Source organism: Rhodococcus sp. LB1 (genome assembly GCF_001583455.1).
In the GTDB taxonomy this organism is placed as follows: Bacteria; Actinomycetota; Actinomycetes; order Mycobacteriales; family Mycobacteriaceae; genus Rhodococcus_F; species Rhodococcus_F opacus.
In genome coordinates, this window is sequence record NZ_LTCZ01000034.1 from 362 (window position 1) to 57,697 (window position 57,336).

General features: G+C 66.5%; 52 protein-coding genes and 2 pseudogenes. 31 read left to right on the forward strand and 23 right to left on the reverse strand.

What is annotated here, in order from left to right:
* Positions 1-87: 87 nt before the first annotated feature.
* Together AZG88_RS06385 and AZG88_RS06390 are read right to left on the reverse strand one after the other, a co-directional pair.
* On the reverse strand, positions 88-720 hold the full coding sequence (locus AZG88_RS06385; RefSeq protein ID WP_005250992.1) for an MBL fold metallo-hydrolase: 633 nt from the start codon (positions 718-720) through the stop codon (positions 88-90).
* Positions 717-1,802 (reverse strand): S-(hydroxymethyl)mycothiol dehydrogenase, encoded by a 1,086-nt coding sequence (locus AZG88_RS06390; RefSeq protein WP_061046188.1) that lies wholly within the window; start codon positions 1,800-1,802, stop codon positions 717-719. The genes AZG88_RS06385 and AZG88_RS06390 overlap by 4 nt, the downstream gene beginning before the upstream one ends.
* Positions 1,803-2,058: 256 nt before the next feature.
* Here AZG88_RS06390 and AZG88_RS06395 point away from each other — a divergent pair, with 256 nt between their 5' ends.
* The 5 genes from AZG88_RS06395 (at position 2,059) to AZG88_RS06415 (ending at position 7,055) form a co-directional block, all read left to right on the forward strand.
* Entirely contained in the window at positions 2,059-3,555 is a 1,497-nt protein-coding gene (locus AZG88_RS06395) for an aromatic amino acid ammonia-lyase (RefSeq protein WP_061697247.1), read from the forward strand.
* Between the two features lie 65 nt (positions 3,556-3,620).
* Positions 3,621-4,736 (forward strand): ABC transporter ATP-binding protein, encoded by a 1,116-nt coding sequence (locus AZG88_RS06400; RefSeq protein ID WP_005250989.1) that lies wholly within the window; start codon positions 3,621-3,623, stop codon positions 4,734-4,736.
* Positions 4,733-5,383, forward strand: a complete 651-nt coding sequence (locus AZG88_RS06405) for an ABC transporter permease (protein WP_005250988.1) — start codon at positions 4,733-4,735, stop codon at positions 5,381-5,383. The genes AZG88_RS06400 and AZG88_RS06405 overlap by 4 nt, the downstream gene beginning before the upstream one ends.
* On the forward strand, positions 5,380-6,135 hold the full coding sequence (locus AZG88_RS06410; RefSeq protein ID WP_061697250.1) for an ABC transporter permease: 756 nt from the start codon (positions 5,380-5,382) through the stop codon (positions 6,133-6,135). Before AZG88_RS06405 ends, AZG88_RS06410 begins: the two co-directional genes overlap by 4 nt.
* Before the next feature lie 11 nt (positions 6,136-6,146).
* Positions 6,147-7,055, forward strand: a complete 909-nt coding sequence (locus AZG88_RS06415) for an ABC transporter substrate-binding protein (protein ID WP_061697253.1) — start codon at positions 6,147-6,149, stop codon at positions 7,053-7,055.
* A gap of 20 nt (positions 7,056-7,075) precedes the next feature.
* On the opposite strand, the gene AZG88_RS06420 is transcribed toward AZG88_RS06415, so the two are convergent.
* The gene (locus tag AZG88_RS06420; protein ID WP_061046182.1) at positions 7,076-8,215 is read right to left on the reverse strand and encodes a serine hydrolase domain-containing protein; all 1,140 of its coding nucleotides are present in this window, start codon (positions 8,213-8,215) and stop codon (positions 7,076-7,078) included.
* 224 nt (positions 8,216-8,439) lie between these two features.
* Here AZG88_RS06420 and AZG88_RS06425 point away from each other — a divergent pair, with 224 nt between their 5' ends.
* On the forward strand, positions 8,440-10,794 hold the full coding sequence (locus tag AZG88_RS06425; protein WP_061697255.1) for an arylsulfatase: 2,355 nt from the start codon (positions 8,440-8,442) through the stop codon (positions 10,792-10,794).
* 34 nt (positions 10,795-10,828) lie between these two features.
* On the opposite strand, the gene AZG88_RS06430 is transcribed toward AZG88_RS06425, so the two are convergent.
* Positions 10,829-12,610, reverse strand: a complete 1,782-nt coding sequence (locus AZG88_RS06430; protein ID WP_231913843.1) for a CocE/NonD family hydrolase — start codon at positions 12,608-12,610, stop codon at positions 10,829-10,831.
* A gap of 215 nt (positions 12,611-12,825) precedes the next feature.
* Here AZG88_RS06430 and AZG88_RS06435 point away from each other — a divergent pair, with 215 nt between their 5' ends.
* Entirely contained in the window at positions 12,826-13,503 is a 678-nt protein-coding gene (locus AZG88_RS06435; protein ID WP_005250982.1) for a GntR family transcriptional regulator, read from the forward strand.
* 91 nt (positions 13,504-13,594) lie between these two features.
* Positions 13,595-13,921, forward strand: a pseudogene (locus tag AZG88_RS06440) (dihydrofolate reductase family protein); the annotation flags it as partial.
* 39 nt (positions 13,922-13,960) lie between these two features.
* Here AZG88_RS06440 and AZG88_RS06445 read toward each other — a convergent pair.
* Positions 13,961-15,148, reverse strand: coding sequence for a serine hydrolase domain-containing protein (locus AZG88_RS06445; RefSeq protein ID WP_037182492.1), 1,188 nt, complete (start codon positions 15,146-15,148; stop codon positions 13,961-13,963).
* Between the two features lie 224 nt (positions 15,149-15,372).
* Between AZG88_RS06445 and AZG88_RS06450 the strand changes: the two genes are divergently transcribed.
* The 5 genes from AZG88_RS06450 to AZG88_RS06470 all read left to right on the forward strand — a co-directional run bounded on the left by AZG88_RS06450 (position 15,373) and on the right by AZG88_RS06470 (position 19,923).
* A complete protein-coding gene (locus tag AZG88_RS06450) occupies positions 15,373-15,888 on the forward strand; it encodes a YlcI/YnfO family protein (RefSeq protein ID WP_025433281.1) in 516 nt (171 codons plus the stop codon).
* Positions 15,889-15,961: 73 nt separating this feature from the next.
* On the forward strand, positions 15,962-16,807 hold the full coding sequence (locus AZG88_RS06455; protein WP_005250978.1) for a DUF4097 family beta strand repeat-containing protein: 846 nt from the start codon (positions 15,962-15,964) through the stop codon (positions 16,805-16,807).
* A gap of 30 nt (positions 16,808-16,837) precedes the next feature.
* A complete protein-coding gene (locus AZG88_RS06460; protein ID WP_061697258.1) occupies positions 16,838-17,794 on the forward strand; it encodes an ATP-binding cassette domain-containing protein in 957 nt (318 codons plus the stop codon).
* Entirely contained in the window at positions 17,791-18,624 is an 834-nt protein-coding gene (locus AZG88_RS06465) for an ABC transporter permease (protein ID WP_005250976.1), read from the forward strand. The genes AZG88_RS06460 and AZG88_RS06465 overlap by 4 nt, the downstream gene beginning before the upstream one ends.
* A gap of 72 nt (positions 18,625-18,696) precedes the next feature.
* Positions 18,697-19,923, forward strand: coding sequence for a cytochrome P450 (locus AZG88_RS06470; RefSeq protein ID WP_061697259.1), 1,227 nt, complete (start codon positions 18,697-18,699; stop codon positions 19,921-19,923).
* Here the strand turns inward: AZG88_RS06470 and AZG88_RS06475 are convergent.
* Entirely contained in the window at positions 19,898-20,716 is an 819-nt protein-coding gene (locus AZG88_RS06475; RefSeq protein WP_061697260.1) for an alpha/beta fold hydrolase, read from the reverse strand. The two genes, AZG88_RS06470 and AZG88_RS06475, sit on opposite strands and share 26 nt — an antisense overlap.
* A gap of 78 nt (positions 20,717-20,794) precedes the next feature.
* Between AZG88_RS06475 and AZG88_RS06480 the strand changes: the two genes are divergently transcribed.
* Positions 20,795-21,706 (forward strand): amidohydrolase family protein, encoded by a 912-nt coding sequence (locus AZG88_RS06480; protein ID WP_061697261.1) that lies wholly within the window; start codon positions 20,795-20,797, stop codon positions 21,704-21,706.
* An 80-nt stretch (positions 21,707-21,786) separates the two neighbouring features.
* A complete protein-coding gene (locus tag AZG88_RS06485) occupies positions 21,787-22,677 on the forward strand; it encodes an alpha/beta fold hydrolase (RefSeq protein WP_061697262.1) in 891 nt (296 codons plus the stop codon).
* A gap of 9 nt (positions 22,678-22,686) precedes the next feature.
* Here AZG88_RS06485 and AZG88_RS06490 read toward each other — a convergent pair whose 3' ends face one another.
* From AZG88_RS06490 to AZG88_RS06505, 4 genes are all read right to left on the reverse strand, one after another.
* A complete protein-coding gene (locus AZG88_RS06490) occupies positions 22,687-23,142 on the reverse strand; it encodes a hypothetical protein (RefSeq protein WP_061697263.1) in 456 nt (151 codons plus the stop codon).
* A gap of 5 nt (positions 23,143-23,147) precedes the next feature.
* Positions 23,148-25,094, reverse strand: a complete 1,947-nt coding sequence (locus AZG88_RS06495; RefSeq protein ID WP_005250970.1) for a primary-amine oxidase — start codon at positions 25,092-25,094, stop codon at positions 23,148-23,150.
* Positions 25,091-26,581 (reverse strand): APC family permease, encoded by a 1,491-nt coding sequence (locus AZG88_RS06500; protein ID WP_061046174.1) that lies wholly within the window; start codon positions 26,579-26,581, stop codon positions 25,091-25,093. The genes AZG88_RS06495 and AZG88_RS06500 overlap by 4 nt, the downstream gene beginning before the upstream one ends.
* Positions 26,582-26,749: 168 nt before the next feature.
* Complete coding sequence (locus AZG88_RS06505) at positions 26,750-28,255, reverse strand: aldehyde dehydrogenase family protein (RefSeq protein WP_061697276.1); 1,506 nt, start codon at positions 28,253-28,255, stop codon at positions 26,750-26,752.
* A 422-nt stretch (positions 28,256-28,677) separates the two neighbouring features.
* Between AZG88_RS06505 and AZG88_RS06510 the strand changes: the two genes are divergently transcribed.
* Complete coding sequence (locus AZG88_RS06510; RefSeq protein WP_179443222.1) at positions 28,678-30,132, forward strand: APC family permease; 1,455 nt, start codon at positions 28,678-28,680, stop codon at positions 30,130-30,132.
* Complete coding sequence (locus tag AZG88_RS06515) at positions 30,129-30,884, forward strand: IclR family transcriptional regulator (RefSeq protein ID WP_061697277.1); 756 nt, start codon at positions 30,129-30,131, stop codon at positions 30,882-30,884. Before AZG88_RS06510 ends, AZG88_RS06515 begins: the two co-directional genes overlap by 4 nt.
* 35 nt (positions 30,885-30,919) lie before the next feature.
* On the opposite strand, the gene AZG88_RS06520 is transcribed toward AZG88_RS06515, so the two are convergent.
* Complete coding sequence (locus AZG88_RS06520) at positions 30,920-32,278, reverse strand: LLM class flavin-dependent oxidoreductase (RefSeq protein WP_061697265.1); 1,359 nt, start codon at positions 32,276-32,278, stop codon at positions 30,920-30,922.
* A gap of 222 nt (positions 32,279-32,500) precedes the next feature.
* Between AZG88_RS06520 and AZG88_RS06525 the strand changes: the two genes are divergently transcribed.
* From AZG88_RS06525 to AZG88_RS06535, 3 genes are all read left to right on the forward strand, one after another.
* Positions 32,501-33,358, forward strand: a complete 858-nt coding sequence (locus AZG88_RS06525) for an SGNH/GDSL hydrolase family protein (RefSeq protein ID WP_061697266.1) — start codon at positions 32,501-32,503, stop codon at positions 33,356-33,358.
* 88 nt (positions 33,359-33,446) lie between these two features.
* Positions 33,447-34,430 carry an iron-siderophore ABC transporter substrate-binding protein gene (locus tag AZG88_RS06530; RefSeq protein ID WP_061697267.1) on the forward strand — a complete coding sequence of 328 codons (984 nt, stop codon included), beginning with the start codon at positions 33,447-33,449 and terminating at the stop codon, positions 34,428-34,430.
* A 243-nt stretch (positions 34,431-34,673) separates the two neighbouring features.
* A complete protein-coding gene (locus AZG88_RS06535) occupies positions 34,674-34,979 on the forward strand; it encodes a WhiB family transcriptional regulator (protein ID WP_005250961.1) in 306 nt (101 codons plus the stop codon).
* 21 nt (positions 34,980-35,000) lie between these two features.
* Here the strand turns inward: AZG88_RS06535 and AZG88_RS06540 are convergent, their stop codons facing one another.
* Entirely contained in the window at positions 35,001-35,543 is a 543-nt protein-coding gene (locus AZG88_RS06540; protein WP_025433288.1) for a PadR family transcriptional regulator, read from the reverse strand.
* A 46-nt stretch (positions 35,544-35,589) separates the two neighbouring features.
* Between AZG88_RS06540 and AZG88_RS06545 the strand changes: the two genes are divergently transcribed.
* The gene (locus AZG88_RS06545; protein WP_061697268.1) at positions 35,590-36,156 is read left to right on the forward strand and encodes a peptide deformylase; all 567 of its coding nucleotides are present in this window, start codon (positions 35,590-35,592) and stop codon (positions 36,154-36,156) included.
* 390 nt (positions 36,157-36,546) lie between these two features.
* Here AZG88_RS06545 and AZG88_RS06550 read toward each other — a convergent pair whose 3' ends face one another.
* Entirely contained in the window at positions 36,547-36,855 is a 309-nt protein-coding gene (locus AZG88_RS06550) for a hypothetical protein (protein WP_025433289.1), read from the reverse strand.
* 310 nt (positions 36,856-37,165) lie between these two features.
* Between AZG88_RS06550 and AZG88_RS55255 the strand changes: the two genes are divergently transcribed.
* Positions 37,166-38,800: a protein kinase domain-containing protein gene (locus AZG88_RS55255; protein ID WP_082764966.1), complete on the forward strand. Its 1,635-nt coding sequence runs from the start codon at positions 37,166-37,168 to the stop codon at positions 38,798-38,800.
* On the opposite strand, the gene AZG88_RS06560 is transcribed toward AZG88_RS55255, so the two are convergent.
* Positions 38,778-39,212, reverse strand: coding sequence for a LytR/AlgR family response regulator transcription factor (locus AZG88_RS06560; RefSeq protein WP_025433291.1), 435 nt, complete (start codon positions 39,210-39,212; stop codon positions 38,778-38,780). The genes AZG88_RS55255 and AZG88_RS06560 overlap by 23 nt on opposite strands.
* 55 nt (positions 39,213-39,267) lie before the next feature.
* Entirely contained in the window at positions 39,268-40,809 is a 1,542-nt protein-coding gene (locus tag AZG88_RS06565) for a GAF domain-containing sensor histidine kinase (RefSeq protein ID WP_061046211.1), read from the reverse strand.
* A gap of 257 nt (positions 40,810-41,066) precedes the next feature.
* Here AZG88_RS06565 and AZG88_RS06570 point away from each other — a divergent pair, with 257 nt between their 5' ends.
* A complete protein-coding gene (locus tag AZG88_RS06570) occupies positions 41,067-41,300 on the forward strand; it encodes a hypothetical protein (protein ID WP_005250954.1) in 234 nt (77 codons plus the stop codon).
* Here the strand turns inward: AZG88_RS06570 and AZG88_RS06575 are convergent.
* From AZG88_RS06575 to AZG88_RS06605, 7 genes are all read right to left on the reverse strand, one after another.
* Entirely contained in the window at positions 41,297-41,896 is a 600-nt protein-coding gene (locus tag AZG88_RS06575) for a hypothetical protein (RefSeq protein WP_061046169.1), read from the reverse strand. The genes AZG88_RS06570 and AZG88_RS06575 overlap by 4 nt on opposite strands.
* Positions 41,897-41,915: 19 nt before the next feature.
* Entirely contained in the window at positions 41,916-42,578 is a 663-nt protein-coding gene (locus AZG88_RS06580) for a TetR/AcrR family transcriptional regulator (RefSeq protein ID WP_005250952.1), read from the reverse strand.
* A gap of 89 nt (positions 42,579-42,667) precedes the next feature.
* Complete coding sequence (locus tag AZG88_RS06585; RefSeq protein ID WP_061046168.1) at positions 42,668-43,810, reverse strand: acyl-CoA dehydrogenase family protein; 1,143 nt, start codon at positions 43,808-43,810, stop codon at positions 42,668-42,670.
* Positions 43,811-43,821: 11 nt separating this feature from the next.
* Positions 43,822-45,501 carry a class I adenylate-forming enzyme family protein gene (locus AZG88_RS06590; protein ID WP_061046167.1) on the reverse strand — a complete coding sequence of 560 codons (1,680 nt, stop codon included), beginning with the start codon at positions 45,499-45,501 and terminating at the stop codon, positions 43,822-43,824.
* A 25-nt stretch (positions 45,502-45,526) separates the two neighbouring features.
* Positions 45,527-46,261, reverse strand: a complete 735-nt coding sequence (locus tag AZG88_RS06595; RefSeq protein WP_061046166.1) for an SDR family NAD(P)-dependent oxidoreductase — start codon at positions 46,259-46,261, stop codon at positions 45,527-45,529.
* Positions 46,262-46,290: 29 nt separating this feature from the next.
* On the reverse strand, positions 46,291-47,085 hold the full coding sequence (locus AZG88_RS06600; protein ID WP_061046165.1) for an enoyl-CoA hydratase-related protein: 795 nt from the start codon (positions 47,083-47,085) through the stop codon (positions 46,291-46,293).
* A 122-nt stretch (positions 47,086-47,207) separates the two neighbouring features.
* Positions 47,208-48,359, reverse strand: a complete 1,152-nt coding sequence (locus AZG88_RS06605; protein WP_061046164.1) for an acyl-CoA dehydrogenase family protein — start codon at positions 48,357-48,359, stop codon at positions 47,208-47,210.
* Positions 48,360-48,500: 141 nt separating this feature from the next.
* Here AZG88_RS06605 and AZG88_RS06610 point away from each other — a divergent pair, with 141 nt between their 5' ends.
* From AZG88_RS06610 to AZG88_RS06645, 8 genes and pseudogenes are all read left to right on the forward strand, one after another.
* The gene (locus tag AZG88_RS06610) at positions 48,501-49,451 is read left to right on the forward strand and encodes a hypothetical protein (RefSeq protein ID WP_061046163.1); all 951 of its coding nucleotides are present in this window, start codon (positions 48,501-48,503) and stop codon (positions 49,449-49,451) included.
* A gap of 313 nt (positions 49,452-49,764) precedes the next feature.
* Positions 49,765-50,832, forward strand: a complete 1,068-nt coding sequence (locus tag AZG88_RS06615) for a 3-keto-5-aminohexanoate cleavage protein (protein ID WP_061046162.1) — start codon at positions 49,765-49,767, stop codon at positions 50,830-50,832.
* 138 nt (positions 50,833-50,970) lie between these two features.
* A pseudogene (locus AZG88_RS55260) lies at positions 50,971-52,309 on the forward strand (MFS transporter).
* A 14-nt stretch (positions 52,310-52,323) separates the two neighbouring features.
* Positions 52,324-52,923, forward strand: coding sequence for an RBBP9/YdeN family alpha/beta hydrolase (locus AZG88_RS06625; RefSeq protein WP_005250943.1), 600 nt, complete (start codon positions 52,324-52,326; stop codon positions 52,921-52,923).
* Entirely contained in the window at positions 52,920-53,687 is a 768-nt protein-coding gene (locus tag AZG88_RS06630; RefSeq protein WP_061697269.1) for a CoA transferase subunit A, read from the forward strand. The genes AZG88_RS06625 and AZG88_RS06630 overlap by 4 nt, the downstream gene beginning before the upstream one ends.
* A 1-nt stretch (position 53,688) precedes the next feature.
* On the forward strand, positions 53,689-54,351 hold the full coding sequence (locus AZG88_RS06635) for a 3-oxoacid CoA-transferase subunit B (protein ID WP_061697270.1): 663 nt from the start codon (positions 53,689-53,691) through the stop codon (positions 54,349-54,351).
* Between the two features lie 202 nt (positions 54,352-54,553).
* Positions 54,554-54,940: a carboxymuconolactone decarboxylase family protein gene (locus AZG88_RS06640; RefSeq protein WP_025433296.1), complete on the forward strand. Its 387-nt coding sequence runs from the start codon at positions 54,554-54,556 to the stop codon at positions 54,938-54,940.
* Between the two features lie 136 nt (positions 54,941-55,076).
* The gene (locus AZG88_RS06645; RefSeq protein WP_005250940.1) at positions 55,077-55,901 is read left to right on the forward strand and encodes an SDR family NAD(P)-dependent oxidoreductase; all 825 of its coding nucleotides are present in this window, start codon (positions 55,077-55,079) and stop codon (positions 55,899-55,901) included.
* Positions 55,902-56,108: 207 nt separating this feature from the next.
* Here AZG88_RS06645 and AZG88_RS06650 read toward each other — a convergent pair whose 3' ends face one another.
* Entirely contained in the window at positions 56,109-57,185 is a 1,077-nt protein-coding gene (locus AZG88_RS06650; protein WP_061697278.1) for an AraC family transcriptional regulator, read from the reverse strand.
* Between the last annotated feature and the right edge of the window lie 151 nt (positions 57,186-57,336).

Consider the following 57,336-nt stretch of genomic DNA (forward strand, 5'->3'; position numbering starts at 1 on the left):
GGAACACCTGCCGCATAGGATTTCTCGTGCGTGACGATGACATCGTCTTCGTCGAAGGTGTACCTGTCGGTGGTGTCGGTCATGGAGTCAGTTTCCTCGTGCAATCCATTCGGCGAGGTGCGGGGCCTCGGTGCCGATCGTGGTTCCGTCACCGTGACCGGTGTGGACGAGCGTTTCTTCGGGAAGAGCGAACAACCGGTCGCGGATCGACCCGATGATGGTCGGGAAATCCGAGTACGACCGCCCCGTGGCGCCGGGGCCACCCGAGAACAGGGTGTCACCGGAGAACAGTGCCCCGGCCTCGGGCAGGTACAGGCACACCGACCCGGGCGAGTGACCCGGTGAGTGGATCACCTGGATCTCGGTGCCCGCGATGGCGATCCGCTGTTCGTCCTCGAGGTGCCAGTACAGCTCCTCGGGGTGGCTCATCTTCCACAGCACGTCGTCGCCGGGGTGCAGGAGAACGGGTGCGTGGAGCCGCGTGCCGAGTTCGGGGGCGACGGTGACGTGGTCGTTGTGACCGTGGGTGCAGATCACGGCGTTCACGTGCCGGTCGCCGACCGCGTCGATGATCGGCTGCGCGGCATGGGCGGCGTCGACGATCACGACGTCGGTGTCGTCACCGATCAGCCAGATGTTGTTGTCGACGTTCCACTCTCCGCCGTCGAGGGCGAACGTTCCCTCGGTGACGACCCGCTCGATCCTGAGCGCGCCGCTCACAGGACGACCACCGAACGCAGCACCTCACCGGCGTGCATGCTGTGGAATGCCGCTTCCACCTCGTCGATCTTGATGCGCTCGGTGACGAACTTCTCCAGCGGCAGCCGGCCCTGCTGGTACAGGTCGACGAGCATCGGGAAGTCACGCTCGGGCAGGCAGTCGCCGTACCACGACGACTTCAGGGATCCGCCGCGGGAGAAGAAGTCGATCAGCGGCATCTCGAGGGTCATGTCGGGGGTCGGGACACCGACCAGCACGACGGTGCCGGCGAGGTCGCGGGCGTAGAACGCCTGCTTCCACGTCTCCGGGCGGCCGACCGCATCGATCACGACGTCGGCACCGAAACCGCCGGTGAGTTCCTGCACGGCCTCGACCGCATCGACGTCGGCGCCGTTGATCGTGTGCGTCGCGCCCAGGTCCTTCGCCCACTCGAGCTTCTTGTCGTCACGGTCGATCGCGATGATCTTCACGGCGCCTGCCAGGCGGGCGCCCATGATCGCGGCGTCGCCGACACCACCGCAGCCGATGACGGCGACGGTGTCTCCGCGGGAGACGTTGCCGGTGTTCACGGCGGCACCGAGGCCGGCCATCACGCCGCAGCCGAGCAGCCCGACGACTGCCGGGTCCGCGGAGGCATCCACCTTGGTGCACTGTCCGGCGTGGACGAGCGTCTTGTCGGCGAACGCGCCGATCCCCAGGGCGGGCGTGAGTTCGGTGCCGTCCTCGAGCGTCATCTTCTGTGCAGCGTTGTGTGTGTCGAAGCAGTACTGCGGGCGGCCGCGCTTACAGGCGCGGCACTGACCGCACACGGCGCGCCAGTTGAGGACGACGAAGTCGCCGACGGCCACGGAGGTGACGCCTTCGCCGACACTCTCGACGATGCCGGAAGCCTCGTGGCCGAGCAGGAACGGGAACTCGTCGTTGATCCCGCCGTCGCGGTAGGTGAGGTCCGTGTGGCACACACCGCATGCCGCGATGTCGACTACCACCTCTCCGGGACCGGGGTCCGGAATGTTGACGGTCGCGATCTCGACGGGGGCACCCTTGGAGCGGGCGATGACGCCTCGTACCTGCTGCGGCATTGGACTCATTCCTTCGGTCGATCAGTCATAGCGGGATCGATGCATGGCCATATATGCACCTCTCCCGAGACCTTACGTTCCGGAACATCACGGAGGGACTGATCGAAGTGAGAGGTTGACCTAGCCGGAATACCAGCCGCTCGCGGCGGTACTGCGATGGAGGTCATGACGAGAAACTGACGGTTGACACGCCGCGGTATATACAGGACTATACATCTCGAAGAGTGAGGCACACCACATCGATCACGGAGTTCTGATGACCCGGAGAGATTCCAGCTCGACCGAGGAACCGCACCCGCCCCTTCCGGTGGTGCTCGACGGCGCCCAGCTCACCGTCGACCAACTCACGGCGCTCGCCCGGGAGCCGATCGTGATCGAGCCCGACCCCGCAGCACTCGACCACACACGCCGTTCGTGGGAGACAGCCGTGCGCATCGCCGAACGGCAGCCCATCTACGGACGCACCACGGGCGTCGGGGGCAACCGGGACACCTCCGTCTCCGGCGGCGTCGACCAGGACCTTCGACTTCTCCGCAGCCACGCCACCGGCTCGGGCCCCTCGCTGCCGGATCACGTCGTCCGAGCCGCCATGATCATTCGCGTCAATCAGATTCTCAACGGCGGATCCGGTCTGCACCCCGACATCGTGACCGCGCTGATCGCTGCCGTCGCGGCGGACGAACAGCCCACCGTGCACGCTCGCGGGGCGATAGGCACCGGCGACCTCAGCGCGTTCTCCGAGATCGCGCTCGGGTTGATGGGCGAGGCACCGCTGCGGGACGGTCGGTTCGTCACCCGGTGGACCGCACACCAGGGTGACGCACTCCCTCTGATCTCGACCAACGCGATGACGGTCGCGCTCGCGGCGTCGGCCACCGACAGCGTGGCGAACTGGCTGGAGCACTCGCTGATCGTCGGCGTGCTGTCGCTGCTGGCGACGCGCAGTTCCGTCGAGCCGTTCGCGGCCCGAGTGCAGGCTGCCCGCAGGCACCTCGGCCAGGAGGAGGTGGCCGGCCGGGTCCGGGAACTCCTCGCGGGCCACCGCGTACAGGCTGCCCGCGTGCAGGATTCCTACGGGTTCCGCGCCCTGCCGCAGATCCTCGGGGCGACGTGGCAGGCGCTGCAGCGGTTGCGAGGCACGCTCGCGATCGAGATGAACTCGTCCTCCGAGAACCCCCTCATCTCCGTCGAGGACGACGCCGTGTTCCACAACGGGAACTTCCACGGAATGCCGATCGCCCTCGCCGTGGACGAGGCCAAACTCGCGCTGTCGAGCGCAGCGCTGTTGTCGCAGTGCAGGCTTGCCAATCTCTCGGATCCGGCGGTCACCGGACTCCGGCCGTTCCTGGCCGACGGTCCGGCCGGCAGCAGCGGCACCATGCTGCTGGAGTACACGACGTCCGCGGCCATCGCCGAGATCCGGATGGCCGCGGCGCCGGGGTCTCTCGGACACACCGTGATCTCCCGCGGAACCGAGGACCACGCGAGCTTCGCGTCGCAGGCCGCCACCCAGCTCACCGACATCCTCGCCCAGTCCCGCATCGTGCTCGCGTGCGAATTGATCTCGGCGGTACGCGCCCTCGGCCAGCAGAACCACGAACTCGACACCACAACCGAACTCGGCGCGTACCTCGACCGGGCGCGCAGGTGCCTGGACCCGCGGACGACCGACCGTCCTCTGAGCGACGACCTGAAAGCAGCGGTGAAGTTTCTGGAACAGATGCCGAATCCGGAGAAAGACGCAACTCGGTAAAGCAGTCCCACGACACCGAACTTCCGAGTGTGTCACCACTCGGATTACACGAAAGTAGCACGCGAATGATCACATTCGACAAAGTCACCAAGGCGTACCCGGACGGCACGACAGCGGTGAACGAACTGGACCTCGAGTGCCCGAGCGGGAAGATCACAGCACTCGTCGGGCCGTCGGGATGCGGCAAGACCACGTCGCTTCGCATGATCAACAGACTGATCGAACCGACCTCCGGAACCATCTCCCTCGACGGCGAATCCACGGCGGACATGGATCCGGCGCTGTTGCGCAGGCGGATCGGGTACGTCATCCAGCACGCCGGACTGTTCCCGCACCGCACTATCGTGGACAACGTCGCGACGATGCCGAGATTGCTGGGAAAGACGAAGAAGGAGGCCCGAACCCGGGCGATGGAGCTGCTCGAGACGGTCGGTCTCGCGGCGCACTTCGCGGACCGGTATCCGTGGCAGCTCTCGGGTGGCCAGCAGCAGCGAGTGGGGGTCGCGCGCGCCCTCGCCGCGGACCCCGCCTTCATGCTGATGGACGAACCGTTCAGCGCTGTCGACCCGGTGGTCCGGAGCCAGCTCCAGGACGAATTCCTGAGACTGCAGAAGGACATCGGCAAGACGATCATCATCGTCACGCACGACATCGACGAGGCCCTCAAGCTCGGCGACCAGGTCGTCGTGTTGCGGACCGGCGGGATCCTGGCGCAGTCGGCGACGCCGCTGGAGTTGCTGACCGAACCCGCCGACGAGTTCGTCGCCGACTTCGTCGGACGCGACCGCGGCTACCGTTCGCTGGGTTTCTCGAACCTCGACGGCCGCGTGGAGACGGTCACCGAACCCGTTGCCCGTCTAGGCGATTCGGCATCCGACGCCCGCACGCGGACCACGGACGACTGGTTGCTCGTCGTCGACCCGGCGAACAAGCCGATCGGCTGGGTGCAACCGGCGAAGGTCGTCGACCGCATTCGCCCGGACGACGTGAATCTCAGTGGCACGGTCGCCGATGCGCACGGGACGATGCGGGCCCTACTCGACGCCGCCCTGTCCGCACCCAGCAAACGCGGTGTCGTCGTCGACGGCGACGGTGTGCTCGTGGGAACCGTGACGGCACACGCGGCGGTGGCGGCGATCGAGTCGGCGGATCTCGTGGCCACGGAGGCGATGGCCCGATGAACATCGAATGGCTCGGCCGCCAGTCCGATCGCATCGCCGAACTGGTCGGCTGGCACATCCTGCTCTCGCTCGTGCCGCTCGTCGTCGGCGTGATCGTCGCGTTGCCGATCGGCTGGCTGGCGCATCGCAGTCGCCGGATCAACCCCTACGTGGTGGGCACGGCCGGCCTGCTCTACACGATCCCGTCGCTGGCGCTGTTCGTCCTGCTCCCGCCGATCCTCGGAACGAAGATCCTCGATCCGATGAACATCGTCGTCGCGCTGACGATCTACACCGTCGCCCTGCTCGTCCGCGTCATCGCCGACGCCCTGGATTCGGTGCCGCAGGAGACGGTGCTCGCCGCCACGGCGATGGGCTACCGGCCCTACCAGACTCTGCTGAAAGTCCAGCTGCCGGTGGGCGTTCCCGTCATCTGCGCCGGACTGCGCGTCGCGGTGGTGTCGAACGTCAGCCTCGTTTCTCTCGCCGCGCTGCTCGGGATCCCGCAGATCGGGTCACTGTTCACCCAGGGCTTCCAGTTGCGTTTCTACACACCCATCATCACCGGTATCGCGCTGTGCCTGCTGCTGGCGCTGGTTCTCGACTTGCTCATCGTGCTCGCCAATCGGTTACTCACACCGTGGACCCCGAAGGTGGTCGCATCATGATCGACTTTCTACTCGACGGTGCTCATTGGACCGGGCCCGAAGGTATTCCCGCCCTCCTCCTCCAGCACCTGATGTACACGTTCCTCGCCCTGTTCGCGGCGGCGCTGATCGCGGTTCCGCTCGGTCTGTACATCGGGCACACCGGTCGCGGCGCGGTCGTCGTCGCGGGTCTGGCCAACTCGCTGCGCGCCCTTCCCACCATCGGCTTGCTGATCCTGCTGGTGCTCGTCATCGCGCCGTCGTTCTCGACCAAGCTGGCCTATCTGATTCCGAGCCTGATCGTGCTGGTCTTGTTGGCCATCCCACCGATTCTCACCAACACGTACGCGGGCATTCGCTCGGTCGACCCGGCCGCCGTGGACGCTGCGCGGGGTATGGGGTTTCGGTCGATGCGCATCCTCACCGAGGTGGAGATGCCGTGCGCGCTGCCGCTGATGCTGTCGGGTGTGCGTAGCGCCGTGCTGCAGATCGTCTCGACGGCGACCGTCGCCGCCTACATCTCGCTGGGCGGACTGGGACGTCTCCTCATCGACGGCAAGGCGCAGAGCGACTACGCGCAGATGGCCGCCGGAGCGGTCCTCGTGTCCCTCCTCGCGCTCGCATTCGACCTGGCGATCGGATTCCTCACGGTTCGGGTCGTCTCACCCGGTCTGACGCGACGCGTCCGGAGCGTCGCGACGAAGCAATCCGGTTCCGACGACACCGCAGTCGCGGCCCGACCCACATCCGCTCCCGAGCCCTCGCTGATCTGAAGGACATCATCATGAAGAAGGCATTGATCGTCGCGCTGACCGGCGCCACCCTGATGTCGTTGACGGCATGCGGGATCGGCAAGGACCCGTTGGCGTCCGACGACGGCGGAAGCAGTGACGGCGCCATCGTCGTCGGCTCCGCGGACTTCCCCGAAAGCCAGCTGATCGCGACGATCTACGCGGAGGCGCTGCGCGCGAACGGCATCGACGTCACCGAGAAGCTCAACATCGGGAGCCGGGAGGTGTACGTCCCGGCCATCCGGGACGGCTCCATCGACCTGCTGCCCGAATACTCGGGTGCGTTGCTCCAATACCTCGACAGCGCCACCACCGCGACCGCGTCGGACGAGGTGACCGCGGAGATCAAGGCCAAGCTGCCCGCCGGGCTCGTCGCACTGGAACCGTCCCCCGCCGAGGACAAGGACGTTCTCGCGGTCCGGCAGGAGACCGCGGACGAGTACTCGATCGAGACGATCGAGGACCTCGTGCCCCACGCCGACGAGCTGACCCTCGGCGGCCCGCCCGAGTGGAAGACCCGGGAGAACGGCGTCGCAGGCCTGCAGGACAAGTACGGCCTGACGTTCAAGGAGTTCCTGGCACTGGACGCCGGCGGTCCCCTGACGCTCAACGCACTGCTGAGCGGTCAGATCGAGGTGGCGGACGTGTTCAGCACCGACCCGGCGATGCGTTCGGAGAACCTCGTGGCGCTCGAGGACACCAAGCACCTGTTCCTCGCGGAGAACATCACCCCGATCATCAACGAGAACAAGGCAGGCGACGACGTCCGCGGCGTCCTGGCCGACGTGTCGGCCGCATTGACGACCGAGGATCTCATCGAGATGAACCAGCGGGTGGCCGACCTCGAGGACATGGGCGACATCGCCCGGGAATGGCTGGAGGACAAGGGGCTGGCGTCCTGATCACGCCCCGGGCGGGCGCGTCACCTCAGCGCATCGAACGTCGCCGTCGCGTATTGGGCGGTCCGGTCGGAGCCGAGAAGTCCCGGGCCCATCTTGTTCATCACGTACGTCATGGTCATCCGGCGTTCGGTGTCGACGACGACCTGCGAGCCGCCCCAGCCACCCCAGAAGCAGATGCGTCCCTCGGGGACGAACGGCACGGACACGGGCGTCGGCAGTCCGTAACCGATGCCGAACCGAATCGGTTGCCCCAGAGCCAGATCCACACCGTTCGACTGCTCCTCGAAGATCAGGGAGATGGTGTCCGGCGACAGCAGGCGGACGCCGTCGAGTTCTCCCCCGCAGGCCACGACGGACTGGATCCGGGCGAGCGACCGGGCGTTGCCCTGACCACCGGCCGCGCCGTTCTCCGCCTTGCGCCACTCGTCGGACCAGGACGCGGACGCGTCCGGTCCGGGGCCGGTGAACGTCCTGACGATGACGCTGGCGGGGTCGAGGGAGGCCAGGTCGATCGGCAGCGGCGGCGGCGGGACCACGTTCGACACCCGGCCGAACTGCGACGGGTCCAGTCCGATGTGGAAGTCGGCCCCCAGCGGTCCGGCGATCTCCTCCGCGACGAAACGGCCGAGCGTGCGCCCGTCGATTCGGCGGACGACCTCGCCGATCAGATGGCCGTAGTTCAGCGCGTGATATCCGGACGCCGTGCCCGGCTCCCACCACGGCGCCTGGGCGGCAAGTCGCTTCGTCGACCCGGCGAGGTCGAACGTGTCCTCGACCGTGATCGGCTGATCCCATCCCGAGACACCCGACGTGTGCGAGAGGAGATGGCGGACCTCGACGTGTTCCTTGCCTGCCGCGGCGAATTCCGGCCAGTACTTCGCGACGGGCGCGTAGACGTCCAGCAGTCCGCGATCGACGAGCATCAGTGCGGCGAGCGCGGTGACCGTCTTGGTGCACGACCATACGTTGGTGATGGTGTCGCGCTCCCATTCGGTGGCGTGATCGGTGTCGGACCATCCGCCCCACATGTCGACCACCGGATCTCCGTCGAGGGTCACGACGATCGACGCGCCGAGTTCCTCACCGGAGTCGAGATTGTCCTTCAGGGCCTCCTGCAACGCCGTGAAGCGCTGGTCGCACACTCCTCCGAGCTTGGTCACCTGCAGTTCCTCTCCACCAGCCGACACAATTGATCTTGACATCGGGTTCAATTGAGGGTTCCAGTGTGATCTCGGCGCCATGTGATGTCAATCACTACCCTCGGTCGCGTCCGGAAGGCTGCTACCGCGGTCCGGCGCTCACCGGGTTCACCCGTGTCGGGTGAGGTTCCGGGCGGTCCGGCGGTCGACGCTGAGACCCAGGACTACAGGTGAGGAGACGTGCCATGGGCAAGCCATTTCGGGGTGTCGTCAACGTCGATATCCGCGACTCGGTTCCGGATTGGTCCCCGTTCGAACCACCCCAGGCGCCCACCGACGCACCCAACGTCGTCTATGTCGTCCTCGACGACGTCGGTTTCTCCGCGATGCGCTGCTACGGCGGGCCGATCGAGACACCGAACATCGACCGGATCGCTGCCAAGGGTGTTCGCTACACGCAGTGGCACACCACCGCGCTGTGCTCGCCCACGCGCTCGTGCCTGCTGACGGGACGCAACCACACGCGCAACAGCATGGCCTGCATCACCGAGGCCGCGATCGGATTCCCCAACGCAAGCGGGACGATCCCGCCGGAGAACGGCATGCTCTCGGAGATACTCGCCGAGCGCGGCTGGAACACCTACATGGTGGGCAAATGGCACCTGTGCCCGACCGACGAGATGAACCTGGCCGCCACCCGCAGGAACTGGCCGAGCGGGCGCGGCTTCGAACGCTGGTACGGCTTCCTCGGCGCGGAGACCAACCAGTGGTATCCGGATCTGGTCTACGACAACCATCCGGTCGACCAGCCCCGGTCGCCGGAGGAGGGCTACCACCTCACCGAGGACGTCACCGACAAGGCACTCGAGTTCATCAAGGACGCCAAGGCGATCGCGCCGGACAAGCCGTTCTTCCTCTACTACGCGCCCGGCGCGTGCCACGCGCCGCACCACGCCCCGAGGGAATGGATCGAGAAGTTCGCGGGCAAGTTCGACATGGGCTACGACGCGATCCGCGAACAGACCCTCGCCCGTCAGAAGGAAATGGGCATCGTCGCGGCCGACACCGAACTTCCGCCGATCAACCCGATCGGCACCCCCGACACCCGGTCGGGACCGACGGGCGAACCGTTCCCGGAACTCGACTACACCCGCCCCTGGAACACGCTGAACGACGACGAGAAGCGCCTCTTTGCGCGGATGGCCGAGGTGTACGCCGGCTTCCTGGCCCACGCCGACCATCACATCGGACGCCTCCTCGACTATCTGGAGCACAACGATCAGTTGGACAACACCGTGATCGTGGTGGTCTCCGACAACGGTGCGAGCGGGGAAGGTGGCCCGAACGGCTCCGTCAACGAGATGAAGTTCGCCAACGGCATCCCGGACGACCTCGCCGAGAACCTCTCGAAACTCGACGATCTCGGCGGACCCAAGACCTACAACCACTACCCCAACGGCTGGGCGATGGCGTTCAACACCCCGTTCAAGATGTGGAAGCGCTACGAGTTCAACGGCGGAACCGCCGACCCGTGCATCATCTCGTGGCCGGCCGGAACCAAGGCTCGGGACGAGGTCCGGGACCAGTACCATCACGCGATCGACCTGGTGCCGACGATCCTGGACTTCCTCGGGGTCGATGCCCCCGAAACCATCAAGGGCCACGTCCAGAGCCCGTTCGACGGCGTCAGTATGCGGAACAGTATCGACGACAAGTCCTCGCCGTCGGAGCGGAAGTCGCAGTTCTACTCGATGCTCGGCTCGCGGTCGATCTGGCACGAAGGCTGGAAGGCCGTCACGACACACCCGACCATCGCAGGATGGGGACACTTCAACGACGACGAATGGGAGCTCTACCGCACCGACGTCGACCGCGCCGAAGTGCACAACCTGGCAGCGGAGCATCCCGACAAACTGCGGGAGATGGTGAACATCTGGTTCGCAGAAGCCGGCGCGAACGGGGCGTTCCCACTGGACGATCGATCAGCCGTCGAGATCATGGGCACGCCCCGGCCCCAACTGACAGCGGCCCGAAACCGATACGTCTATTACCCGGACGTCGCCGCCGTGTCCGAGTGGCAGGCAGTCAACACCCGCGGCCGATCGTTCGTGATCGGCGCGCTCGTCGACATCCCGGCGCCGGGAGCCGAGGGCGTCCTCTTCGCGATCGGTTCCCGTTTCGGAGGCCACGCACTGTATGTGAAGAACAACCGGCTGCATTACGTCAACAACTTCGTGGGCAGCGACGAACAGATGATCGTCGGCTCCGAGGACATCCCCACCGGAACGGACCTGATCCTGTCCGCCTCCTTCGACAAGGACGGGCAGGAGCCCACGTTCACCACCGGGATCCTGTCGCTGTTCCACGCCGACCGAAAGGTCGGAGAGGGTCGCATCAAGACGCAGCTCGGTGCGTTCGCGATCGCCGGTGCCGGGGCGTATGTCGGCCGGCACCCGGGCGAGCCGATCACCGACGACTACCCCGGCGAATCACCCCACCGCTTCACCGGTGGCACGATCGACCGAGTCGCGATCGACGTGAGCGGCGAACCGTATCTCGATCTCGAACGGGAAGCCGCCCTGATGCTCATGCGCGAGTGATTCCGACGCGCTGCACGCACGGCGAACCCGGGTCTCAGCTGCCGGTCACCGGCAGCACCAGCACCTGACCCGGGTCGCCCGCGGCGATCGTGACCTGGTGCGGCACCAGCCCGCCCCGGAAGCTCGGATCACCGCCGGACACCTCGAGACGAACGCGGTGCCCCTCGTCGAAGCGATGGACGATGGCCGGCATCGTGACCTGCACGGGCTCACCGGGCGCCACGATGCGCACCGGTGCGACCTGTCCGTTGATCAGTGTGTCGGTGCCGTCGGGTGCCACGTCGTACAGCTTGGCGAAGACCACGACCGCGTCTTCGACACCGGCGACCGCGGGTGCGGCGGTGACGCGGACGTCGAGCGTCGGCGCACCCACCACGTCCAACGGCGCATCGAGGGAACCGGACGACCACTCGACCACGGTTCCGGGGACGACACCCTGCGGGGCCGGGTTGTCCGGCCGGGTGTCCGGCGCTTCCCGGTCGGTGGGGAGCCCGCCCGGCAGGGTGTTCAATGTCCGAACGCCGGGAACGATGCCGTCGAGACGGTCGGTGAGCGCGCCGTCACCGGAGAGGTAGAGCGAATAGTCCCGCCCCACCGTGACATCCGAGGACTCGGCGTACGCGGGTGCGGCGTTGCCGGTGTAGTCGACCCAGCTGCGGAAGTAGCTGAACACCGGCCCGGTGTCGACCCCGCTGTCCTTCAGATAGTGATCGAACCAGTCGACCATCCGGCCCGTCTCGTACTGGGTGTCGGGGTTCGGATCCTTCATGTTGATCTCGCCCTCGGCTGGAGTGAGATCGGAATGCCCCCAGCTGTGCCAGATCATCTTCACGTCGTTGCCCTGCGCCTGCAGCGTCTCGAACGTCGCCTTCGATTCGTTGAGGTCGAACAGAGTGTCCTGCTGCCCCTGCATCAACAACACCGGAATCCGCACGCGGTCCGCATACGACACCACCGAGGAGCGGCGCAGGAAGTCGACGGACCCCGGGTCCGGGTAGCCCTGCACCGCGGACTGCGCCAGCGCGGGGCACGCGGTGTTCGCGAAGTTGGGGCAGCCCAGCGCCCGCGCCGGGTCCGAGACGTAGCCTTCGGCCCGCGGGTTGGTGACACCGACGGCACCGAACGTGAGTGTCCACAGCACCTTCGACGCACCGGGAACCGACGTACTGACCCCGGTCGTCTGCGCGGTGCCGTTGGGTGCGAGCGAGTAGCTGAGGTCGTTCCACGTGATCATCGGGATGATCGTGTCGATCCGGGGGTCCACCGACGCCGCGGCGAACTGCACGGAGCCGCCGTAGGAACCGCCGACCATCCCGACCCGCGGGTCGTCGGCCTCGGCGAGGCCGTGGTGCGCGGTCGCGTCCTGCACCACGTAGTCGAGACCGGGGACGGGAACGGTGTGCGCGGGATCGACGAACGCCGTCCCGTCGCGTCCACCGAGGAAGCTCACCAGTTCACTCGCCGCCCGCCCGTCGTACTCGGGATTGTCCATGTGGATCTTGCAGCCGGAACCGCCGAAGCCCAGCCCGGAGTACGCGAGCACCGCGTAACCGCGGGACGCGAGGAACGAGGCGATACCGGCCTGATCGTTCTTGGAGCCACCGAAGCCGTTGGTGGTGAGGACGGCGGGCACCCGATTCGACGCCGAGGCCGAGTCGGGCTTGTACACGTCGCCGATCACGTCGCACGGCTCGTCGCGGTTCGGTCCGACGAGAACCTGGAAATGGAGCGTGGTCTTCGTGAAACCGAGCGGATCGGCTGTCGCCGGAGCCGACGCCGCGATCGGTGTCAGTACCGCGGCCGCCGCCGTCACCACCGCCAGAGTTGATCTACGCGCCCTGTGTTTCACAGCCCACCCGCCGTCCGTCACTCCGCCCCGAGCACCTCCGACGAGCGTAAGCGCTCTGGACGCACGACCAACTCAGGCTGCCGGTGTGTCGCGGCACCGGTCTGGACCGCGGCTCGCAGACTCGCGCAGGTCGTCTGGCACCCGGCTGCGCCCCTCGTGCGGTTTATATTTGAGCTGTGGTCATGACGAAGCGAGCCGAAACGTCCCTGTTGACCGACCAGGTCTACGAGACGATGCACGAGGCGATCATGAACGGTGATCTGCCTGCCGGCTCCCGCCTGCGCATTCGCGACATTGCCGCGCAGGTCGGCACCAGCGTGATGCCGGTGCGCGAGGCGATCCGACGGCTCGAAGAAGCCGGTCTGGCCGAGCGCGTCCCCCACAAGGGCGCGGTCGTCAAAGGGCTGACCCTGGCCGAACTGGTGCATGTCTACGACGTGCGCCGGTTGCTCGAGGTGGAGGCCGCACGATTGGGCGCGCAGCAGATCAGCCCCGCCGACGTCGACCGGATGCAGACCGAGTACGAACTCATGCGGGCCGCCATCACCGAACGGCGGGTAGTAGCGCTTCTCGATCACGACGAGGCACTGTTGACCATTCTCTACGAGGCGGCAGCAAACCCCGTGCTCGTCGATTCCATCCGTACCCTGTGGCAGCACTGCCGCGCCTACAAGATCGTCGGCGCGCAGGGCACCCTGGACACGGCGGGAGACGACTCGTTGTGGAGGTACCAGGAACGTCTCGTCGAGGCCGCCCGCAAGGGCGACGCCGACGCCGCGGCCGCCGTCAACAATGAGTCGTTGATCAACGCGACGTCGCGGATCAGGGTTCAACTCGCCGCTCAACAGGATGCCGGTTAGCGGAAGCGACAACGGATTTCACCGATGATCGAGAGCGCGGGAGGACACACCGAGTGAATCAGCTGCTGAGAGTCCAGAACTTCACCGTCTCGTGCTGACCCACCACACCCGTCCGTCGTTCACCCTCGGCGACACCACGTTCCACTTCGTCGACGCCGACCCCGCAACGGTCCTCGATCAGGCGCGGGATGCGGCCCAGGGCAAGGACGTCCGGCTCGGCGGCGGGGCCACCACGATCCGACAGTTCCTGGACGCCGACCTCGTCGACACCATGCATGTGGTGGTCTCGCAGGTCGAACTCGGATCCGGGGTGCGACTCTGGGAATCGCCCGACGAGCTGCGTGACCGGTTCCACCTCGAAGTCATTCCAAGCCCCAGTGGTGTGACCCACCATTTGTTCTGGCGAAGGTCGCAGTAGACCGCGGACGGTCCGGCGACCAAGCCGGTGCCGGTTCGATCAGGGCACCTTCGGCGGGTTGTCGGGGAAGAGGAGGGCACCGATATCCTTGCCGATCGGCACAGCGTTATTGGTGTTTGCGTTGGCCGTCGGTCCGAGCGTGGCGTATACGACGATCGTGGTCTTCGACTCCGTTTCGTAGAGAGCGATGCCGTTGTAGCCCCCGAATGCCGGGTTCATGAGCAGCCAACTGCCCAGGTGAACGGTTCCGAAGGCGAAGTACTTGTCGGCAGTCAGCGGGCCCAGCCCGGCGGTCTTGTCCGCCATCATCTCCGTGAACGCCGTGTCGGACAGGAGTTCGCCGGTGCCGAGCGCACGAACCCACCGAGCGACATCGGCCACTGTCGAATTCATGTTGCCGCTGTTGAGGAACGCGGTGGGATTCCAGAACGTCGAGTCCTCGAAGACGCCCCGTTCGTTGGTGTAACCGTGGAGGATCGGTTCACTCATCTGGGGTGTCAGCACCACGCTGCTCGCGTCCATCCCCAGCGGCGTGAAGATCCGCTCCTTCAGGAGGTCGCCCAAGGGCTTTCCCGCCGCCTTTTCGAGTACCACACCGAGCAGGCACAGGTCGCTGTGCGCGTAGGCAAAGCTGGTTCCCGGTTCGAACAGCGGCGGGCGGGCGTTGGCCAAATCGAAGATCTCCTGAGACGTGAAGCCTTTGATCGGATTGGCGTAGAAGATCTTCAGGAAATCGGGGTTCGTCACGTAGTCCGAAATGCCGGTGGTGCTGTTGGCGAGCATCCGCGGAGTGATCTTGTCGGCGCGCGGAAAGTCGGGCACCCACTTGGCGATCGGCTCGTCCAGGCTCAGCGTTCCGGCCTCGGCCAGCTGCAACAGAACTGTCGACAGCATCGGTTCCATCGGCTGGCCGACTCGCAATTGCATGTCACGCGTCGCGGGAACGCCGAGCGGAGACTCCCCCACCGCCCCGGCGGCGATCTCCTCGTCGCCGCGCCATACGCCGAATACGGCGCCGCTGAGATCGAGCTCCGTCAGCTTGTCGCGAACGATATCGACGACCTTGTCGGCCTCGGGATCGTCCGTGTGCACGACGTCAGGACCGTGCTCCGCTGATTGCTGTTCGCCGCTGCGATCGTCCGATCCACAAGAAACGGTGGCAAGGGCAAGAACGATGCTGAGCGCGGCGGCCGTTCGACGCAGCCGGCTACGAGTCGACAAGCTCATGGGGTCGATCCCTTCGTACGCAGAGGTCGAGTGGGAGTCGCTGCTCACTTGGATCCTAAGTGCAGACTGTCGCCGCCCAGGGACGTTCCGGCCATTATCTGATCGACTGGTCGAGGGGCAATAACCAGCACTTTCATCCGAGCGGCGCCAAATGGTGCCACATAGCACCACTTTTGAGCCATCAAACCCTTGCGCTGGTGCCATACCTGTGCCAAGATGGCACCATGGATTTGACACCGTATGTGAGCAACCTCGGACGTGAATTCGCCACCCTCGCCGAAGCCGGCGGTGACGAATCCCGTGCGTTGGTCGAGCGCCTGACCGGATCGCTCGAGTCGGCGATCCGGATGACGCTGCTGGACGCGCTGTCCGCCGCCACGGACGAGATCACCCAAGATCTGGCCCCGGGCTCGGTGGAGTTGCGCCTGCGCGGACGCGATCCGAACTTCGTCGTGACCGCACGGCCCGCCGAGCCGATCGAGGAAGCGGCCGAGGACGATGCGGCACCGGCCGACAGCGGCACACCGATCGCCGAGGACGGCCCGACCGCGCGGATCAACGTGCGCCTCCCCGAACAGCTCAAGGCCGCGGTCGAGGAGGCCGCAGCCAAGGAGGGGCGCTCGGTCAACGCCTGGCTCGTCCGCGCGGCTTCGTCCGCGCTGCAGCAACCGGACCGCGTCCAGCACGCCCAGCAGCGCGGCAAACAGACCAAGCAGAGCCTCACCGGCTGGGTGCGCTAGCCACACCGCCTTCCACCACACCACGTCCCCGACCTGCGGGGATGTGTCACCTACTCAACCTGAGGGGACAGCTGTGCCCAATTTCGATACACCCGAACCGATTTCCGTCACGCTCGAACTCGGTGTCGGCAATGTGCGGATCACCGCGAGCGACCGCACCGACACCACCGTCGACGTGCTCCCGAGCGACGCATCCGATGAGTCGGATGTGCAAGCCGCCCAGCGGGTCCGCGTCGACTACGCGAACGGCGTGCTCCAGGTCGTGGGGCCGAAAGCGCGCGCTCTCGACTTCTCCCGCAAATCCAGGTCGGTGGAGTTGTCCATCGACCTGCCCAGCGGTTCGCAGGTTTCCGGCGAGGTGCAGGTCGGAGACGTCAGCGGCACGGGCCGGCTCGGGCAGTGCAGGTTCAAAACCTCCGCCGGAAACGTCCGGCTCGAGCAGACCGGTCCGTTGCGTGTGGACACCGCGGCCGGTCACGTCACCGCGGACGGCGTCGCGGGCAACGCCGAAATCCGCACCGGCTCCGGGAAGGTCCGCATCGGCGAGATCGAAGGCTCCGCAATCGTCAAGAACTCCAACGGTGACACCACGATCGCCGCGGTCACCGGCGACGTCCACGTGCGCTCGGCGAACGGCGACATCTCCGTCGACCGCGCCGGCGCGAGTGTCGAGTCGAAGACGTCCAACGGCAGCATTCGCCTCGGCGAGGTGGCGCGCGGTTCGGTCGAGCTCGGGACCGCGATGGGCGACCTGGAGATCGGCATCGCCGAGGGCACCGCCGCCTGGCTCGAGGTGAACACCAAGTTCGGCCAGGTACGCAACCTGCTGGACAACACCACCCGGCCCGAGGCGTCCGACGAGACCGTCGAGGTCCGCGCGCACACCTCGTTCGGCGGCATCACGATCCGCCGTTCCTGATCCACTTCTGGCCCTCGAGAAAGGGAAACCATGACCACCAGGCAATCTCAGCCGGCCATTGCGGTGACCGGGTTACGCAAGTCGTTCGGCGACCACGTCGTGCTCGACGGCATCGATCTGACCGTCCCGCAGGGAACGGTCTTCTCCCTGCTCGGCGCGAACGGCGCCGGGAAGACCACCACCGTCAACATCCTGTCCACCTTGATCAGCGCCGACGCCGGTGATGCCCGGGTCGCCGGCCACGACCGCACCCGCGAATCCGACGCGGTGCGCGCCGCAATCGGTGTCACCGGCCAGTTCTCGGCGGTGGACAACCTGCTCACCGGCAGGGAGAACCTGCTGCTGATGGCGGATCTGCACCACCTCGCCCGCAGCGACGGCCGGCGGCGCGTCGCCCAGCTGCTCGAACAGTTCGACCTGGTCGATGCGGCCTCGAAGCCGGTCTCGACATACTCCGGAGGCATGCGGCGGCGGCTCGACCTCGCGATGACCCTGGTCGGCAGCCCGCGCGTGATCTTCCTCGACGAGCCGACCACCGGCCTGGACCCACGCAGCCGCCGGGCCATGTGGCAGATCGTCCGGGACCTGGTGGCCACCGGCGTCACCATCTTCCTGACCACCCAGTACCTGGAGGAGGCCGACGAACTGTCCGACCGGATCGCGGTCCTCGACCACGGCCGACTGGTCGCCGAGGGAACCGCGGACGAGCTCAAGCGCCGCATCCCCGGGAGCCACGTCCGCCTGCAGTTCGCCGACCCGCGCGGCCTCGAAGCAGCCGAGCGCGTCCTCGACCGGGTCTCGCGCGACCCCGACGCGCTCGCCCTCCGTGTGCCCAGCGACGGCAGCCTCCGCTCGCTGAAAACCCTGATCGACCTGCTCGACGACGAGGCCATCGACGTCGACGAGCTGTCCGTGCACACCCCCGATCTCGACGACGTCTTCCTCGCCCTCACCGGCAACCCCCACAACGAGAAGGTGACCTCATGATCAGCACCCCTGCCCACACCCTCGCCGGGCCGTCCCCGGCGGACCTCCGGTTCCACCCGCTGCGCGACTCGGCAACGATGCTGCGCCGCAACCTCGATCACATGCTGCGGTACCCGTCGATGACCGTGACGCTCGTCGGAATGCCGGTCGTCTTCCTGCTGCTGTTCGTCTACGTGTTCGGCGGCACGTTGGGCGCAGGGCTCGGCGGGGTGTCAGGTGGGCGCGCCGAGTACGTCAACTACGTCGTGCCCGCGATCATCCTGATGACCGTGACGGCCGCGGTCCAAGGGACAGCGATCTCGGTCGCGATGGACATGACCGAGGGGATCATCGCCCGGTTCCGCACCATGCACATCGCCCGCGTCTCGGTGCTGACCGGACACGTGCTGGGCAGCGTGATCCAGGCGATGCTCAGCGTCGCGATCGTGATCGGCGTGGCGTTGCTGGTCGGCTTCCGGCCCACCGCCGGCGTGGGCGCGTGGCTGGCCACTGCCGGGTTCCTGGTGGTGGTGACGTTCGCGCTCGTGTGGCTCTCCGTCGCGCTCGGCCAGGTGAGCAAGACCGTCGAGGCCGCGAGCAATGTGGGTATGCCGCTGGTCCTGCTGCCCTTCCTCGGCAGCGGATTCGTCCCCACCGACTCCATGCCTGCCGGGCTGCGCTGGTTCGCCGAGTACCAGCCGTTCACCCCGATCATCGAAACCCTGCGCGGCCTGCTCATGGGTACCCCGATCGGGAACAACGCATGGATCGCGCTCGGCTGGTGCGCCCTCATCACCCTCGGCGGATACCTCTGGTCGAAAAAGCTCTTCAACCGCGAGTACTCGCGTTAGCCGCACGGCCCCGGGCCAACCGGTCAGCAGCACCCACCGTCGACACGACCAACCGTCACGAAAGGAAATCCGATGAGCAAAACGGTCGCCATCCCGTACGGCCTCCCGATGGAGCGCGATGCGGGCCCCTTCGACCCGCCCCAGCAGATCACCCGGCTGCGCGAGTCTCGCCCGGTCAGTCCCATGATCTTCCCCGACGGTCACGAGGGCTGGCTCGTCACCGGCTACGACGCGGTCCGCCGGCTCATGGCCGACACCCGGTTCAGCTCCCGCCAGGACATCGGCATTCTCCACGTGCCGTACGAGACTCCCGGCATGCCCGTCGCCATCGAGCCGTCGCCGCAGGTGCCGGGCCTGTTCATCGCCATGGACCCGCCGGACCACACCCGGTTGCGGCGCACACTCACCGGCGCCTTCACCGTCAAACGCATGAAGCAGCTCGAAGACCACATCATCGACGTCGCCGAGCGGCAACTGGACGAGATGGCGCGCCTGACCCCGCCGGTCGACCTGGTCGAGGAGTTCGCGCTGCCGGTGCCCTCGCTGGTGATCTGCGAACTGCTCGGTGTCCCCTACGCGGACCGGGAGACGTTCCAGGTCAACTCCGCCAAGTTCCTGGTCAAGGAGCAGCCGCTCGACGAGAAGATGGCCGCGTACATCGCACTGACCACGTATCTTTCCGAACTGGTCACGCGCAAGCGCGCCGCCCCCGGCGACGACATCCTGTCCGATCTGGCCCGCGACGACGACCTCACCATCGAGGAGCTGACCGGTGCCGCCTTCCTGTTGCTGCTCGCCGGCCACGAGACCACCGCCAACATGCTGGCGCTGGGCGCCTTCGCGCTCCTGGAGAACCCCGAGCAGCTGGCGGAACTGCGCGCCGACCCGGACCTGCTCCCCGATGCCGTGGAGGAACTCCTGCGCTACCTGTCCGTTGCCGACATCTTCTATCGCTACGCCACCGAGGACATCGAACTCGGCGGTGAAACGATCCGCGAGGGATCGACGGTCGTCGTCTCGTTGCTGGCCGCCAACCGCGACCCGCAGCGCTTCGACAACCCCGACACCCTCGACATCCGCCGCAAGGCCCGCGGTCACCTGTCCCTCGGCCACGGCGTCCATCTGTGCCTGGGTCAGCAGCTGGCCCGCGTCGAGATGCGCGCCGGTTTCGAGGGATTGCTGCGCCGCTTCCCGACCCTGGAGCTCGCCATCCCCGCCGGCGACGTGAAACTCCGGACCGACATGAACATCTACGGCGTCCACGAACTGCCGGTCACCTGGACGGAAACGTCCCGGTAGAACCGTCGGCCGAGCGCGTCAGCCGATCCAACCAGTCGCCGAACAGGGCGGCGAGCAGTTCGGGCCGCTCGTGCATGAGCGCATGACCGACGTCGTCGACGACGGCCAGGGTGGCGTGCGGGTAGCGCTCGAGCAATTCGGCCGCGTCGGCGTACCCGACGACCGAATCGCGACGGCCGGCCACGATCAACGTCGGCCCCGAGAACGCGCTCGGCCCGACGTCGATCGTCCACCCGGCGAAGATACGTCCGAGCGCCTCCTCGTCGACGAGCGTCGTACCCGGCACCACCTGGTCGCGGTAGCGGCGAGCAGTGGCCGCCGTGCGCACGACGAAGTACTCGTCGAAACCCGCCCACTGCGCACGCTCGAGTTCGTCGTAGGCATCGGCGTCCTGGCGAACCACGGCGTGGTCGGGCACGTGTCGTGACCGCTCGGTGACCGGGCACAACAACGTCAGGCCGAGCACCGTGTCCGGTCGCTGTGCGGCCACCCCGCGTGCCAGGTAGGCGCCGTAGGAATGTCCGACCAGCATCACCGGGCCCGCGCCCAGGCTGTGGATGAAGTCACCGATCAGCCTCACCACATCGTCGTTGCTGGTCAGGCCGTCGGTTGTCGACAGGCCCATCCCCGGCAGGTCCGGATAGATCCGCCGGTATCCCGTGCCGGGAACGATGGCCTCGATCGCCGCCTCGATCTCACGATGATCCACACCGACGCCGTGCAGAGCCACGAGCGGCACGCCGCCGCCGTGCTCGACGTAATGGACCAGGGCTTCGTCGATCCGGCGCTTCATGTCGACACCTTAACGATCCACGCCGACCACACGAGCCGCGCTCGACCAATTGCCCGGTCCCCCGTCGACAACTGAAATATGCTGTGTGAGGTGGACATCGTCGATGCTCATCATCATTTCATCAACCTGCCCGACCTCGTGTACCCGTGGATCGACAGTCGCCAACCCGCGCTCACCGCCTTGCTCCCGAACTACTACGACGCCGCGCACCGGTACCTGCCGCACGACTATCGGGCACAGGTCGAGGGGATGCCCGTCACGGCCTCGGTCGCGTGCGAGTTCGGTGCAGCAGACGGTGTCGCGGAGGCCGTCTGGATTCAGCACTGCGCCGACCGCGTCGGTGTTCCGAACGCCTTCATCGCGGCCGTGCAACTCGATTCAGACGATCTCGCAAGCGTTCTCGCGCGATATCGGGATCTCCCGGTGGTCCGGGCGGTTCGCCAGCCGCTGTACTGGGCGGCCGATCCGATCAGGCGCCTGGGTGCGCGCGGCGACTACCTGTCGGACCCGGCCTGGTTGCGTGGATTCGAGCAGGTCGCCGATGCGGGGCTGGTGTGGGATCTGCTCGTATACGACGAGCAGCTACCCGCCACTCACGAGCTCATCGCTGCGTTTCCCGAGACCACCTTCGTGCTGGAGGCGGTCGGTTGGCCAGTCGATCTCACTGCCGAGGGCTTCTCCCGTTGGGAAGAACGCCTCACGGCGGTGAGTCGGTTTCCGAACGTCGTCCTCAAGTTGCAGGGAATCGCCCTCATTTTCGGAACATCCCGGGAAGCGATCGGTAAGTGGATCCGGACGGCGCTCAGCATCTTCGGCGCCGGGCGATGCATGTTCGCCTCTCATTACCCGATCGACCATCTGCTGTGGGATACCGAAACCATGGTGTCCACCGTCCAGGCAGCCCTCGGCGACTTGTCGTCGACAGAACGAGCGCTCTTCTTCGGCGAAACCGCACGGCGGGTGTACCGCCTGCCCGCCGGTGACGCCTAATATGAGGGAGATCGGAGTACCTGCAGTTTCGACGCCGCCAATCCAGTTTCGGGTTCCGGCCAACACTGTGAGGAGTCCACGTGACGCGAGAGGGAAGTATCCGGGTCGGCGACCGGACCATCACGTATCTCGAAGCCGGTGACCCGGGCGGGCCACTCGTGCTGCACAACCACGGGGGACCCTCGAGCCGGCTGGAGGCCGAACTGTTCGATTCGTATGCGGAGGCCAATGGACTGAGATTCGTGTGCGCGGACCGGCCGGGCATGGGCGGGTCCGATCTTCAGCCGGGTCGCACCTTCGAAGGCTGGACCGATGACCTCCTGCTGCTGGCCGACTCCTTCGGCGCACAGCGATTCGCGGTGACCGGCTGGTCCGAGGGTGGACCGTGGGCCCTCGCGGCCGCCGCGTATCTGGACCCCGCACGCCTGGTCGATGTCGTGTGCATCGCCGGTGGCAATTACGGAACGTTCGGATCGAACTGGGCCGCGAAGTATCTCAGTAGCGTCGACGCGCTGGGCGGCCGCCTGGCACTTCACTTCCACCCTGGTTTCACACTCATGTACGACGTGCTCGGTATCAGTGCCACACACTTCGCGGATCGCTACGCGAAGGCGATCACACAGTCGGCGTGCACCGCGGATCGGGAGGTGCTGGCTGACGAGAAGGTCCTCGACGCGTTTCTGAGGGCAGGGCGCGAATGCTTTCGACATGGCGCGGACGGACTCGTCGCCGACGCCACGATGCTGTACAGGGCCTGGCCGTTCGACATGACGAAAGTAACGCGCCCCGTGCACTTCTGGCAGGGAAGCGCCGACACCCTGGTGCCTGAGATCATCAACAAGACGGTAGCGGACAAGACCCCGGGCGCCGTCTGGCACCCGATCAGCGGTGGTGGTCATTTCATTGCGGTCAGTCACGCGAATGACATTCTCGCACTGGTAGCGAACGATCTTGCGCCAGCGGAACACTGACGCTCCTCGTCAGGCCAGGACTTCTCGGGCGTCGAGCCGAGTCCGGTAGAACAGCACCGTCACGGCGACGACCGCTTCGAGTGCGGCCGTCGCGAGCGCCGCCACCATCGGAGTCGACATCGAATGACCCATCGGAGCCGACGCCGCCGCATGCATCGCGTGCCCGTGGTGGCCGCCGCCACCGGAACCGGGACTCATCACGGTGACGTGCAACGCGATCATGCCGACGTTCATCAGCGCGACGAGACCCCAATCCCGGTGCGAACCACGCATCCACAGGTGCCGTGCGCAGTACAGGCATCCGAAGATCATCGCAACGGTCACCAGTGCGACCATCGGCGACGACGTCGCATGCTCATCGAGCGACGCGGCGTGGAGCCCGGCCGCGGCGACCGCGAGGGCCGCGGCCGCCCGCCGCAACCAGTGGCTGGTGCGGCGGGCGATCGGAGAAAAGACGGCGGCCACGACTTCTAGCCTTCGCAGCAGTGCTTCGCGGTGCTCGCCGGCACGTCGAGCGCGGGGTTGCGGTCGAAGAATCCGACCGGCTTGAGCGTGAACCCGGCATAGTCGACCGGCATGACCGGCCAGTCCTCGGGCCGGGGGAAGTGCGTCAGCCCGAACGTGTGCCACAGCACCAGGTCTTCGCCCTCGATGTCCCGGTTGCCCGCCACGAACGTCGGCAGACCGGCCTGGCCCGGGTGCTGGTTGACGAAGTCGCCTGCGGGATAACGCTCGGACTCGTCGTATTGCGTGACCCACAGGTGTTTGGTCGCGAACGCGGCACGGGAGGCGATCGAACTGGACGGATCCGCCAGGAGCACCGGCTGACCTTCGGGGTGCAGCGCGTACCCGACGTCCTGACCGAGCCGGTTCTGCTTGGTGGGATTGGTGATGTGCCAGACCCGGGCCTTGAGGTTGTCGGCGGTGCGTTGCCCCTCGGATTCGGTGGTCAGCTTTGTCTTCTGGCAGCGGAAGGCGTTACCCCACGGGTTCTCCGGGCCCATCGGGACGGGCACGGCATCCACTTCCTCGACGGTGTTCACATTGCCGTCGACGGCCATGTCGAGCCGGGCGGAGAAGAGGTGCTGGTGGAACGGGGCGCCGAGCCCGGGCGCCATCTGGGTGGAGAATCCGTCGGCACCGCGGTAGGCGGAGGTGAAGACGATTCCGGTTGCCTTCGCCTCGAGTTCGATGGTGCCGTCGAGGTAGAGGTACCAGTAGAACCCGTAGTCGTAGTTACCGATGGTGAGGAAGAACGAGATGACGAGGCGGCGCGAGCGGCGGGTCTCGGTCATGCCGTTGAACATGTCCGTGTGCTTCCACAGGACGCCGTAATCCTCCTCGTGGAGGCAGATCGCGTTCTTCATGACGCGCGGGTCACCGGACTCGTCGGCGATCGTGACGTCGAAGTACTGGATCTCACCGAGGCAGTCGCAGCCGAGTTCGAGCGAGTTGGTGTACCGGCCGAACAGGTACTCACCCTGGTCGAAGTAGTTCTGCCAGTATCGAACCGGGGACGGATCGGCGTAGGGAACCACCATCTCGGCGATCGAGGCACGATAGATCACGGGACGTTCCACTCCCCCGTCGTCGAACGAGAGCTGGTGCAGCGTCAAGCCCTCGCGCACATCGAAACCGAAGCGGAACTTCCAGTCGGCCCAGGTGATCTCGTTGCCGTCGACGGAGAAGCTGGCACCTTCGGGTTGAGTGATCTCGATGGGTTTGAGGTCGGTGCGGGTGGGTGTGGCGTGCGGTTCGGCGTTCCATTCGCCGCGCTCGGCTGGGACGGGAAGCTCGATCTCGTCGACAACCTTCACGACGCGACGCTCGGTGAGGTCGACGTACGCCACGACCCCGTCGATGGGGTGCGCCCACGGCAGGTCCGCCTTGTCCTCCTGGTGGAAGGCGAGGACGCGGACGATGCGGTGCCCGACCTCGTCCTCGTGACCGAACACGCCGGCCGACAGGGGAACCGCCCGGACCTTCGACGGTTCGATGCCGCGCTTGGCCATCGCCGCGAGCCAGTCGGAGCTGCCGAGCAGGAACGCCTCGATGTCCTCGAACTCCTCGTCGAGGATCGGCACGTGGCCGTCGGTGGCGGAATCGACGGTGGCCCTGCTGATCACGCGGTTCTCCGTCACCGACACGACGAGGTCGGTGCCGATGCCGGTGGATCGATCGAGCAGCAGGATCCGGGCGCGTCGCTCGATCGGGTCGCCCGGTGTGAACGCGAGGACCGTGGACTTGTGCGGCTCGGCGAGTGCGACGAAGACGAAGCGCACGTTCTCGCCGATCAGCCCCTCGTCGGTGAGGAGTGCTTTCGCCGACCGGATCTCGTCCGCAGACAACGGAGTGAGCGGATGGTCCGGGGCGGCGGAACCGACGGTGGCCGGGGTCTCGGTGGTGGCGGTACTCATCGTGCGATCTCCTTGTCGATGATGGTGTCGTTCGTGTCGTGCTGCGGTAGAGCGGTGTCGTGGCGTGCGGCGTGGGGTCGGAGTACTGCGACGGCCGCTCCGCCGGCGAAGGTTCCTGTGAGCAGGACCCCGATCACGGCGGCGAGAGTGCTGGACCCGCCGACGAGAAGGGGAAGGTTCGCGACGGTCATGATCAGAAGTCCGGCCAGGCCGACGAGGCCGAGCAGTGGTGCGATCACGGTGTTCCACACCCGCCGGTCCACCCGGGTCCGGCCGAAGTAGACGAGGACGGCCACGGAGGTCAGGGTCATCAGTGCGACGATGCCGACGGAGGACACACCGGCGAACCAGGCGAACACCTCGGTCACCGGATCGAGTCCGGCAACGGCGGACGCGATGATCAGGACGAGAGCGGACGCCGTCTGCACGACCGACGCGACGTACGGCGACGCGTGCTTGACGTGCGAGCGGCCGCATCCCGCCGGTAGGGCCGCACTGTTCCCGAGGGAGAAGATGTACCGGGAGAGCACGTTGTGGAAGGACAGAAGGGCGGCGAACAGGCTCGTGATCAGGAAGATCTGGACCAGGTCGCCGGCGATCGCGCCCACATAGCGGGTGGCGGTCTCGGTGATCATCCCTTCTGGATTCTCGGTCGCGATGGCCACGGCACCCTCGTCGCCCCACGCGCTGACCATCGCCCAGCTCGACAGTGCGTAGAAACCGCCGATCACCAGCAACGCCAGGTAGGTGGCCCGGGGAATGGTGCGGCCCGGGTCGCGGGCCTCGTCCCGGAAGACGGCGGTGGCCTCGAATCCGATGTATCCGGCGATGGCGAAGATCAGGGCGATGCCGGGTGCTCCGGAGAAGAACTCGGCGGGGTGGAACGCCGCCGTCGAGAATCCCTCGTCGCCGCCGCCCCGGGCGATGACGGCGGCGTCGATGACGAGGACGATCCCGACCTCGCAGACGAGCAGTACGCCGAGCACCTTGCCGGAAAGGTCGATGTGCCGGTATCCGAGGATCGCGACCACGGCCGTCACGGCCAGGGCCCACACGTACCAGGGAAGTTCGGGGCCGCCGTGAGCGGTGACGAAATCGTTGACGGCGGCTCCGATGTATCCGTACACCGCGCCCTGGACGGCGGTGTAGGACAGCAGCGCGAGGAATGCGGAGCCGAGACCGGCATGCCGGCCCAGCCCCTGCGTGATGTAGGTGTAGAACGCGCCGGCGCCGGGGAGGTGCTTGGCCATCGCCGTGAATCCGACGGCGAAGAACAGCAGTACCACCGTGCAGACGATGTAGGACGCGGGATAGGCGGCGCCGTTGCCCGCTGCGATGCCCAGAGGGACGGTTCCGGCGATCACGGTCAACGGGGCCGCCGCTGCGACGACCATGAACACGATGGCACCCGGACCGAGGGTGCCTGCCAGTCTGCGAGGGGTGCCGTCGCTGACCGCACTCGAGTGCGTGGGGGCGTTGGTTGTCATGGTTTCCTTCGACTTTCACGAGGAGAGGGTCTGCGTGGATGCTCCGCGGTGAGCTCTGGGACGAGCATGCGACTGCGGGTTGTCGGCGCAGTTGCCGAAGCGTCACAGTCCGTCGACAGCAAATGAGAACGCACGCAGGACGATTCTCATTCGGGTCCGGTCGAGAATCTAGAGGGCGATGTTGACGGACTTGCTCTGGGTGTATTCGGCGATGGCACCTTCACCGAGTTCGCGTCCCCACCCGGACTGCTTGTAGCCGCCGAACGGAAGCGCCGTGTCGAAGGCATTGTGGCAGTTCACCCACACCGTGCCCGCCTTGATCTCGGCGGCCACCTCGTGGGCGCGGGACACGTCCCGGGTCCACACGCTGGCGGCGAGGCCGTAGGGGGTGTCGTTGGCGGCCGCGCGGACGCCGTCTTCCCGGTTGAACGGCACCGCCACCGCGACCGGGCCGAAGATCTCCTCCTGGTACACGCTGAAGTCACGGTTCACATCGACCAGCAGGGTGGGCTCCACGTAGAAGCCGGTGTCGCCGTGCCGCTGCCCGCCGGAGAGCGCGCGGGCACCGTCGGCGAGTCCGGCGTCGATGTATCCGGTGACCTTGCCCAACTGCTCCTCGGAGATGAGCGGGCCGATGTCGTTGGTGGGGTCGAGTCCGGGTCCGATCTTCTGGGACTTCGCGAAATCGGCTACACCGGAAGTGAATTCGTCGAAGATCCGGTCCTCGACGAGAAGACGTGTTCCGGCCGTGCAGGCCTGGCCGTGGTTGAACAGGAACCCGCTGGCCACGCCCGGGATCGCAGCCTCGAGGTCGGCGTCGGAGAAGATCACCTGCGGGCTCTTGCCACCGAGTTCGAGGGACACCTTCTTCAGGTTCCCCGACGCGGCATTGACGATCTTCTTTCCGACCTCGGTCGAACCGGTGAACGCGACCTTGTCGACGTCGTCGTGACTCGACAGCGCCGCGCCGATGTCGCCGAAACCGGTGAGCACGTTGAACACGCCGTCGGGGACGCCGGCCTCGGCGATCACCTCGGCGAGGAGCAGCGCGGTGAGCGGTGTCTGCTCGGCAGGCTTGAGGATCATGGTGTTCGAGCAGGTCAGCGCGGGTGCCACCTTGAACGCGGCCATCACCAGCGGGAAGTTCCACGGGATGATCTGTGCGCACACACCGACCGGCTCACGGGTGGTGAAGGCGTGGAATCGGGCTCCGGGCGCCCACGGCACCGACACGGGGATGGTGCGGCCTTCGATCTTGGTGGCCCAGCCGGCGTAGTAGAAGAAGATCTCCGCCGCCCACGTCACGTCGACGGCCTTCGCCACCGCCACGGACTTGCCGTTGTCGATCGACTCGAGCTGCGCGAACTGATCGGCCCGGGCCAGAATCCCCTCGCCGATCTTCCAGAGGATCCGCTGGCGTGCCGCGGGGGTGAGCGAGCGCCACGGCCCGGACTCGAAAGCCCGCCGGGCCGCCGCTACCGCCCGGTCCACGTCTTCGATTCCGGCGTGCGGCACTGTCGTGATCACCTGTCCGGTGGCGGGATCGACCGTCTCGAACGTCCTGCCCGACGCGGAGTCCACCCATCGGCCGTCGACGAACATGCGCTTCGGCGACGAAACGAAGTCGACGACCCGGGGGTCGAGTCCGGCGGGGGTGTGAACGACTGCAGTCATCATGTCCTCTTCGATGGAGTGAATGAATCTGTGAATGAATCCGGCTTCTGCAGAACACTTTTGGCGGTGGGTTTCGCCTCGTCGTGCTGCGGCCTGAACCCACGATAAACCCCGAATGTGTCGCCGGTCACTACTAAATCCGGATGGGAATCAGCGACTGCGGCATTCTCATTCGACTTTTCCGGCCACGACGGCGCCGATTCTCATTCCGGCTTTTCGGGTCGGTGCAGCTGATCCGCCGTGTGCGCCGGCGCCGGCTCCGGAATCGGGAACGAATTCTCCGGCCATTCTCATTCGAGGTGATCGAAAATTAATTCCGATCGGCGCATCGCGCTCGTCTCCTGCGCTAGCGTGCAACTCATGCAGCCCCGGGTTGATCACTCGCGCGGGGCCGGCCGGAAAGTGTGGAGAGCAGGTGCGTGGTGTCCGGTACACCGAGAATCAGAAGTAGATCACCGGTCGCCGGTCTCGAGCGGGCGCGTCTGAGTTTCGTCCAGGTGCTCGGGCAGTCCGTTTCCGCGGTCGCACCGTCGGCCGTGATGGTCACGCTGCCTGCTCTCGTCATACCCGACGCGGGCCGGGCGACCATCGCGGTGTTCGTCGCGGCGGCGATTCTGATGACGGCGGTCGGCTACTGCATCGGACAGTTCGCCACCCGGATGGTGGCCGTCAGCGGTCTCTACAGCTATATCGTGAAGGGACTCGGGGCGGTGCCCGGCTTCGGCGGGGGCTGGTCGCTGCTCGTCGGCTACGCGGCCGCCGCCATGGCGAGCACACTCGGTGCCGCGAGTTACCTCGCCGCGCTGCTCGGCCGAGTCGGACTTCCGGCGGGGTCGCCCCTCATCGCGGTCCTCGCGGCGATCGTCGGACTGCTCGCCCTTCTCCTCATGGTCCGGGGCGTGCAATTGTCGGCGCGGATCATGCTCGCCATCGAGGTCTTCGCGATCGTGGCCGCCTCCGCTGCGCTGGTGGTCGCGTTCGTGCAATCGATCCGCGAGGGCGCGACCCCGTCCGCGGGCGGCGCGAAGTCAGGGTCCGCGGTCGGGTTCGCCGTACTGCTCGCGATCACGTCGTTCGTCGGATTCGAGAGCGCGGGCACGGTGGCGCGGGAGGCCCGCAACCCGTTCGTCGCCGTCCCGCGCGCCATCCGGTGGACCCCCATTGCGCTGGGCGTTCTGTACGTGTTCGCCGCCGCCCTGCAGTTGCCGGAGCCGGTGCGGCAGGGAGTCGACTCGCTGCCGATCGTCCTCACGTTGCCCGACACGTCCGGCGCAGGTTCGTCGGCGCTGTCGATCGTCATGGAACTCGGCATCACCGCCTCCTGGTTCGCGTGCGTCCTCGGTTCGACGACGGCGCTGTCGCGCACCCTGTTCGCGATGGGCCGCGAAGGGGTGGTTCCGAGCGTGTTCGGCCGGACGCACCACCGGTTCCACACTCCGCACGTGGCGTTGACGGCCGCGATGCCGGTTGTCGTCGCGGTGCCCGTCCTCTATCTGTTCGTCAGCGGTTCGAGCCGCGACGTCCTGATCGGACTCCTCGCCGTGTCCGCCCACGGCTACGTCCTGGCGTATGTCCTGCTGTGCGTCGCGACGCCGGCGTTCCTCCGGCGGATCGGCGAACTGACTCGACTTCCCGTGATCGTCGGCGTGCTGACGGCGACCGCGATGGTCGCACTGGTGGGGTGGGCGGCGTTCTCGCGGGCATATGTCGCGGGCGCGGCGACCGCCGTCTACGTGCTTCTGATGCTTGTCGGCGCCGCGGTCTTCGCGATCCGCGCGAGGCGATCCCCCGGAATCGGAGAACGGATGGGTGTGTACGACGAGGCCGTGGCCGAAGACCTGCTCGGCCGGTACCGACCGTGGGAGGTCCGCCGGTGAGCGCCGACGACAGAGCCCTGTCGGGGCGTCAGCCGAAGGCCGTCACCAGCGCCCTGCGGGTGCTCGAGGAGGTGGCCCGGGCCGGCTCGGGTGTCACAGCGAAAGACATCGCGGCCCGCCTGTCGATGCCGTCGGCGACGACGTACCGCCTGCTCAACATCCTCGTCGGCGAAGGCTATGTGGTGCGGCTCCCCGACTTGTGCGGGTTCGCGCTGGGCCAGAAGATCGGGATCCTCGTCGACGCGGCCGTCGTGCCCACCGTGTGTGCGGCGGCGCGTGAGGTTCTCGGCGAACTGCGACTGTCGGTGCGCTTCGGGGTCCACCTGTTCTTCTACACCAACGTCGCCGTCCGCACGGCCGACGCGGACCCCGAATACCCGCCGCCGGAGGACGAGTCGTTTCTCAACCAGCACCTCTACGCGTGTGCGGTCGGCAAGCTCCTTCTCGCGGAGAAGTCGGAACTCGAATCCGTGATTCCCCGCTGGGAGCCGCGGGCGCTGACGGCCCGCACGATCGTCGTAAGGAGCGAGTTGCTCGCGAATCTGGACCTGATCCGGAGCCAGGGCTTCGCCACCCAACTCGCTGAGCTCCGGGACGCGTCGGCCTGCGTGGCCGTCCCCGTCCGGTCCGGAACGGGGGCCCTCGTCGGCAGTCTGGCACTGTCGGGACACGTCGATCACGAACACCTCATGCTGCGCCACGTCCCGTCGCTGCGGGAACATGCGGAGCGGCTGGCACCGCTGATGGCCTAGCGCTCAGATCCCACCCGGCGAGGTAGCTGCCGACGTCAGGCGCCGACGGTCACTCCGCGCGGTGCGGGAGTGAGACTGGCGCCGCCCAGACCGAGGTGGTCGCGCAGGGTGCTACCGGTGTAGTCGGTGCGGAAGAGTCCACGCCGCTGCAACTCGGGGACGACGAGGTCGACGAAGTCGTCGAACGTTCCCGGCGCCTGGGCTGCGGACAGGATGTACCCGTCCGCCTCCCCGCCGAGGAATCCTTCCTCGATCTGATCGGCGATCTGCGACGCCGTCCCCACGAACTGCGGCAGCAGCACACCCTGGGCGTAGAGCTTGCCGATGTCGCGCAACGTGAGGTTGTCCTTGACGCTGAGCCGGCGCGCGACGTCGAACAGCCCCTGCGTACCCGGCACGACGACATCCTCGATCGGGGCGTCGAGGTCGTACTGCGAGAAGTCGTGATCGGTGTGCACCGACAGCGTGATCAGGCCGGAGATGGGGTCGGCGAGTTCGTTGTGGAACGCCTGCTTCTCCCGCGCGATCGACTCGGTCTCCCCGACGAACGGCACGAAGGACGGGAAGATCTTGATGTCGTCCGGGTTGCGCCCGAAGTTCGATGCACGCGACTTCACGTCGTCGTAGTAGGCCTTACGGCCCTCACTGGTCGGGTCGATCTCGAAGATCGCCTCGGCCCAGCGGGCAGCGAAGTCCTTACCGACCGAGGAGGACCCGGCCTGGATGATCACGGGACGGCTCTGCGGTGAGTGCGGCACCGTCAACGGTCCGCGCGTCTTGAACCACTCGCCCTCGTGGTCGACGGTGCGCACCTTGTCGGGATCAGCGAACACGCCCGACGCCTTGTCCTGCACCAGAGCATCACGGTCCCAGCTCCCCCAGAGCTTGAACGCGACCTCGAGGAATTCCTGGGCGCGGTCGTACCGCTCGTCGTGGCCGAGGTGATTCTCGATGCCGAAATTCTGGGCCTCGGCCTGATTGAGCGAGGTGACGACGTTCCAGCCCGCCCGGCCCCGCGACAAGTGGTCGAGCGTGGCGAAGATCCGCGCCACCTCGTACGGGTGGAAGTAGGTGGTGGACTTGGTGATCGCCAGACCGATCTTCTCGGTCACGTTGGCCAGGCCCGCCGCTACCAGCGAGGGGTCGATGGTCGCCGACGCCTGCGTCCCACTGCTCAGCGGGACACGGATGTCATTGCCGTACCGAACTGGTGTGGCGAGGAGATCGGCGAAGAACAGGAAGTCGAACTTGCCGCGTTCGAGGGTCTGCGCCACGCGCCGGTAGTAATCGGGTCCGAGGTAGTCGGTCTCCGACGCCGGGTGCCGCCACGCGGCGTGGGAGTGCGTGACGTGCGAGGCGATGAGGAAGCCGGCGAGGTGTAGTTCACGAGACATGGTGTGAGTCCTTGATCGGTCAGAAGTCTTAGTTCAGCCTTCAACAACGCGGCAGTGGATGTCACCGATTGGACTCAGCGTGACGCGAAGTCCGCGACTGTCGCAGACTCGAATGGAGCCGAGTCCGTCGAAGCCAGGCGATATCCGGTGCGCGGAAATAAGATGAGTGATGACGAAAAACGCGCCGGCCCCACACCATCCGGTCGTCCTCGAAGCCCTCCCGTGAAGTCGACTCTGTCGTCGATCCTCGCCGGGTGCGTGGTGGCGCTCGCGCTCCCGTGGGCGCATCTCGCCGTGGCCGACGCCGCGCCGGACTCCGCCATCCGCTACGTCGCGTTGGGTGATTCGCGAGCCACCGGGTCTCTGCACGATCCGTTGTCGATCCGAGACGGGTGCTTCCGCACCGCCGACGCGTACCCGCAGATCGTCGCCGACACCCTGCGCGCGGAATCGTACGTCAGCAGGGCGTGTGCGGGAGCGAAGACCGAAAACGTCACGGAAAAACCACAATTCACCATCACCGGACCGCAACCACCGCAGATCGGGGCACTCCAGCCGGACACGACGTTCGTCACCGTCAGCATCGGGGGAAACGACATCGCGTGGTCGTCGTTGGTGGAGCCCTGCTACACGCTCGCCCCGGGGCTCGACGCGAACTGTCGCTCCGACGCCACCACGGCCCGGCGCATGAACGACGCTCTCACCGTGCTCGGCCCGAAGGTGTCCGCCACCATGGCTGCGATCACCGAGAAGGCCCCCGCTGCAACCGTGCTCCTGGTGGGGCACGGCGGCATCTTCGGCGACCGCGGTTGCTGGCCCTACATCCCCACGAGCGATGCCGACGCCGCCTTCGTCGTGCGGTTCTTCGTGAGAATGAACAACGTTCTCGCCGACGCGGCACGGCGCAACGGCGCGTACTTCGTCGACGTGGCCGCCGCCGCGGTAGGGCACGACGCGTGCGCCGGATCCGATCTACGGTGGTTCGAAGGCCTCGTCCCCCAATCGTTCACGATGCCCCTGCACCCCACGCACGAAGGGCTGAGGGCGATGGCGTCGCTCGTCGTCGCGACCCGTCCATGACCGGCTTCGTCGGTGCCGAGTTGTGCCATTCCCACCCCGGAGCGGTTAGCCTGCCCTTACAACGTCGTGTCGAGGTGAGGAGTCATGGATGCGGGTCGCAGGGATCATGGCCGCGGTTCTCTTGGTCGGCACGGTGGTCGCTGGGTGCGCGTCACCGGAGACGGACTCACCGTCTGCGTCCGCGAACAGTGATGCCCACCCCGTGACCACGACGGGAGCGCTGGGGTCGGCGACGATCGACGAGCGCCCGGAACGCGTCGTTGCCTTGAGCTGGACCGACGCCGACATTCTGCTGTCGCTCGGCGTGACTCCGGTCGCAATCGGGAAAGCGCCGAACGAGTCGGGCGTGCAGCCGTGGACGGCGGAAAGTCTCGGGGACTCCCATCCCGCCATCCTCCAGGGCGTCAATACCAATGTCTCGGTAGAGGAAGTCGCCGCGCAGGCTCCGGATCTGATCGTCGCCACCAAGTCTTTCGGGCTCGACAATCAGTACAGCCAACTCTCGGAACTGGCACCCGTCGTGCACTATGCCGACACCCCGTCGGCCGAGACCTGGCAGGACGCGACGCAGACGATCGCCGCGGCGCTCGGTATCTCCTCGCAGGGAGACGACGTGGTGGCGCAGACCGAATCGGCGATCGATGATGCCGCCGCTGCCCATCCCGCCCTCGACGGCAAGACCTACGCCTTCTTCGTCGGACCGCAGCCCGACTCGACCTACGTCGTCAATTCGACCGACGACGCCGGAGCGAAGTTCCTCGACCAACTGGGGTTGACGCTGACCCCGTTCGCCACGGCACAACCTGTCAGCAATATCCCCGGGCGTGCCCAGATCAGCAATGAACTACTCGCCGACACCGATGCCGATCTCATCCTGGCAACGAGTTCCAACGGCGCGTTGGAGAGTTTGGAACAGCAGCCGGCATTCCAGTCGCTCGGCGCTGTCGAGCGCGGCGCATACGTGCCGCTGGCACCGACGCAGGCACAGTCCATCGCCTTCCCCTCACCGCCCAGCCTCGATTGGGCCCTGGACCAGGTGGTTCCGCTCCTCGACTCCGCCGTGCAACGTTAAGGACCTCGGAAGTTTCTCCCGACACACTCGTCAATCCGTCCGCAAGCACGTCGATGCACCGCCGCACTACTGGACATCCGACCCAGTGGCGCAGTCGTGTGGTCGTCCGGTATACCCTTAAACAGGCCGTCCGGTTTGTTAACGGGATAGCTCGTAACCGATACCGACGCTCACACGAAGAACATCGATATCTGTTTCCCGACACGTGGTTCTGTTCCACGTTCCGGGAACGGAAGGACCGCAGTGCTGTTGGCAGAAACGTCACGAACACCGGCCCCCGCGGCCGCGCCCCACCCCGAGGACTGGCGCGAGCTGGCCTCATGCCGCGGAGTCGCATCGTCGGTGTTCTTCTCCCCCGACGGCGAACGCGGTCATGCGCGAGCCCGTCGCGAAGCGAACGCCCAGCAGATCTGCCAGGACTGTCCCGTGCTCGCCCACTGCCGCGACCACGCCCTGGCCGAGGACGAACCGTACGGGATCTGGGGCGGGATGACCGAAGCCGACCGCCGACGGCACGCCCGCCGACTCCGTTCCGGCAGCCGCCGTTGACAGGTTCCTCCTACCCGCGGATCACCGTGCCTCCAGCTTGTCGATGTCGGCGAGGACTTTCTTGTGCCAGGCGATCTCCGTCTGGATGCGCATCTTGGCGTGGGCGACGATGAGATCGTCGGCCGTACTCTGGTCGGGCCATCGGCGATCGAGCTGGTGATCGAACTGCAGCTCGCGTGCCGCGAGGACCGCGATGCGGTCCTCGACGTAGCCGCGGAGCACCTCCCGGTCGAGATCTGCGCTCACAGCCAGGGCGAGGTCGACGGGGTCCGGTTTGAGTTCGAACTCGGTGAACGCCTCGTCGCGGAGCGCTCGGAGTTCCCTGGTTCCTTCGGCCGTGATCTCGTACACGGTTCTGGCGGGCAATGCTCCGTCCCGCTCTGTCCGCAACGGGCGGATCAGACCCTCGTCTTCGAGCCGATGCAACGCACCGTAGAGCGACCCGGGTTTCACCTGTGACCACAATTCGGCTCGATCCAGACGCGCGTCGCGACGCAGTTGGTGACCGTGCATGGGTCCCCGCTTGGAGAGAGCGCCGAGGACGAACAGCCGCGTGGGATTCATGCCATCAGTTCTACCGGAGTACTCATATTTGAGTACTCTCCGTCGTATGGCTATTCGACCGATCCTCATTGCCGGAGACACCAGACTGACCACACCAGCGGTGACGGTCACCGCGTTCGACAGCGAACTCGCCGCCTTCGTCGATGACCTCTACGAGACCAACACCGCAGCTCACGGAGCCGGCCTGGCCGCCAACCAAGTCGGAGACCCGAGGGCGATCTTCGTGTACGACCTGATCGACGACACTCGGCGACATCGAGGGCACGTCATCAATCCGATGCTCGAGACTTCGCCGCTGCCCGAGACCATGCCCGACCCGGACGAACTCGAAGGATGCCTCTCCGTTCCGGGCGAGCGCTACCCTACGGGCCGAGCCGACTGGGCGAGAGTGGTCGGCGTGGACATCGACAACAACCCGATCTCCGTCGAGGGCACCGGCTATCTGGCCCGCTGCCTGCAGCACGAAACCGATCATCTCGCCGGGCATCTCTACCTCGACCGGCTCGTCGGACGCAATCACCGCGCCGCGCGCAAGATGATCAAACGGCGTCAGTGGACCGACCCCGGCAATACGTGGGTACCCGGGGCGGACCGTGGCCCCTTCGCTTGGTGAGTGGTATGACGTCGGTTCTCTGCTCCGTGTAATAGATCTCGGTGCCATCGGCGGTGGTGACGTACGGCATGACTGATGCACCTCGTGTGGGTGTGCGGTGATGGGTCGAAGCATTCGGGTCGGACGGCGGCGTCGACCGGACCGGTCCGCGCCACGGACGGGAGGTGCGCATCGATCGAACGACGATGCAGCCAAGTCGAATACATTGCCGAGCACCGCATCGCTCATCGCAGTGAAGCGTTTGCGGTCGACGTGATACATCTGGGTTCACGGATTACGCTCGGGGCAAGGGTGATTCGCTTGATCGCCGGGACGCTACGGCCCTTTCGGCTGTGCCCGCTCTCGGGCACAGCCGATCAGAGGTCGCGCACCCGAAACCGACGTCCGCGGCTAGAACCCACCGTGTCCACCGAAGCCACCGAAGTGGCCGAAGTGCCCGAAACCTCCGAAACCGCCGAACCCCCCGTGGAAGGGCCCGACATCCTGTCGTCCGGGTCCGAACGGCCCCGTCGCTCCCGGCCAGCCCCAGGGGAAACCGGAATCCGGGAGGTCCGTCACGGGACCCGCATCCGGCACGACACGAGCAGCGGGTGTAGCCACATCGGGTACTGTTGCGGCGGAAGCAGTTCCGGCACCGAGAGCGAGCAGGGGTGCGATTGCTGCCGCGGCGACCGCCGTGCGGATTGCGAACTTGTTCATTGTCCTCACCTTCATTTTCTTTCTGTGCTGCGCCGACTTGTGCGGTGCTTGCGATGGGTTGATGATCGAACGACCATTGATATAAATCGTCGCGGAAACGGAACCCCGCGTCGTCACTGCCAGCAGGAGCTTGCGGATGCAACCAGCCGCAATCTCGGTTTTCCAGGTAGCTGCAATGCCATGATTGTTCGTTGTGTGCGAGACGGCGTCATGGCGTGTCGGGCCGGGCGCCGATGAAGTATTCTCGAAGTCGGTCACTTTCACGGTGATCGGGCGCTTTTCTCATGGACGGGGAAACTCGGGGTCGACGATGGCCGAATTCCATCCTCCGGCGACGCGGTCCGATCCGCTCGGGGCGATTGCGGTAGAGCTGGCCGCGGCCGGCTTCGACGATGCCCACGAAGTCGGACGTGGCGGTTTCGGAGCGGTCTACTGCTGCTGGCAGCGCTCTCTCGAACGCACTGTTGCCATCAAGGTGCTGACTGCCGCTGCCGCGCTCGACTCGGACAATCTCGACCGGTTCCTCCGCGAGCAGCACGCCATGGGCAAACTGTCCGGGCATCCCAATATCGTCAGTATCTTCCAGAGCGGCACCACGGAATCGGGCATGCCCTACATCGTGATGCAGTACCACCCACGCAACTCCCTCGACGCACTGATCCGCGAGGCAGGCCCTCTGAGCTGGCAGGATTCACTGCATATCGGGGTCAAAATCGCCGGGGCGCTCGAGACGGCACACCGGCGAGGCACCCTCCACCGCGACATCAAGCCCGCGAACATCCTGCTCACCGAGTACGGGGAGCCTCAATTGACCGACTTCGGCATCGCACGAATCGCGGGTGGCTTCGAGACCGCCACCGGCCTCATCTCCGGTTCCCCCGCGTTCACCGCCCCCGAGGTACTCCAGGGACAGACCCCCACACCGGCGTCGGATCTCTACAGCCTCGGCGCCACGCTCCTGTGTGCGCTCAACGGTCACGCGGGCATCGAACGCCCCCGAACCGAGCAGACGGCCAACCAGGTGCCGCAGACCCCCGACGGAACGATGTCCGATGCGACGCAGACCGACATTCCCGCCGACGTGCGCTCCGCCATCAACCATGTGATGGCGGGCAACATCGAGGATCGTCCTGCGAGCGCCGCCGAGTTCGGGGAGGAATTGCGGCGGATTCAGCGCCGCCACGGCCTGACCGTCGACGACATGGCGGTGCCCACCGACCTCGGCGACCCCCACGACCGCGACCATCCGCAATCGGCTCGGGCACGGGCAAGTTCGGAGAGCAGGCCGGTGACGACACGTCTTCGGGTGATCCTGGCCGAAGACGACGTCCTGCTCCGCGAGGGGTTGGCGAGTCTGCTCACGCGCTCCGGCTTCGACGTGCTGGAACAGGCCGGCGACGCAACCACACTCCTCGAACTGGTCCGTGAGCGAGCCCCCGACCTGGTGATGGTCGATATCCGAATGCCCCCGACCCACACCACCGAAGGGCTCGACGCGGCCCGGGCGATCCGCGACGAATTCCCCGAAGTCGGCATCCTGGTCCTGTCCGCGCACGCCGACGTCGAACACGCGATGGAGCTACTCGCCAGCGGCCGCGGAATCGGCTACCTACTCAAGAGCCGCATCACCGACGTGGACGATTTCATCGACACCCTCCAGCGCATCGCCGCGGGGGCCTCCGTCGTCGATCCGGCGCTGGTTCAGGAGTTGGTCTCCGCCCGCAGGCGCAACGACCCGCTCGCCGCACTCAGCGCGCGGGAGCGGGAGGTACTGGCCCTCATGGCGGAGGGACGTTCCAACGCCGGCATCGCCCGCCGACTCTGGGTCACCGAGGGCACCGTCGAGAAACACGTGCGCAGCATCCTCACCAAACTGAACCTCCCCGAGACCGGCGACGATCACCGTCGAGTTCTCGCGGTCGTCACCTTCCTCGAGGCCCGCTGACCGGAGCCACCGGCTCCCCTTCGGTTCCGTCACCGGCGCCGAGCAGATCCCGGATCGCCTCGGACGACAGCTCGGACTTCGACACGAAACCCACCGCGGGGCTCCCGGCGATCAAGTCCGCCAGGTCCTGCTCGGCGTGGGTGGAAATCAAGATCACCGCGGCCGGGAACGCGTCCTCGTCGAGCCGCTCCGCGAGTTCGAATCCACTCTCCGCGCCGAGTTCGACGTCGACCAGGATGACATCGGGCTGCAACTCCGCGGCCGACCGGACCGCGTCGGCGGTGTTCGAAGCCGTGCCGACCACCGTGATGCCCTGCCGCTCGAGCAGTCGCCGAGCAGTATCCGAAAAACGTGGGCTGTCATCGACGATCAGGCACCGTAGACGACCGAATTGCAACACCATGATTTCCATGGTTGACCTGATACTCCCGGGTACGCATTCCCGCTAGCAGGTAAATCCCGTTCGGTCACTCGTCGGCGACCGGGATGGTGATGTCCAGCGTGGTCCCGTGACCGGGGGGACTCGTGATCAGCATGTGGCCGCCAAGGGCCTCCACTCGGTCCTGTAGCCCGATGAGGCCGGAGCCCGCACCGGACGAGGCGCCGCCGACGCCGTCGTCCCCGATCACCAGGTGCAGAGTGCCGTCCTCCGCCCGCAGGGACACATCCACCTCGGAGGCGTGGGCGTGTTTGGCGGCGTTGGTGAGCGCCTCGGCGACCACATAGTAGGCGGCTACCTCGACCGATTCGGAGAACCGGCCCTCGATCGCGACGTCGAGAGCAACGGGGACTGCGGAACGACGAGCCAGCGTCCGCACCGCCGATCCCAGCCCGCCCTTCGACAGGATCGCCGGATGGATCCCGTGCGAGAGTTCCCGCAGATCCTCCGACACGCCCGTGAGCCCCGAGGCGATCGCCGACAACTGCTCCCGCACGTCCCCCCACTCGGCCGGCACCGACGCCTCCGCCATCCGCACCTCCAGTCCCAGCGACACCAGCCGCTGCTGGGCCCCGTCGTGCAGGTCACGTTCCAGGCGACGCCGGGCCTCGTCGGTTGCCGTGATGATCCTGGCCCGCGAGGCGATCAGTTCGGCACGGGTCGCCGCATTGGCGATCGCGGTCGCGACGAGATCGGCGAAGTCACCGAGTCGGATCTCGGTGTCCGCCGGCAGCGGCTCGGTGCGCCGCGATCCGACGATCGCCGCGCCCCACACCCGTTTGTCCACGACGATCGGGACTCCCACGATCGATCCGAAGCCCTCGGCACGAATGCGGGTAGCAACTGCCCCACCGACATGTTCGTGGTTGTCGATTCTGGCGCCGTGGCCGGTGCGCAAGACGATCGCCCCGACGTCGTCGCCCTCCGTCGAGATCCTGTCTCCGGTGACGGGCATCCGAGTTTCCCCCGGCTCGTATCGGACGGCGACCAACGTCCCTGTGCCGTCTCCCTCGTAGCGAAGCAACACGGCGTCGACCACATGCAGCCAGAGCGCGAGTTCTTCGGCCACCGCCGTGAACACCTCCGAGGGGCTCACCCCACGCGCCGCCAAGGTCGCCACCCGACGCAGTGCGGCTTGGTGTTCGGCGAGGATCGCGAGCTCGTCCCGGCTCGCCTCCGCCTCCCGGCGGCGCAGAACCGCTTCCGCGGTACGCAATCTGGCCTGGCCCGCCATGAGGTTGGCCACCAGAGCGACCGGCAGGAAGACCACGATGGCCACCCAGTCGCCGGCTTTGGCCGGAAGCAGGGTCCCCGCCACCTGAAGGTGAAAGTAGACGTAGACGAACGCGCTCACCAGAGTCGTCATTACCGACAGCGCGAATCCCCACCGAGCCGAGACCACCAGAACTCCGAGCAGGAACACCGCACCGAATGCATTTTGCGGCGCTACCTTGTCCAGCTGATGCACCACAACGGTTTCCACGGTGATCACGGTGGCGGCGACCACGATCCCCAACCACAACGGCGGGGTCGTCGGACGCACCAGCAGCGATATCAGACGCGCAGGCATCTTGTGCGCGTCCGCGTCGAAAGCCGCCCAGGGGGCCGCCGCGCCGCGCCGCGACAGGGCTCCATGTGACCGCCGTGACCACTTTCGCGTCATCGTGCATGCTCGGATCAGTCGTGGAGTACTCGGACAGACCTCGATGAGCATCATATCGAGCTGCCGGTCCGCTCTCATCCGACCGAGTTCCCGTCACTCGGCTGACACCCGCCGATGTCGCTACGCTGGGCACAGGCCGATGCAGTAAACCTTGGGAGGAAGCGGTGGTAGCCGTACAGATACAGGTGGGTGATCTGGTGCAGGCGTCCGGTCACGCCGGTCCCTGGCTGGTGGTCGAGCTCAGCAAGGGCATGGCCTCGCTGCAGCATCCCGACGGCCATCGGCTCTCGGTCCGGACGACGGCCCTGTCCGTGGTGCACAAGGCGACGAGCCCGGCCGGCGAGGTCGAACCGGCCGACCGCGAACAGCCGGGAGAGGCCCCCACCCTCTTCGACTAGTCGACGATCGTGGTGACGATCGACGTGGCAGCCGGGGTCCGCGGGGTCGAACCGAACCCGAATCGGACGGGCGGTTCCACCGGCTGCAGCGCGCCGAGGTCCCGGCCGCGCCAGGATGCGGACATTCCCACCACCCGCCGCTGATCGACGGCGCCGTAGTACTCCCGGCGCCCGTTGCCTGCGGTGCCGCGGGTACGCACACCGCGGAGAACGACACGGGCGATCGGGTCGCTGACCACACAGAACCACGGTGCACTCGCGAGCGCCCGCGGGATCAGGTTCAGCAATCGTCCGAGCGTGGTGCGGGCGCCGAGCTCGAAACTCACGCGCAGGTCCCCGCCCTCGACGGTCCGGCTGCCGCCGGACCGCGAGCACCGGACGGACACGATCACGGTCTCGTCGAAGACGTACGTCGCGGTGACGAAGTCGCGGACCACCTCCGACGGGGCGAGCAGCACGCGGTGACCGTCCGCGAGTTCGACCATGACATCCGTGAACTCACCGAGCGGCGATCGCGACCAGTGTCCGACGACGATGCGCACACCCGAGCCGGTGCCCAGGCCCGTGATCTCACCGTCGAACCGCCATCTGGTCATCCGGTCAGCGTTTGCGCGGTCACTCCGTCAGGTGTCGGTACTTCGCGCCACTCCGGTCCGACAGCACGGTGCGGAGAATGAATCGTGTTTGCGCCGTGATGTATTGGTCCACCGTGTAGCGGGACGCGAAATGCCAGTGCTTGAGCGCCCACCCGTGCGCGAGCATCATCATGTCGAACGTCGTCAGATCGACGTCGAGATCGCTCGCGATGCCCGCGGTGATCGCGGCGTCGAGGGCGTCGTGGAGCGGCTTGGACGTCGCCACCTCGAGTTCCTTGATCCGCTCACGCCCGTCCTGGTCGAGCGTCCGACTTTCCCGATACGTCAGCACGACGGCATCCAGATTCTCGTCGACGATCTCGACATAGCGCCGGAACCCGGCCACCAGCCGCTCGACGGGGTCGGTTCCCGCTGCGTCCATCGCGGGCTCGAGCTGATCGCGGAAGGCGTCGAGGATGTCGACGATCGTGGCGAGGAGGATGTCCTCCTTGCCGCCGAAGTACTTGTAGATCAGCCCGACGCTCACCTGTGCCTCGTCGGCCAGCGCCTGCATGGACATCTGGTGGAAGCCGGTCCGCTGCATCACCGTGACGGCGGCGTCGAGCACCTGACGTCGCCGCGAGCTGACGCGTACGGCGCGGACGGCTTCGTCGAGTGGAACGGCGGACGTGTCCTTCGCCATGACAGATGACCTCTCCTTGCTGGCAGAACCTGCGGTGAACGAGTATTCACAGTATCCCGCGCGGGGCCGGAACCGCAGTCCGGCCCGCGTCAGATCCCGAGATCCTTCGCGACGATCGTCTTCATGATCTCGGTGGTACCGCCGTAGATCGTCTGGATCCGGGCGTCCACGAACGCACGCGCCACCGCGTACTCGCGCATGTATCCGTACCCGCCGTGCAGTTGCAGGCACCGGTCGGCCACACGAACCTGCAGTTCGGTGGTCCACCACTTGAGCCGCGCCGCACGGGCCGGGGTCAGTTCTCCGCGGACGTGCTGCCGGATGCAGTCGTCGAGATAGGTCCGGGCCAGATCGAGTTCCGTGGCCAGTTCCGCGAGAACGAATTGGGTGTTCTGGAAGCCGGCGATCGGCTTTCCGAAGGCGCTGCGTTCCTTCACGTATTCCAGGGTCTGCTCGAGCACCCCCTCGGCGGCCGAGACCGCGCCGACGGACAGCGAGAGGCGCTCCTGCGGCAGATTGTGGACGAGTTGATAGAAACCCTGCCCCTCCTCGCCGAGGAGGTTGGCCACCGGCACGCGCATGTCGGTGAACGTCAGCTCGCTCGTGTCCTGAGCGTGCAGCCCGATCTTCTCCAGGTTGCGGCCCCGGGAGAATCCCGGTGTGGTGGATTCGACGACGAGCAGCGACAGCCCCTTGTGCTTGTCTGCCGACGTGCGCACGGCGACGACGAAGAGCGTGCCGTTCTGGCCGTTGGAGATGAACGTCTTGCTGCCGTTCACCACGTAGTGGTCGCCGTCGAGCACTGCCGTGGTGCGGATCCCGGTGAGGTCACTGCCGGTGCCCGGCTCCGTCATCGCGATGCCGAGAATCGTCTCACCGGTGACGGTTCCGGGAAGCCAGCGCGCCTTCTGCTCCTCGGTCGTCATGTCCGTCAGGTACGGCAGCACGACGTCGTTCTGCAGAGAGAATGCGATGCCCGCGGCGGCGGCACCCGCCCGATTGACCTCGTCGACGACGATCGCGTTGTAGCGGAAGTCCTCGACGCCGGGGCCGCCGTAGGCTTCGGGAACCGGGAAGCCGAGCAGCCCCTGCTTACCCGCGTCGGTGAACAGTGCCGGGTCGAGGCAGCTTTCGCTCTCCCACTGCTCGTGCCTCGGGACGATCCGCTCGCGCACGAAGCTGCGGACACTGTCCCGGAACTGGTGGTGCTCGGACTCGAATTCGATGGTCATGACGGTGTCCTTTACGAGCTGACGGTGTGGGATCCGCGGGCACTCGGGACGACGAACGCCCCGCTCTCGAACTCCCGGCGCGCGGTATCGGTGGCCTTGTAGTGCAACTTCTTTCCCGTCGCCGACACGGGGAGTGACTCCACGAAACGGTAGGCCCGGGGGCGCTTGAACTGCGAGAGCATCGGGTGTCTGCGGCAGAAGTCGTCCAGATCGTCCGCGGACGGGACCGGTGCGGTGGTGACGACGTAGGCGACGACGATCTGCCCCCACTTGTCGTCGGGAACCCCGACCACCAGCGAATCCGTGACCGACGGGTGCCCGCCCAGTGCTTCCTCGATCTGCACGGGGTGCACGTTCTCGCCGCCGGACAGGAGCATGTCGTCCTTGCGGCCGACGATCGTCACGAACTCTTCGTCGTCCCAGGTGGCCAGATCACCGATGTGGAGCCAGCCGTTCCGGAACTTCCGTTTCTCCTGCTCCGGGGCATCGAAGTAGGCGTTGGCGCCTTTCGGTGAGCGGACGATGACCTCACCGATCTCGGTTCCGTCCTTGGCGACCGTCTCGTGAGCGTCGGCGAGGCGGTCGTCGAACAGCCTGACCACGGCGACGTCGTCGTCGATGCAGGCCCGCCCGGCGGTCCCGGCCATCTCCGGCAGATCGGTGGGTCGGAGGAAAGTATTCCAGAATCCTTCGGTGCTGCCGTACCCGTTGAAGATGCGGGGATTCAGCACCTTCTGATAGTGCAGTGCCGCTTCCCGTTCGAGTGGCGCGCCCATCGTCACGATGCCGTTGAGGGTCGACAGGTCCCGGGGCTTCTCCTCCTGTGCGCGAGCGAGCATCGCCAGGTTGGTCGGGGCACCGATCAGGAACGTCAGCCCGTATTCCTCGACGTAGTCGAGGGTGACCTCGGCGTCGAAGCTGCGCTGCGCCACCAGCGAGGCACCGAGATAGAACGTGGGATTCGGCCCGGCGCAGTACAGTCCGCCGCGGTGGAACCACGGAGTCATGTTCAGCGTCTTGTCTTCCGCTGTCAACGGGAAGTGCATGATCACGTCGTGGGCGCTGAAGATCTCGATCATGCTGTTCAGCGGAACCCCCTTGGGCATGCCGGTGGTTCCGGACGTGAACAGCCGTGTGGTTTCGTCCCACACCGTGCGACTCACGTCCGGCGGTGAGGCCGACTCGGCCACGAGTTCGTCGAAGCGAATCACCTCGAAACCGTTTCCCGGCAGTGGTTCTCCGGGTCCGACGGCAACGACGAGCGCAGGCTTGTGTGTGGAGCGCGACAAGGCATCCCGCACCATCTCGCCGATCTCGGTGTCGTAGACGAACACCGTGGGGCGGTTCGCGTCGAGGATGACCGCCGTCTCCCCGGACGCGAGCCGGAAGTTCATCGGCGCTCCGACCGCGCCGCAGGCCTGCCCGGCCAGGTACAGCTGGGCGAATTCGGAACCGTTGAACAACTGGTAGGCCACGACATCGCCCGGAGCGACGCCGGCGCGGGCAAGCCCGGTGGCGAGCCGGTCGACGCGATCGCCGAGTTCTGCGTACGTCCAGCTCTCGCCGGTCGACGGGGACTGCATCGCGAGTCGATCGGCGTACCGGTGGGTGTTGCGCCGGAAGCCGTTCAGATAGGTGAAATCGTGCTCGAAGTACTGACGATAGGCGTGAGCATCGTAGGTGTACGTCATGATGAGTCCTCCGTCCCGGTGCCGCTCAGCCGGCCATGGTGAGGCCACCGCTGACGCTGATCACCTGGCCCGTGATGAACGACGCGGATTCGGACGCGAAGAACAGGACCGGCGCCGCCACTTCCTCCGGGCGGGCGAGCCGCCGGAACGGAATGGCCTTCACCAGAGCCTCTTTGAGCTTCTCCGCCTGCGCCTGGAACAGCGGGGTGTCGGTCGGGCCGGGGCACACGCAGTTGACGTTGATCCCGTACCGGGCCATCTCACGGGCGAGCGACTTCGACAGCGCGATCACGCCGCCTTTCGCACCGGCGTAGATGCTCTCCCCCGCACTGCCGACACGGCCTGCATCGCTCGCGAGATTGATGACGCGCCCGCCGTTACCCGCCTCCACCATGCCGGGAAGGAACGCACTACACATGTGGACGGGCCCGAGGTAGTTGATGGCGACGACCTTTTCGGCGAATTCGGTAGTGGCGTTGAGGAACTGATCGGTGCGGTCCCATCCCGCCGCGTTGACGAGGACGTTCGCGACGCCGACCTCGGCCGTCACCCGGTCGCGCAGGGCGTCGACCTGCGCCCGGTCGGCGACGTCGACGGTCATCGGAAAGAGCCGGTCGGGCCGTTCGGCTGCCGTCTTCTCCGCGGCCTGCAGGTCGAGGTCGGCGACGACCACCGTGTCGCCCTGCTCGGCGAGCGCGAGGGCGATGGCCCGGCCGATGCCGGATCCTGCGCCTGTGACCACTGCGATGTTGTTGCTCATGCTTTTTCCCACTTCCCGTGCTGTCGGACTCAGGCGTTCACGAATTTGTTGAAATCGGGCTTGCGCTTCTCCGCGAACGCCGCCGCCCCCTCGAGGCCCTCGGGTGAGTGCGTGAACAGGTCCAGCGCGGACATCGCGAGATTGCTCAGTCCGGCCTGGTGATCGGTGTCGGCGTTGAACGACTGCTTCAGGAAACGCAGGGTGGTGGGGCTCTTCTCGGCGATCTCCGCGGCGACGGCCTTGGCCTCGTCGAGCAGTCGGTCGGCGGGGACCACCCAGTTGACCAGGCCCCAGCGTTCGGCGGTGACCGCGTCGTACTGGCGGCAGAGGTACCAGATTTCCCGGGCGCGTTTCTCGCCGACGACTCGCGCCAGGAAGGCGGACCCGAAGCCCGCGTCGAAGGAGCCGACGCGGGGACCTGCCTGGCCGAACTTCGCGGTCTCGGACGCGATGGTGAGGTCGCAGAGAACGTGGAGGACGTGGCCGCCGCCGACCGCTATGCCGTTCACCGCGGCGATGACGGGCTTGGGGACGTCGCGGATCAGCTTGTGCAGGTTGCCGATCTCGAACATTCCGCTCTCGGTCGGGCCGTAGTCGCCGGTCTCCGCGCGCTGCTTGACGTCGCCGCCGGTGCAGAATGCCTTCTCCCCCGCACCGGTGAGGATGATCGCCTGCACCGCGTCGTCGGCCCACGCCGAGCGGAAGGCCTTGATCAGCTCGTCGACGGTCTTGCCGCGGAAGGCGTTGTAGCGCGCGGGGCGGTTGATCGTCACGACCGCAGCCGGGCCGTCGACCTCGTAGGTGATGTCTTCGTAGTCGGTCACGGTGATTCCTCTCTGGAGTCTGCAATGAGTTGTTGTTCATGTTTTATGAATCAGTATTCGATTTGAATGAACGTATATTCACACCGGGGAATGTGTCAAGGGTCACTCGACGCTCGGTGGCACTAGAGGAAGGCGCCGACCCCGGTCTCCGCCCGGCCGATCAGCAGCTTCTGAATCTGACTGGTGCCCTCGTAGAGCGTCATCACCCGCGCGTCGCGCATGTATTTGGCGACGGGATATTCGTCGACATACCCGTACCCACCGAAGATCTGTATTGCGTTGTTGGCGGCGCGAACCGCAGCTTCACTGCAGAAGTACTTCGCCTTCGACGCGGCTGTCCCGAACGGCTCACCGCGCTCGATCAGGTCGGCGGCCCGCCAGGTGAGCAACCGCCCCGCGTCGGCGTCGACGGACATGTCGGCGATCAGATCCTGCACGAGTTGGAACGAGGCGAGCGGACGGTCGAACTGCGTGCGCTCGCGGGAGTAGTCGACGGCGGCCTCGAGACAGCCCTGGATGATTCCGACGCAACCCGCGCCCACCGAGACGCGACCCTTGTCCAGGGAGTGCATCGCGATGGAGAAGCCCTGCCCCTCGGATCCGAGCAGGCAGCTCGCCGGCACGCGAACGTCCCTGAAGGACAACTCGGCAGTCGCCTGCCCGCGCAGTCCGAGCTTTCCGCGGATCTCGCGCGATTCGAATCCCGGGGTATCCGTCGGAACCAGAAAGGCCGAAACCCCTTTGGGCCCAGGGCCTCCGGTGCGCGCGAACACCAGGCACAGTTTCGCCCACGTGCCGTTGGTGATGAAGATCTTGGACCCGTTGATGACGTAGTCGTCGCCGCTGCGTACCGCCTTGGTCTTCAGATTGCCGGGGTCGGAACCGTTGTCCGGCTCGGTGAGCCCGAAACAGGCGAGCGCCTCACCGGACGCGATGCGGGGCAGCCACTCGTGCTTCTGATCCTCGGTGCCGTGCGACAGGATCACCTTGCCCACGAGCCCCATCGACACCGAGACGATGCCCCGGACCGCGGAGTCCGCCCGGCCGAGTTCCTCCATGCCGAGGCAGTACGTGATGTAGTCGCCGCCGAGCCCGCCGTACTCCTCCGGAATGGTCATGCCGAAGAAGCCGATGTCGGCGAGCTTCTCGACGATCGCGGTGTCCACCGATTCGGCGCGGTCCCACGCGGCGCGGTGCGGCACAACCTCCTTGTTCAAGAAGTCGCGGGCCAGCTGCCGGAACTCCTTCTGCTCCTCGGTCAGTGCCAGGTCCATGAATGCTCCTCGATGCCGTGTTGAATACACGATCAATTTTTGTGAGTGACTACTCACTTGAAGTGAAGCTATATTCACTCCGGGGCGTCGTCAACCCTCGAGCGCTGGCCCGGTGCCGCGTCGGCTGAGTAGGCTCGACTCATGCCGGTCACCTGGTCGGATGGGGTCGATGACGTCATCCGTGGCGATCTGACCTGCGGGTTCGCGTACATCACGCCCGCAGGCGGGGCCGTGGTGACGGCGGTGGCACCCCTCGGGCTGAGCGACCGCGAGCGGGGAACGGTCGGCTTCACCACCTCGCTGGGGTTCGGACGCAAGCTCGAACGCATCAAAGGTGAGCCCCGGGTGGCGCTCACCTACCACGCCCGCGAGCACGGGATCGGCGACGCCACCAATCAGCGCTACGTGCTCGTGCAGGGTGACGCGACGTTCGACCCCACCCCCGACCCGGAACTGCTCGAAGACATCGGCCGGCGCTCGACCCCCTACACGGGCGAGCCACGCCGCGGCGTGTTCTGGGACCGGTGGCTCAGCGCGTACTACGCCGACCGGGTACCGGTGACGGTGACGGTGACACGGGTCGTCGCCTGGCCCGACCTGCACCTGACCGGTCGGCCCGAGGTGTTCGGCGCACCGCTGCCCGCCGTCGACGCGGAACCTCAGACTCCGCCGAAGCGGGGCACCGGCCCACGGGTGGATGCGGCCAAGACCGGTGGGCGCGCTGCGAAGCTGTCACACCGGTTGCTCGCCTACCGTCAGGCGGACGGCTATCCGGCCGTCGTTCCGGTCGACGTGGTTTCTGCGAGCAGCGAGGGCGTGCGTCTGACGGTGCCCGCCGGCGTGCCGCAGGGCGGCCGCCGCGCAGGGCTGCTCGCCCACGCCTATCGCGCCGAGCTCGTCGGCCTCGAGTCGCGTCAGAACACCGGCTGGATCGAGGTCACGGGCACCGAGGCGCTGTATGCACCCCATACCCAGGCCGGGTTCGCGGCGCCGCCGAACAAGACCCTCCTGCTCCTGGCCAACGGATTTCTGGCCCGGCGTGGGCTGGCGAAGGCCCGCAAGGAGGGCCGGACCCAGGCCACGGGCGCCTGATTCAGATCCCGCCGTTGGCGTAGACGACCTGGCCGCTGCCCCAGCACGCCGGGCGTGCGAGGAACGACACGACCTCGGCGATATCGGTTGACACGCCTACCAGCCGCCCCAAATGGTCAAGTTTTCTGTCCCCTTTAGTCAAAAATCACCGTCCTGCGCCAGCTATCGTGACATCCATCACCTCAAGTGGTGTGGGCCGGGCAGGTCGCCGGAGATCGAGCATGAGTGGGCCGCTCCGATCTCCGCTGGAAGACGTCACCGGTGGCATCCGGCCGGCTCGTGCCAACCCTTATCCCTCTGATTGGAGTTCTTCATGCATTTTCACGATGATGCCCTGTTCCCGGAGAACCAGGACAAGCTCGTTATCACTGTCGCGCCGTACGGCCCGGAGTGGGAGGTCGACGACTTCCCCGAGGACCTGCCGTTGTCGATGGACGAGCATGTCCAGCAGGCTGTGGACTGCTTCGAGGCCGGCGCGACCGTGCTGCACATCCACGTCCGCGAGCTCGACGGGAAGGGCTCCAAGCGGCTGTCGAAGTTCAACGAGCTGCTGGGCCGGCTGCGCGAGGCCGTGCCGGAGATGATCCTGCAGATCGGCGGCTCGATCTCCTTCGCCCCCGAGGGCGAGGGCGCGGAGGCGAAGTGGCTCAGCGATGACACCCGGCACATGCTGGCCGAGCTCGATCCGGCGCCGGACCAGGTAACGGTCGCGATCAATACCGGACAGATGAACATCATGGAGTTGATGACCGAGAACGACACGCGCGGAACGTCGTTGGAGCGTCCGGAACTGGTCGAGACCTACCGGGAGATGACTGTGCCGGCCGGCCCGACCTGGGTGGAGGAGCATCTGCGCCGTCTGCAGGCCGCGGGTATTCAGCCGCACTTCCAGCTTGGGAGCATTCCGCAGCTCGAGACCGTGGAGCGTGTGATTCGGCGGGGCTTCTACACGGGCCCGCTCAACATCACGTGGGTGGCGATCGGCGGCGGGCTGGACGGACCGAATCCGTACAACATGATGGAGTTCATCCGCCGAGTCCCGGACGGCGCCTCGCTCACGCTCGAGACGTTGATGCGCAGCGTGCTGCCGGTGAACACGATGGCGATCGCGATGGGCCTGCACACCCGGTGCGGCAACGAGGACAATCTGTGGGCGCCGCGGGGCGGCAAGATCACTTCGGCGGACCAGGTGCGCCAGTTGGTGCGGGTTGCCGGCGAGCTCGGCCGGGAAGTGGCCACCGCCAAGGAGGCCCGCGAGATCTACCGGATCGGTGAGAGCTACGCGGATGCGGACGAGACGCTGGCGCAGGCCGGTTACGCGCCGAATCGTCGGCCGGGGCAGGTCGGATTCACCCACTACGCCCAGCACCAGAACGTGTAGCAGGAGACCACGAGTGGTTGGGGGCGCGGTGACATTGCCCGTGCTCCCAACGCACTCCCCGTCCGAAGGACCAGCCGACCGGCCCCGCGCTTTCGACACAATCTCGAACTTCTCGAAACAACCCCAAGGAAGTAGGCCATGGTGCTGCAAGATCAACCTGTCGAGGTCGACACCCCAACTCGCACACCCAGCCGGAAGCGACGGATCTTCCCCTGGGTGGTCTTGGCATTGACCTTCGGCCTACTGCTGTCGGACTACATGTCTCGCCAGGTGCTCAGCGCCGTCTTCCCAATTCTGAAGGCCGAGTGGGACTTGTCCGACTCGCACCTCGCCTCCCTGAACAGCATCGTTGCGCTGATGGTGGGCTTGCTGACCTTGCCTCTGTCGATCTTGGCGGATCGCTGGGGCCGGGTCCGGAGCCTGGTCCTGATGGCCGTGCTGTGGAGCATCGCGACGCTGCTGTGCGCGATCGCCACCAGCTACGAGCAGATGCTCGGCGCCCGCTTCCTCGTCGGCGTGGGCGAGGCGGCCTATGGCAGTGTCGGTATCGCCGTAGCGCTCACCGTCTTCGCCCCCCGCGTCCACGCGGCCCTCGCCGGAGCATTCATGTCCGGCGGATCGTTCGGTTCGGTGATCGGCGTCGCGCTCGGCGGGTTCATCGCGGTCCAGTTCGGCTGGCGCTGGTCCTTCGCCGCCATGGCGATCTTCGGCCTGATCCTGGTGGCGCTGTTCCGCGCCCTGGTGTCGGAGGGCAAGCTGGCCAGATATGCCATCGAGGGCCCGCCTACCGCGATCGGCGACCCAACCACGCCGGACGGTTATCGCGCCCCCCCTGTCCAGCCTGTTCACCAACCCCGCAGTCGTGTGGACCTATGTGGGCAGCGGACTGCAGATGTTCACGTCAGCGGTCCTGCTGGCCTGGATGCCAAGTTTCTTCAACCGGTACTACGGCCTGGCCCCAGATAGGGCCGGAGTGGTCGCGTCCGCCTTCGTGTTGCTCATCGGCAGCGGCATGGTGGTCTGCGGGGTCATCACCGACCGGGTCAGCCGCGAGACCCCGGCCACCAAATGGACCTCGGCAATCATCTACTGCGTCATCGCGCTGGGGTGTCTGGGGCTTGGGTTCAGCATGGGCAACGGCCCCGTCCAGCTTGTCCTGATCGGCATCGGCGCCTTCTTCTCGGCCGGCTCTTCCGGCCCGGCCGCCGCGATGGTCGCCAACCTCACGCACACCACCCTTCGTGCCTCCGCGATGGGTGTGGCCACTATCGCCAACAGTCTTCTCGGCCTGGCCCTGGGCCCCTTCGTCATCGGGATCCTGGCGGACCACCTGGGCCTGCTCGACGCGCTCAGGCTATCGCCGTTGGCATACATCCCCGCGGCCTTGGCACTGCTGCTGGGACGACGGCTATTCCCCGCCGGCCTACGCAAGCTCCAGCAGCTGCGGCCGGGCGGCGCCTCGAACATCACCAACTAACACCGGAGACCGCAATGGCCAACCCTGTCCCCACCGACCCTTCATCCCCCACAGTCGTGATCGTGCCCGGACTCCGGGACCACGTCGACGAGCACTGGCAGACCTTGCTGGCGAACAAACTCGACCGGGTCCGTATCGTGCCTCCTCTCGAGAACGACAAGCTCAGTGTGAGCGCGCGCACAGCGGCCCTCGACGCCGTCATCCAGGACATCGACGGTCCGATCGTGCTCGTCGCCCACAGCGCCGGCGTCATGATTGCAGTGCACTGGGCTCAGCAGACGACCCGGCCGATTCTCGGCGCCCTGCTGGCGACGCCCCCCGACCTGGAACAGCAGCCCCCCGAGGGGTATCCGACACTGGAGGACCTCGACAGCAACGGCTGGCTACCCATCCCCCGCCGTAAGCTGCCCTTCCCGAGCATCGTCGCGGCCAGCACGAACGATCCGCTGGCCAGCCGCCGCAGAGTGGCCGGCATGGCGGAGTCGTGGGGCGGTCGGCTGGTCGACCTCGGTGACGTGGGGCACCTGAATCCGGCCTCCGGGTTCGGAAATTGGCCACATGCAGAGGAGCTCATCCAGGAGCTGCTCGGGGTTCGGACGGTAGCCACCTCATGAGCAAGGTATTCGGCACAGCATCCGCCGCGGTGGCAGACATCCAGGACGGAATGTCCCTGGCGGTCGGCGGATTCGGCGCATGCGGCATTCCCGACGCGCTGATCAAGGCCATCGACGCGGCCGGAGCAACGAACCTCGAGGTATTCACCAACAATTGCGGAGTGGAAGGCGTCGGGCTGGGAATCCTCCTGGAGGGAAGAAGGATCCGCCGTGTAACGGCATCCTATGTCGGGGACAACAAGGAGTTCGCCCGGCAGTATCTCTCCGGAGAGCTCGAGGTGGAGCTGACCCCACAGGGCACCCTCGCAGAGAAGCTGCGCGCCGGCGGCGCCGGGATCCCGGCCTTCTTCACCCCCGCGGGTGTGGGCACCCCGATTGCGGGCGGAGGGCTGCCCTGGCGCTATCGCGCAGACGGATCCGTTGCGCTCGCGTCGCCGCCGAAAGAGGTCCGCGAGTTCGCGGGCAGGAGGTATCTGCTCGAGGAGTCCATCAAGGCGGAGTACGCGCTGGTGCACGCGCTCGTCGGCGACACCGCGGGCAACCTCATCTTCAGCAAGGCCGCGATGAACTTCAATCCAATCGCGGCGATGGCGGGCGAGGTGTGCATTGCTCAGGTCGAGAGACTCGTCGAGCCCGGTCAGCTCGATCCGCACCACGTGCACCTGCCGGGGATATTCGTCGACCGGATTGTGCAGACCGGGCCGCAGGAAAAACACATAAAAAAACGCACCGTGACCACCGCCAACGGCAAGAGGACCACCTGAGATGACCACGATTGTTGATCCGGCGACCCCCGCGGTCGTCGGCTGGACGCGCGATGAGATGGCCGCTCGGGCGGCCCTGGAACTGTCCGAGGGACAGTACGTGAACCTGGGCATCGGGTTGCCTACGATGATCCCGAACTACCTGCCGGCCGGTGTGACGGTCACCCTGCACAGCGAGAACGGCATCCTCGGAACCGGCGCCTATCCCACGGAGGACCAGGTCGACGCGGACCTGATCAACGCAGGCAAGGAGGCGGTGACCGTCAACTCCGGCGCCTCATTCTTCGATTCCGCGACCAGCTTCGGGATGATCCGCGGCGGCCATATCGACGTCGCGGTACTCGGCGGCATGCAGGTCTCCGCCACCGGCGACCTGGCGAACTGGATGGTCCCGGGAAAGATGGTCAAGGGCATGGGCGGTGCCATGGACCTGGTCCACGGCGCCGCCAGAGTGATCGTACTCATGGAGCACACCGACAAATCCGGCGCGCCGAAGATCTTGTCGGCCTGCACTTTGCCGCTGACCGGGGCAGGCGTGGTACACCGCATCATCACCAACCTCGCTGTCGTCGACGTCACGGACAAAGGCCTCGTTCTGCGCGAATGTGCTCCCGGCGTGACAGAGACCCACGTCCGTGCCGCCACCGCCGCCGCTGTCGTGTGACCCCCATTCGAGTCTTGAAAGTGGGCCTGATGCTCAAATTGTGTCTGGTCGAAGGCGCAGATGGCCAGCTATAAATACCCGCGCCGAATCGAATGCGTCGCGGCGTTACCGATGACAGTGACCGGAAAGATCCTCAGGCGCGAACTCGTCCGCTTTGAGGCTGCCCACTGATCCCGCACCACCCAACCGTTTCGGAGGAATGATGACGCAGAACGAAAACAGCCATCCCGTGGTGGAGGCGATGAAGGCCGGCGGCAGCTGGAATCCACTCTGGGATGGGCTCAACGAGATGGACCCGGACTGGACCGAGCTATACATGAAGATGGCGATGCAGCCGTACCAAAGTGGAGTTCTCTCGCCGAAGGTCATCCAGCTGCTGTGCATCGCCGTCGACGCCGCCGCCACCCACATGTACGCGCCGGGGACCAGACGCCACATCCAGGCCGCCCTGGACATCGGGGTGACACCCCAGGAGATCCTCGAGGTGCTCAAACTGTCCACCGTCGTGGGAATCCACTCCTGCAACCTCGGCGTCCCGATACTCGTCGAGGAGATGGCCGCGCACGAGCGCCGTCAGGCGGCCAACTGACCCTGCGGTCAGCCGTCAAGCTGAAGCTGGAGCGGACCGAGTTGGCTGTCGAGAAGCGAACGAGTACCGCAGCGCGGCTAGGTCTTCCGGTGTTGAGAACTTACGAGAGCCGGCCAGGAGACGAGAGGAAACCGAGATGAAGCTGCAGGGCAAGGTGGGGGTGGTCACGGGGGCGGCCCAAGGACTGGGGAGAACCATCGCGGTGGCGATGGCCGAGGAAGGTGCGGACATCGTCGCCTGCGACATCCAGGCGGACAAATTGGCGGACGTTGCGGGAGAAATCGAAGCACGCGGCCGACAGTGCCTGCCAGTGAGCTGCGACGTCTCGGACAGCGCCGCGGTTCGAGAGATGTTCGCCCGAACAGCAGCGCGGTTCGGCACCGTGCACATCCTGGTCAACAACGCTGCTCGGGTACCGAACTCCCCCGCCGAGGAGGAGCGGCGCAACCGGCAATACGCTCACCTGACCACGCCGACGCCGCGGCGGTCCCTCGGTATCACCAGCGACCTCACCGACGAGGACTGGCTCAAGTGGTGGGATGTCAACGTCCACGGAACCTTCTACTGCACGCGCGAAGCGTTGAAGTTCATGCAGGCCCAGCAGTACGGCCGGATCATCAACATCGCGTCGATCGCGGGCATCTCCGCGGCCAGCGCGCACAGTCCGGGATACTCCGCAAGCAAGGCGGCGGTCGCCGGCTTCACCAAGGCCGTGGCACTGGATGTCGCCGGCGCCAACATCTGTGTCAACTCGATTGCCTGCGGGGCAGTGATGACACCACCATTCGAGGAGTATCTCGCCCGAGCGACCGATCAGCAGCGAAATAGCTTGTACCAGATCATCCCGCTCGGCCGTCTCGGGCGGCCGGAAGAGTACGCCTCTCTCGCCGTCTACCTCGCCGGGGACTCTCACTACCTGGTGGGCCAGGTCATCAGCCCCAACGGGGGCGTAGTCATCTGACGGACGGTCCACCTGATCCCGCAGGCGCAGAAGAAGCCCGGGCGATGGAGGTGGTTGATTGCCGTACTCGGTTACCTGGTCTACGTCTGTGACGGGGCACCGACGACGGGTCGGCGGCGCCGGGTCAGGGCGCCGTGGACCTTCATGACGGTGCTCGCATCGTCGTGACAGAGGTGAGTGGTGCGGTGCGGTGCCACAAGCCCGAATCTATTCCGGGGCAGAGGGGGCGACTGGTCGGAGCGAGCCCTCGGGACGCCGGCGGGTGGGGGTGCCGACCGCGGGAGACGTCGAATCCTGCGCCGCCTTCCAGGCTTTCGGGCTGCATCCGAAGCGGTCTTTGAACCACCGCGAGAACGAACTGAGCGCGGAGAATCCGAGTTCGCCGGCGATGTCGGTCAGGGATCGGTCGTGGCGGGCGACGTAGCGTTGCGCCAGATCGATCCGCACCGAATCCACCAGCGAAGAGAACGTCGCGTCCGACCGGGCGAGGTGGCGGTGCAGTGTTCGCCGATCCATGCCGAGGCTGCGGGCGACATATGCGGCCGAGCACCGCTCGGTCGCCAGGAGCGACTCGACCAGGGTGCGGACGCGATCAACGGTGGTCGTGTCCTCGGGCGGGACGAGCGCCTCCAGGTACTGCCGGGTGTAGGGCCGCAGCAAAGGGTCCGACATCGCGTTGTCGGCATCGAGGTCGCGCGCGTAGACGACGATCCCGTTGAGGGTGTGCCCGAACTGGATTCGGGAGCCGAGGATACGGTGGTGTGTGCCGAGGACCGCCGGAGCGTCGTGCACGAAACACACCGTCAGCGGCTCCCAGTCGTCGTGGAGCAACTCGCGCAGGATCCGGCAGACCGAGGCGACGGCGATCTCGATGCCCTGCCGACCGAACGTGACCCCCGGGGCAGTGTCGACCTGCACGGTGGCCAGCCCGTGCGCTTCGACCAGCCGGGCACGCAGCGCCTCGTTGTGCAGATTGACATGCCGCAGAACCATGCCCAAGGCGCTGCGCACGTCCGGTTCCTCCCGCGCGATCAACCCCACCGGACCGAGGTTGGACATCCCTCGGGCCGCCGCGAGTCGAAGCCCGAAATCCTCGCACCGGGTTTCGGCGGCGGACAACTCGAACAGCCGCGACACCGAGTCGACGGGCAGCCACCCGTCACCGGAACCGAGCGCGGCCGGATCGACCCCGGCCGAGCGCATCACTGGGAGAGGGTCCCGCCCCAGCGTCAGCATGAGATCGACATAGCCGTTGAGCACGGCATTGCGCACCAGATACTGCATCGTCACCCTGTCCCGAACAGTCAAATATTTTGACCCGAGAGGTCAATTCTAGTCGTTCTTGCCGGCCGAACTCGACCGGAACACGACCATCATCCGTTTTGAGATGCCCGGGTCGACGTGCCCGGGGCAGGTGGATCCCCGCCCTCGTGCG

Excerpts from the sequence above, each read along its gene's own strand:
- AZG88_RS06610 (WP_061046163.1), top strand. The coding sequence starts at position 48,501 with ATGCCGGTCACCTGGTCGGATGGGGTCGATGACGTCATCCGTGGCGAT.
- AZG88_RS06505 (WP_061697276.1), bottom strand. The coding sequence starts at position 28,255 with ATGACTGCAGTCGTTCACACCCCCGCCGGACTCGACCCCCGGGTCGTC.
- AZG88_RS06580 (WP_005250952.1), bottom strand. The coding sequence starts at position 42,578 with ATGGCGAAGGACACGTCCGCCGTTCCACTCGACGAAGCCGTCCGCGCC.
- AZG88_RS06450 (WP_025433281.1), top strand. The coding sequence starts at position 15,373 with ATGGATTTGACACCGTATGTGAGCAACCTCGGACGTGAATTCGCCACC.
- AZG88_RS06465 (WP_005250976.1), top strand. The coding sequence starts at position 17,791 with ATGATCAGCACCCCTGCCCACACCCTCGCCGGGCCGTCCCCGGCGGAC.
- AZG88_RS06575 (WP_061046169.1), bottom strand. The coding sequence starts at position 41,896 with ATGACCAGATGGCGGTTCGACGGTGAGATCACGGGCCTGGGCACCGGC.
- AZG88_RS06590 (WP_061046167.1), bottom strand. The coding sequence starts at position 45,501 with ATGACGTACACCTACGATGCTCACGCCTATCGTCAGTACTTCGAGCAC.
- AZG88_RS06460 (WP_061697258.1), top strand. The coding sequence starts at position 16,838 with ATGACCACCAGGCAATCTCAGCCGGCCATTGCGGTGACCGGGTTACGC.
- AZG88_RS06410 (WP_061697250.1), top strand. The coding sequence starts at position 5,380 with ATGATCGACTTTCTACTCGACGGTGCTCATTGGACCGGGCCCGAAGGT.
- AZG88_RS06445 (WP_037182492.1), bottom strand. The coding sequence starts at position 15,148 with ATGAGCTTGTCGACTCGTAGCCGGCTGCGTCGAACGGCCGCCGCGCTC.
- AZG88_RS06540 (WP_025433288.1), bottom strand. The coding sequence starts at position 35,543 with ATGAATCCCACGCGGCTGTTCGTCCTCGGCGCTCTCTCCAAGCGGGGA.
- AZG88_RS06390 (WP_061046188.1), bottom strand. The coding sequence starts at position 1,802 with ATGCCGCAGCAGGTACGAGGCGTCATCGCCCGCTCCAAGGGTGCCCCC.
- AZG88_RS06545 (WP_061697268.1), top strand. The coding sequence starts at position 35,590 with ATGGCTATTCGACCGATCCTCATTGCCGGAGACACCAGACTGACCACA.
- AZG88_RS55255 (WP_082764966.1), top strand. The coding sequence starts at position 37,166 with ATGGCCGAATTCCATCCTCCGGCGACGCGGTCCGATCCGCTCGGGGCG.
- AZG88_RS06475 (WP_061697260.1), bottom strand. The coding sequence starts at position 20,716 with ATGAAGCGCCGGATCGACGAAGCCCTGGTCCATTACGTCGAGCACGGC.
- AZG88_RS06645 (WP_005250940.1), top strand. The coding sequence starts at position 55,077 with ATGAAGCTGCAGGGCAAGGTGGGGGTGGTCACGGGGGCGGCCCAAGGA.
- AZG88_RS06520 (WP_061697265.1), bottom strand. The coding sequence starts at position 32,278 with ATGTCTCGTGAACTACACCTCGCCGGCTTCCTCATCGCCTCGCACGTC.
- AZG88_RS06415 (WP_061697253.1), top strand. The coding sequence starts at position 6,147 with ATGAAGAAGGCATTGATCGTCGCGCTGACCGGCGCCACCCTGATGTCG.
- AZG88_RS06425 (WP_061697255.1), top strand. The coding sequence starts at position 8,440 with ATGGGCAAGCCATTTCGGGGTGTCGTCAACGTCGATATCCGCGACTCG.
- AZG88_RS06595 (WP_061046166.1), bottom strand. The coding sequence starts at position 46,261 with ATGAGCAACAACATCGCAGTGGTCACAGGCGCAGGATCCGGCATCGGC.
- AZG88_RS06500 (WP_061046174.1), bottom strand. The coding sequence starts at position 26,581 with ATGACAACCAACGCCCCCACGCACTCGAGTGCGGTCAGCGACGGCACC.
- AZG88_RS06585 (WP_061046168.1), bottom strand. The coding sequence starts at position 43,810 with ATGACCATCGAATTCGAGTCCGAGCACCACCAGTTCCGGGACAGTGTC.
- AZG88_RS06405 (WP_005250988.1), top strand. The coding sequence starts at position 4,733 with ATGAACATCGAATGGCTCGGCCGCCAGTCCGATCGCATCGCCGAACTG.
- AZG88_RS06565 (WP_061046211.1), bottom strand. The coding sequence starts at position 40,809 with ATGCCTGCGCGTCTGATATCGCTGCTGGTGCGTCCGACGACCCCGCCG.
- AZG88_RS06550 (WP_025433289.1), bottom strand. The coding sequence starts at position 36,855 with ATGAACAAGTTCGCAATCCGCACGGCGGTCGCCGCGGCAGCAATCGCA.
- AZG88_RS06605 (WP_061046164.1), bottom strand. The coding sequence starts at position 48,359 with ATGGACCTGGCACTGACCGAGGAGCAGAAGGAGTTCCGGCAGCTGGCC.
- AZG88_RS06560 (WP_025433291.1), bottom strand. The coding sequence starts at position 39,212 with ATGGAAATCATGGTGTTGCAATTCGGTCGTCTACGGTGCCTGATCGTC.
- AZG88_RS06635 (WP_061697270.1), top strand. The coding sequence starts at position 53,689 with ATGACCACGATTGTTGATCCGGCGACCCCCGCGGTCGTCGGCTGGACG.
- AZG88_RS06650 (WP_061697278.1), bottom strand. The coding sequence starts at position 57,185 with ATGCAGTATCTGGTGCGCAATGCCGTGCTCAACGGCTATGTCGATCTC.
- AZG88_RS06480 (WP_061697261.1), top strand. The coding sequence starts at position 20,795 with ATGCTGTGTGAGGTGGACATCGTCGATGCTCATCATCATTTCATCAAC.
- AZG88_RS06395 (WP_061697247.1), top strand. The coding sequence starts at position 2,059 with ATGACCCGGAGAGATTCCAGCTCGACCGAGGAACCGCACCCGCCCCTT.
- AZG88_RS06495 (WP_005250970.1), bottom strand. The coding sequence starts at position 25,094 with ATGAGTACCGCCACCACCGAGACCCCGGCCACCGTCGGTTCCGCCGCC.
- AZG88_RS06630 (WP_061697269.1), top strand. The coding sequence starts at position 52,920 with ATGAGCAAGGTATTCGGCACAGCATCCGCCGCGGTGGCAGACATCCAG.
- AZG88_RS06615 (WP_061046162.1), top strand. The coding sequence starts at position 49,765 with ATGCATTTTCACGATGATGCCCTGTTCCCGGAGAACCAGGACAAGCTC.
- AZG88_RS06640 (WP_025433296.1), top strand. The coding sequence starts at position 54,554 with ATGACGCAGAACGAAAACAGCCATCCCGTGGTGGAGGCGATGAAGGCC.
- AZG88_RS06400 (WP_005250989.1), top strand. The coding sequence starts at position 3,621 with ATGATCACATTCGACAAAGTCACCAAGGCGTACCCGGACGGCACGACA.
- AZG88_RS06530 (WP_061697267.1), top strand. The coding sequence starts at position 33,447 with ATGCGGGTCGCAGGGATCATGGCCGCGGTTCTCTTGGTCGGCACGGTG.
- AZG88_RS06625 (WP_005250943.1), top strand. The coding sequence starts at position 52,324 with ATGGCCAACCCTGTCCCCACCGACCCTTCATCCCCCACAGTCGTGATC.
- AZG88_RS06435 (WP_005250982.1), top strand. The coding sequence starts at position 12,826 with ATGACGAAGCGAGCCGAAACGTCCCTGTTGACCGACCAGGTCTACGAG.
- AZG88_RS06470 (WP_061697259.1), top strand. The coding sequence starts at position 18,697 with ATGAGCAAAACGGTCGCCATCCCGTACGGCCTCCCGATGGAGCGCGAT.